Source organism: Acinetobacter bereziniae, from assembly GCF_016576965.1.
Classification (GTDB): Bacteria; Pseudomonadota; Gammaproteobacteria; order Pseudomonadales; family Moraxellaceae; genus Acinetobacter; species Acinetobacter bereziniae.
In genome coordinates, this window is the sequence record NZ_CP066119.1 from 346029 (window position 1) to 403699 (window position 57671).

The window sequence follows — 57671 nt, forward strand, 5'->3', positions numbered from 1 at the left end:
TTAAATTAAAACAATGAAAATATAGTGCATGCTAAGTACTAAAAACTGAGAAACAAATGAAAAAACGACTGCTTTTAAGTGCAATCAGTCTGATTGCGATAGGGAATACATATGCTGCAAAAGAATTTTTAAATGTATCGTATGATCCCACACGAGAATTTTATCAAGAATATAACAAAAGTTTTGGACAGTTTTGGAAATCGAAAACAGGACAAGATGTTGAGTTTAAACAATCTCATGGTGGTTCAGGAAAACAAGCAAGATCCGTGGTCGATGGTTTACAAGCGGATGTGGTAACGTTGGCATTGGCGAATGATATTGATGAAATTGTCAATGCGGGACTGATTGAAAAAGGTTGGCAAAAGGAGTTTCCTAATAACTCGGCACCATATACCTCAACAGTGGTGTTTCTGGTCCGAAAGGGCAACCCAAAAGGAATCAAAGATTGGAATGATCTGGTAAAACCAGGTGTTGAAATTATTACACCGAACCCTAAAACGGGTGGTGCACCGCGTTGGATTTATTTATCCGCTTGGGGTTATGCCTTAAAACAGCCAGGTGGTAATGATGCTAAAGCACGTGAGTTGGTGAAAAAGATTTATAAAAATGTCAAAGTTTTAGACTCTGGTGCTCGAGGCTCTCTCACTACTTTTGCTGATCGTGGTATTGGTGATGTATTGCTGTCTTGGGAAAATGAAGCAATTTTAGCAACCTCTGGTCCAGATAAAGACAAATATCAGATTGTTTATCCGTCGATTTCTATCCTTGCTGAACCTTCAGTTGCCATTGTCGACAAAGTTGTCGATAAAGATGGCAATCGAAACCTAGCCAAAGGTTATCTAAATTATCTGTATTCTCCTGTAGGGCAAGATCTTGCAGCAAAATACAATTTCCGTCCTCGTGATACAAAAGCGGCTGCTAAATATGCTGCTAAATTCCCTAAAATCAAATTGTTCACAATTGATCAAGTTTTTGGTGGTTGGGCGAAAGCACAAAAGGTGCATTTTGCCAATGGTGGGGTATACGATCAATTTACAGCTGAAAAGTAATGCTTTGAAAGCAAAGCCTTTTGATCTGATCAGGCTTTGCTTTTTTGTACTTTTTTCAGTTTTTACTTTAAATCACTTATCCTTATATTATTGCGATAGCCTTGATGTGTACCTTATTGATTAATATTTTTATGAAAGGTGGTCCTGTTTGAGCATGACTGTTTTTTGGTTTTCTATCTTTTATCTAATATGATCAAAATAAAATTAAACTGGCAATTTCAAACCTCAATGAATTGAAAAAATTCATCAATATCAATCATCATTTATTTTTGCTCCTCATTCGATCTTGTATCTTTATGCTTTTGATTGATGTTTATTGGCTTATTTCATATATTTAGAATAATTTTAAATTTGCTGCGGCGCTCATATGAAAAAGAATTTTAAAGCACTTTTAAGTGCTGTGATTATTGCAACTGGATTTACAGGAACAACTCAAGTCACTCATGCGGCTGATCGTGAGTTTTTAAATGTGTCTTATGATGCAACTCGTGAGTTTTATGATGAGTTTAATAAATCATTTGGTGCATATTGGAAAGCGCGTACAGGAAAAACTGTGGATTTTAAACAATCACATGGCGGTTCTGGAAAGCAAGCACGTGCCGTGGTGGATGGTTTAAAAGGTGATGTGGTGACTCTGGCTCTAGCTAACGACATCAATGAAATTGTAAAGTCGGGTCAAATTAACCCGGGTTGGGAAAAAGAGTTTCCAAACAACTCAGCACCTTATACTTCAACGGTTGTATTTTTAGTGCGTAAGGGTAATCCTAAAGGTATCAAAGACTGGACAGATTTAACCAAGCCGGGTGTGCAAATCATTACACCGAATCCGAAAACGGGTGGATTGCCAAGATGGATTTATCTTTCAGCTTGGGGTTATGCATTGAAACAACCAGGTGGTGATGATGCGAAAGCGCGTGAGTTTGTTTCCAAGATGTATCATAACGTGAAAGTAATGGATCCTGCTGCACGTGCATCCATGACCACCTTTGCTGAACGTGGCATTGGTGATGTTTTATTGACTTGGGAAAATGAAGCCATGGTCAGTAAAAAAGCCACAGGCAATAAGTTTGATATCGTCTATCCGTCTATGTCGATTCTGACTGAGCCTTCTGTTGCGATTGTAGATAAGACGGTTGAGAAGAATGGCAATAAGTGGTTGGCAACAGGCTATATCAATTATTTATATTCCCCGATTGGTCAGGATATGGCAGCACGTCATTTTTATCGTCCACGTAATGCAAAAGTTTTAGCAAAATATGCGAAACAATTTCCTGAATTAAAAACTTTCACCATTGATGAAGTATTTGGTGGTTGGGCGAAAGCGCAGCAAACACATTTCGCAAATGGCGGTGTTTTCGATCAGATTTATAATACCAAACGTTAAGCGGTAATTGATTTGATGAAGAACCTCCTTAAGGAGGTTTTTTTATTCATCAATGAATAGGTTAGACTCAGTTCAAATTGAACAATAACTTGAAATTATGTGCATCCAAATCAGACTGGCGGCAGCCAATGACATTGAAACAATTTTTGATATTCGAACCTCAGTCAAAGAGAATCATTTATCACGAACACAATTGACTGAGTTAGGTATTACGACAGCAACCATATCTGAGTTAATTCACAGTTGTTCTTGTGTTTGGGTTGCTGAATTGAATGATCAGGTATGTGGATTTGCAATAGCAGATCAAGATGAGGGAAGTATTTTTGCAATGTTTGTTTATCCCGATTTTGAAGCAAAGGGCATTGGCACTGCATTACTTAAAAAAGCGGAAGATTTTTTATTTCAATATTTTCAAGAAATTTGCTTGGAAACTGATGCAAGAAGCCGTGCTTGTACGTTTTATGCTCAACATGGTTGGCGAGTCGTTGAACATTTTGAAAATCATGACGTGAAAATGATGAAGCAAGCACGGTAACTTTATAGCACTGCTTTTGTTGTTTTTTCGCCCTATTTTTTGTTTCAAACACAGGAAAAACGGTTTTCTCTATAAAAAGTAATATTTCCCTACAAAAAGTCGTTTGGAGCTTTAACAAAACAAGGTAATAATGTGCAGTTACTTTTTTTGCTTAAACTGAAACTCTAATTATGTCTCATATTTCTGTATTACTACATGAAACTGTCGATGCTTTACTTGCAGGGCGCAATACAGGAATTTACGTGGATGGGACGTTTGGGCGTGGCGGTCACACCCGTTTATTGCTCTCTAAGTTGGATGAAAACTCCAAAGTATATGCTTTTGATAAAGATCCTCAAGCACTCGAAGTGGCATATCAGCTTGAAAAAGAAGATCCTCGATTTAAAATTATTCATGCAAGTTTTGCAGATTTACAACAAGAATTGAATCAATTGGATATTTATCAAGTTGATGGAATTATGGCAGATTTAGGGGTGTCATCACCTCAGTTAGATCAAGCTGAACGTGGTTTTAGTTTTATGCATGATGGACCACTTGATATGCGTATGGATAATTCTCAAGGGCAAACCGCTGCTGAGTGGTTGCTGGATGTTGAAGAAGAACATTTGGCGAATATCATCTTTCAATATGGTGAAGAACGTTATAGCCGTCGTATTGCCAAAGCGATTAAACAAGCCGGTTATATTGAAACCACAGGAAAATTAGCAGAAATTGTTAAAGTTGCGCATCCAAAGTGGGAAAAGAATAAGCATGCGGCAACACGAACTTTCCAAGCCATTCGTATAGAAATTAACAAAGAGCTGGATGATGTACATACCTTTTTACCTCAAGCCGTAGATTTGTTAAAATCAAACGCACGTTTAGCCGTGATAAGTTTTCATTCACTTGAAGACCGAATTATTAAGCAATTTATTCAAAAAGAATCAACTTTAGCAGAAGATAATGGTTGGGGATTACCGCAAAAAGTACAAGATACTCGTCGACTGAAAAAAATAGACCGAATTCGTGCCAGTGAGGAAGAAGTCAAGGTGAATCCTCGCTCACGTAGTGCTTGGCTCCGGGTTGCAGAGCGATTAGAACAAAAAGGCGCATAATGAAACAAGAAATTATAGAAGAATCAAGTCGTAAACTGGCTGTCAAAAAAGCAATTGTTTATGGTCTTATGGTTGCCGCAGTACTGATCAGCGCTTTTATGGTGGTGTTACAAGTTTTTGCTTATCGTCATGATTTTCGTGATTTAAATAGTTATATGCGTGAGCGCGAAGATATCAATGCAGAGTGGGGGCGTTTGCTCATTGAACAACAGACATTTGGTGCGACAGCACAAATTGGTACGCGTGCAGTAACGCAACTCCGAATGTATTCACCGCCAGCTGCACAAACAGTTGTCATTTCATTACCAAGTGAATCAGAGCAGAAGAAGTAAGGCATCTGTATGGTAGATAAGCAAACTAAACAGACTCGGCAACCGCGTAAAAAGCAGCCGTCCATTACCCAAAAAAGTACCGCATCTATCGATATGTGGCGTTTTTATCTTATGTGGGGCGTGGTTCTTTTATGCTTTGTAGGTCTGGTTGGTCGTGCATTTTATGTGCAAGTGATTAATAAAGACTTTTTGCAAAATAAAGCCAATGCCAATATTTTGCGTACAGAAACGTTGAAAGCCATGCGTGGTGTGATTAGTGATCGCCATGGTGTGCCTTTGGCGATTAGCTCTCCGATCATGAAAGTGGTGATTGATCCACGAGAGTATTTTGAGACCAAAAAGCAATTTGACACCATCACAGCTGAATTACAAAAAACGCCAAATAGTCGAAAATTGAAACGTCAGTTACCGGATGAAAATTTAAATTTAGATGAATTGGCAGATGCGGTAGGCATTGATCGTGCAGATTTAAAGAAACGTTTGAATGAACGTCCTCGCTCACGCTATTTGGTGTTAAAAAAAGAAGTTCCACCGCCTCAGGCAGATTTCATTACCCAGCATAAATTTGCAGGGGTGTATGCTGAGAAAACCTATAAACGTTATTATCCACAACCTCAACCCAATGCTCAGATTATTGGTTTAACCAATAGTGAGGGAACCGGGATTGAAGGCTTGGAGATGCAATTAAACTCACGTCTTGCAGGTGAGGATGGTGAGCAAAAAATCTCACGGGATAAGCACGGTAACCGTATTAGCACGCCAGAAGTGGTCAAAGAGGTTAAAGCAGGCGAAAATATCACTTTAAGTATAGATTCACGTTTGCAATATATTATGTATCGTGAGTTGACTGCTGTAGGTGTGGCAAACAATGCGCGCTCTGCATCTTCAATCGCTGTAGATGTTAAAACGGGCGAAATTTTGGCAATGGCAAGTTGGCCATCTTATAACCCCAACGATAAGAATGGTTTAAATAATAAAGATGCTATGCGTAACCGAGGGGCAATCGACATGTTTGAACCTGGTTCGACCATGAAGCCTTTTACGATTGCTGCTGGGTTGGAAAGTGGTCAATATACGCCAAATACTGTAGTTAATACCAGCCCGGGTTCAATGCGTTTAGGTTCTCATACCATTCGTGATACGCATAACTATGGTTCACTGACTGTTACTGGTGTGATTATCAAGTCATCTAACGTGGGCTCTGCAAAAATTGCCTTGTCTTTGCCGAAAGAAACATTACCTAGCTTCTTTAGAAAGGTCGGTTTTGGTCAGCGTTCAGCGGTGAAATTCCCAGGTGAAAGTAGTGGTTTGGTGCTTCCTCCTGAGAAATTGAATTCATCGCAAATCGGCACAATGGCTTATGGTTATGGTCTAAATGCGACGATTTTGCAGTTGGCACAAGGCTATGCCATGTTAGCCAATCATGGTGTGGAATATCCATTAAGTCTCTATAAACTCAATGACCAGCCCAAAGGGAAGCAGGTCTTAGATCCTAAAATTGCTGATTCAGTTTTATTGATGTTAGAGCAAGTGACTATGCCAGGCGGAACCGCAAAACAAGCCAATATTCCAGGTTATCGTGTTGGTGGTAAAACAGGAACGGCACATAAGCTGCGTCCTGATCATCGTGGTTATTCAAATACAGAATATCGTGCATTATTTGCAGGTGTCGCGCCGATTAGTGATCCTCGATTAGCGATTATTGTGGTGGTGGAAAATCCTCGTGGTCAATATTATGGTGGTCTGGTTGCAGCACCAGTTTTTGCTCGAATTATGCAAGAGTCTTTACGTTTAATGAATGTGCCTTTGGACAAGCCGCTTGAAACGGCAAAGGCGACGCGATAGGTAAATCATGATGATTAATTTTCTAGACATTTATCACAATGGTCGTGATCAAGACCATACACAGAGTTGGATGTCTGAGCCATTTAAGGGTTTCTCTCTAGATAGTCGCTATGTTCAGCATGGACAGATTTTTATTGCATTAACCAGTTATTCTCAACCTGAAAAAACACGGCAGTTTGCTCAGGCGGCTTTGGATAAAGGTGCATTGGCAGTGATTAGTGAAACGGATTTAGGCATTGCATCAGCTTTGGTTTGTCCTCAAGTTCGCAGATTGATGGGACAATGGCAAAAACAATATTTACAAGCAACAACACCTGTACAAGCGGTACGCGTTTTGGCTGTCACTGGAACCAATGGTAAAACAACGATTTCACGTTTGGTTGCTGAGTTGTTGACATTGCTAAATAAAAAATGTGCGGTTATGGGGACAACAGGTAATGGTATTTTACCGCACTTGGAAGCGTCCTCTCATACCACTTTAGATGCTTTACATTTACAAAATCTAATGCATGATTTTGCCTTACAAGGCGCTGAATTTGCTTCAATCGAAGCGAGTTCTCATGGCTTGGAGCAAGGGCGCTTGAATGGTTGTGATATCGAAATTGCTGCCTATAGCAATTTAAGCCGTGATCATTTGGATTATCATGGAACACTTGAAGCCTATGCTGAAGCAAAATCTTTATTGTTTAAATGGTCTTCGTTAAAAGTCGCAGTTATTAATATTGATGATGCGCATGCTGATTTGATGATGAATGCTGCGAGCAGTAATTTGTCGCACCCTAAAGTATTGACTTATTCGACCTCTAAAGCTGCTGATTATCAGGTCTTTGGAATTAAATATAGCTTGGATGGTGCAGTTTTTCACTTAAAAACAGCCAAAGGCGAATTTACTGTACATAGCCCATTGCTCGGGCATTTTAATATTGAAAACCTTGTGGCAAGTTTAATTGTCGCTGAGCAAGCAGGCTTTGATTTACAACAGTTGATTGCACAAGTACCAAAGTTAAAAGGCGCACCAGGACGAATGCAAGTCATTCGTGATCAGGATCGATTATTTGTTGTCGACTATGCCCACACGCCAGATGCATTAACCCAAGTATTAAAAACTTTAAAGCGCCATGTTGAAAATCAACTTTGGGCGGTATTTGGTTGTGGGGGTGATCGTGATCGTGGTAAACGTCCTTTGATGACCAAAGCAGCATTGGAACAAGCCACCCCTGTGGTGATGACATCAGATAATCCGCGCACTGAAAATCCAGAACAAATTTTTGCCGACATGAAACAAGATATCGATTTTAGCCAGCACGAGGTGCATGAGATTCGTGATCGTCGTGAAGCGATTAAATATGCAGTCAAACATGCACAAGCAGGCGATATTGTGGTGATTGCTGGCAAAGGACATGAAAACTATCAAGAAATAGATGGGGTGCGTCATTGGTTTGATGATGTTGTTGAAGTGCAATCTGCTATAGATGCGCAACACCATAAAACCAATTCAGCCTATCCAGCTCAGTAGGAATAAACGATGCATACCTCGACGACGAGTACTGTACCTTTAGAGCCATGGTCAGCAACAGAACTTGCTGAAGCAACTCAAGGATATTGGTATTTAGATCAAGCACCACAAGGTGAAATTAAACGTATTTTAACTGATTCACGCCATGCTGAATTGGGTGATGTGTTTTTAGCACTTAAAGGTGAACGTTTTGATGCACACGATTTTGTTGTGCAAGTGGCTGAAAATGGCTGCCAAATTGCGATTGTCAGTCATCCTGTTGAAGCCAATATTTGTCAGTTGGTTGTTGAAGATACCCGTTTGGCATTGGGACATTTAGGTGCGTATCGTCGCGCTCAGCATCCTCAATTAAAAGTGATTGCACTGACTGGCAGTAGTGGTAAAACCACCACCAAAGAAATGTTGGGTAGTATCCTTACACGTTTAGCTCCGACTTTGATTACTCGTGGTAATTTAAATAATGATCTTGGTGTGCCAATGATGCTCTTGGAACTACGTTCAGAACATCAATATGCAGTCATGGAGCTGGGTGCAAGCCATCAAGGTGAAATTGACTATACCTCAAACTTGGTACAACCTCAGGTGGCGGGCATTCTCAATATCGGCACTGCACATTTAGGTGAGTTTGGTGGTCGTGATGGAATTTGTCGTGCTAAATCTGAAATTTATCGCCATATTGATCAAACAGGAACATCTATTATTCCTGCGGCTGATGATTTCACTGATACGATTCGCCAAGCTATACAGACAGAACATTGTTTGAGTTTTGGGAATGGTGGTGAGGTTTTTGCAACAGATATCCAGTTGTTGGCACAATCAGCAATATTTACCATCAATACACCGCAAGGCTCCAAATTGGTTAATTTGCCTTTTGCAGGTGCACACAATGTACATAATGCAGAGGCTGCAACAGCATTCGCCTTAGCAATCGGTATCGCTTTAGAGGATATTGTTGCTGGTTTAGAGTCAGCACAAGGGGCTAAAGGGCGTCTAAACTTTATTCAAAAAAATAATCATTTATTGATTGATGATACCTACAACGCCAATCCAACGTCCATGCGTGCCGCAGCTGAGGTGCTTGCACAACAGCAAGGAATTAAAGTCATGGTCATCGGAGATATTGGAGAGCTGGGAGATACTGCGGCTCAACAGCATTACATGCTAGGTCGTGATCTCGTTTCAGTGAGTGGTATTGATTTTGTTGTCGCTGTAGGCGAGTTTGCTCCTGCAACACAAGAAGGTGCTCGAAGCACTCAATATGGTAAAAAATTACAAGCTTTTCTGAATCAAGAACAAGCTTTGCCTTTATTATTAAGTTTAATAAAAACACATCAACCCCAGTCCATGAGTTTCTTATTTAAAGGTTCTCGTTATACCCATATGGAAACGTTGATGGCTGATTTGATGGAGAAAGTTTAATGCTGTTTTGGTTATTTCAACACTTGGCGGGTTATGAAAATGCGTTCCAAGTTGTTCGATACTTATCGTTACGCGCATTGCTCAGTGTATTGACTGCACTTGCGATTGGTTGGGCTTTGGGTCCAGTGATGATTCGTAAACTACAAGCACTCAAATATGGTCAAGCAGTCAGTTCGTTTGCACCTGAAAATCATGCCAAGAAAATGGGTACACCAACCATGGGCGGGATTTTAATCCTACTCTCCATTGGGATTAGTACTTTGCTTTGGGCAGACTTATCCAATCCCTATGTGTGGATTGTTTTAATGGTTATGGTGATCTTTGGTGCGGTAGGCTGGGCAGATGACTGGATTAAAGTTCGTTATAAAGACAATGCTGGTTTGCCTGCCAAGAAAAAATTCTTTTGGACATCTATCGGTTCACTGGGAGCGGGTATTGCATTGTATGTAATTGCAACTCAGCAGGATAACCCTATACATACAGCCAATATGTTGGATTTGTTGATTCCATTCTTTAAGAATTTGAGTATTCCATTGTCTGCAATTCCATTGGGGATTGGGTTTATTATTTTCACCTATTTGGTCATTAATGGCGGTTCAAATGCGGTGAACTTAACTGATGGCTTGGATGGTTTGGCGATCATGCCAATTGTCTTGGTTGCGGCTGGTTTAGGTGTTTTTGCATATTTGGCAGGTGATGTTCGCTTTGCCAATTATTTACATATTCCTTATGTGAAATATACATCTGAATTGGTGATTATCTGTGCTGCGATGATTGGTGCCGGTTTAGCATTCTTATGGTATAACGCACATCCTGCACAAGTCTTTATGGGCGATGTGGGAGCATTATCCTTAGGCGCGATGTTGGGTACAATCGCAGTGATGGTTCGTCAAGAAATAGTATTCGCGATCATGGGTGGGGTATTTGTTGTTGAAGCGATTTCCGTGTTTTTGCAAATTGGATCGCTACGTATGCGTAATAAACGTGTTTTTCTGATGGCACCCTTACATCATCATTATGAAAAGAAAGGCTGGCGTGAGACTCAAGTGGTGATCCGTTTCTGGATTATTACAATTATGCTGGTAGTTTTAGGTCTAATGACATTAAAATTACGATAAGCCAAAGTCAGTTGAAGAAGTCGGCATTTGCCGGCTTTTTTATTGGCTTTTACTATATTTTGTGGAGAATACGATGAATTTATTGATGTGCCCTGTATGCCGTGAGGGGTTAAGCCTATCAGGTCGAACTTGGCGCTGTGTAAATCATCATAGTTATGATGTCGCAAAGCAAGGTTATGTCAATTTACATGTGGTACAACACAAACACAGTAAAAATCCAGGGGATACTGTTGAATCTGTACAAGCGCGACGGGCTTTTCTCAGTGATGGATTTTATGCACCTTTACAACAAGCAATCGTAAAAAAAATTCGAGATTTACGTATTGAAAATCTGTTGGATATCGGTTGCGGTGAAGGCTACTATACTGATGCAATGCAACATGAGGTGATGCAATGTGTTGGGGTGGATATTGCGAAAAATGCAGTTCAGGTGGCTGCAAAGCTCAATAAAAAAGTGACTTGGATTGTGGGAACAGGGGCGACATTACCAGTTTTAGATCAATCCATAGATCTATGTACCAGTTTGTTTAGTCCAATCCCTATTGAGGAAATCCTGCGAGTCCTTAAGCCTCAGGCTTATCTCATCGTGGTTACGCCTGCACCTGAGCATTTGTATGCAATGCGTGAAGGTTTGTTTGATGAAGTAAAAATGCATGATCCGCATAAGTTTGTTGAGCAATTACAAGCGCATTTTGATTTGATTGAGCAACCGATTGTGGAAACGACTTTTGAGTTAAATCAAGCACAATTAAAAAATCTGATTGCTATGACACCTTATGCATATAAAGCAAAACCTGAAAAGCGTATGGTTTTAGAACAACAAGCGCAAACTGAATTAAAAGCCGCATTTCAGATGTATATTTTCCAGAAAAAATAGCCAATTAATCGACATAAAAAATGCCATCTATTGATGGCATTTTTTATGATGAAATTTGACTATTGAACTTCGTTAATCAAATTTTCAAGCGAGTCTTGTTCCCGTTTTGCAGCACCTTGATTCATCGCAGGCGGTGTTGCTTTATTCGGCTTTAACGGCTGATCATTACCCTCATCAGGTAAATCATCAAAATCATTGGACGCGTTACGTGTTGGAGCAACTGGAGCTGGTCTAAAGATTGGACGGGCTAAAGGTGGAGATGAACCATAGCTTTCGTTTTGAGTTTGGTCATCAATTTGAGTTTGATGACGTTGTTCACGCGAAATTGGTGCTTTAGCATCTTTATCAAAGTGTACCCAAGCCGATGGCGTGCCTTTTAAAGCTTTATCCATAAAGCTGGTCCAAACTGGAAGTGCAGCAATACCACCAAATTCGCGTCGACCTAATGTAGATGGTTGGTCAAAGCCTACCCAAGCAATGGCAACCAATTTACCATTGAAGCCTGCAAACCAAGCGTCTTTAGCATCATTCGTTGTTCCTGTTTTACCACCAATATCATCACGACCAATTTTAAGTGCAGCACGACCTGTACCATGTACAATTACATCACGAAGAATATTTGCCATGTCGAAGGCTGACTGTGATTTTAAAATACGTTGGGCTTGACGATATTTACTTTGCTCTTCTTTACTTAAAGGTGTTGCTGCATCATCAACACTGATATTGGCACCTTCAATCACTTCATCATCTGGGGTGACTTCGGCATCAACTGTCTGATTTTTTTGGTTAATACATGGAATACACGCATATTCAGGACTTGCTTCATAGATGGTTTTACCAAAAGCGTCTTCAATACGACTGATAAAATGCGGTTGAATGCGATATCCCCCATTGGCAATAGCTGCATAGCCTGTTGCCATTTGTACAGGAAGTACTTGTGGTGTACCTAAGGCAATGGTGAAGTTTCGCGGAATTTGATCTTCTTGTAAACCAAAGTCCATCAGTAATTGTCGTGCACGTTCAACACCAACACTTTGTAGTAAGCGTACAGATACTGTATTACGAGACAAATATAAGGCACGACGTAATGGGATCATGCCCAAATAACGACCATCGGAGTTTCTTGGTGACCAACGACCAATCGTAATTGGGCTGTCATTGACCATAGTATAAGGTGTCATACCACGTTCAAGGGCAAGTGCGTAAACAAAGGGTTTAATGGTGGAGCCTGGTTGGCGCCAACCTTGTAATGCACGGTTAAATTTCGATTGATAGAAGTTGTACCCCCCGACCACTGCTTCAATCGAACCATCATTTGGATTGATGGCAATAAGTTGACCTTGGACTTTCGGGGTTTGCACCAATGACCAAGCCGTTTTATTGTCATTGGGACGTAAACGGATGATATCTTTCACTGAAACAATTTGTGAGGCACGACTGGGTGCACCACCCACAGCGTTGGCATTGATGTATTTTCTTGCCCAAGACATTCCTGACCAAGGGACGGTTACCGTTGAACCATCTTGCATTTTGGCTTCAAAGGTATTGCTGCCCACTTTAATCACTTCGGCAGGGTATGTATTGGCATAAGGAATAAAATCTTTGAGTGGCTTGTCATGTGCCTCAGCACCACGCCAACCATGACGGCGGTCGTAATCTTCTAAACCTTTTTGTACAGCATCTTCAGCATATTGCTGACGCTGGCTATTGACAGTTGTATAAACTTTATAACCTGAGTCAATCGCTTGTTCACCAAACTTTTCTACCAATTCAGCGCGAACCATTTCACCGACATAAGGAAATTTATTGCTTAAACCGCGATCTGGCATGCTTAAGTTTATCGGTTCAGCAACCGCTTTTTCATATTCAGCCTGTTTCAAATAGCCTAGCTGAAGCATACGTCCCAAAATCCAGTTACGACGCTCAAGTGCACGTTCAGGGTTTACAACAGGATTATATTTAGAAGGCGCTTTAGGCAAACCAGCAATCATCGCCATTTGTGCAATACTGAGCTGATCTAAGCTTCTGTCATAGTAAATTTTTGCTGCAGCAGCAATACCATAGGCATTTTTACCTAAGAAAATTTTATTGACATATAAAGATAAGATTTCTTCTTTGGATAAGTTTTGTTCTATTTTTCGGGCTAAAAATACTTCAGTCAATTTACGCTTCAAAGTACGTTCAGGTGATAGATAATAGTTCTTGGCAACCTGCATGGTGATGGTCGAACCACCTGTCTGTACATTTGATCCAGTCACACTTTCACTCAATGCACGACCTAAGCCCTTAAAGCTGATTCCGCTATGTTCAAAGAAAGATGAATCTTCAGCAGCAAGGAAAGCATGAATGAAATGCGGCGGAATCTGATCGTATTCCACAGGCACAGAAAGCTTGCCACCATATTCAGCAATTAATTGATTATCTGCCGAGTAAACTTGTAAAGGTTTTAATAATGGCGCTTTTTTTAAAGAGCTCATTTCTGGCAGAGATGGGGCAATATATAGGTACATTCCATAAAAGCCCATCGGAATTGCGACTAAGATAATAATAATCAGCAAAAAAAAGGGATGAATATGACCTGAACAAGATAGCTTTTTCATAACAAGTAAGTTTTAATAATAGCTAATGGCAAACTAATTGTGGTCAGTATAGCTTCTCATGTGATGGATTGTTAGATGGGATATTGTATCTGTAAAAAATTAAGACCAAATACAGCTAGTTTGTGTTATTTGTTGGGGATAAAAAAATAATAGGAAATGTATCGTGCTTAGACTATATCGTAAGCAAAATAAGGGGTTGGTAGGAGTAGATATTAGTTCTACTACTGTAAAAATTTTAGAGCTCTCTGTTAAGAACGGTCGTTACTGGGTTGAAAGTTATGGATTAAGTCCGCTGATTGATGGGAGTGTGGTTGAAAAAAACATTCTCAATCCAGAAGCAGTTGCAGATGCATTAGAGCGAGCAGTCAATCTTGCTAACCCTCAATCGCAAAATGTGGCTGTTGCTGTACCTACTTCTATGGTGATTCATAAAATCATAGAAATGGATGCAGATATGTCCGATGAGGAAAGAGAAGTTCAGATTCGAATGGATGCTGAACAATATATTCCTTTTCCTTTGGATGAAGTGAGCTTAGATTTTGAAGTATTGAATGATAAGTTAGCCAATCCGAATCGAGTGAATGTACTTTTGGTGGCGACACGTGCTGAAAATATTGAGTCTCGTGTTGAAGTTCTGGAAATTGCAGGCTTATCTCCTAAAATTGCAGATGTAGAAAGCTATGCCATAGAACGTGCATTCGATGTCTTTTCAGATACTTTACCCATCGGGGTGAATCTTGTTGGGATCTTAGATATTGGTCACACCATGACCACATTGTCTGTGATGCAAAAAGGTAAGATTATTTACACGCGTGAGCAGGTGTTTGGGGGCAAACAACTGACACAAGATGTGCAAAATCGTTATGGTTTATCTTATGAGGAAGCAGGTCGTGCCAAGAAAGACCGCACCTTACCCGATGATTTTGAAACTGAAGTGTTAATGCCGTTTTTAGAAGCGGTGGTTCAGCAAGCAGCGCGTTCATTGCAATTCTTCTTCTCCTCCTCACAATTTAATGAGATTGATCATATTTTGCTGGCAGGTGGAAATGCAAATATCCCAGGTTTGGCAAAATTATTACAACAAAAATTAGGCTATCGAGTCACTGTTGCAAATCCATTTTTACAAATGGGTTTTTCACCGCAAATTGACTTAAGAAAAATAGAAAATGATGCACCATCACTTATGGTTGCATGTGGCTTAGCGTTGAGGAGTTTTGATTAATGGCAAAGATTAACTTACTCCCTTGGCGTGACGAGCTAAGAGAACAGAAAAAGAAACAATTTGTGGCAATCTGTGTGGGTGTTGCATTGATTGGATTGGCAACTGTGTTATTGGCATGGTTTTATTTTGATCATAAGCTTGAAGATCAAGAGCAGGCCAATCAGTTGGTAACCAGTACCAATCAAAACTTAGATATGCAATTAAAAACTTTAGATGGATTGCAAGAGCGTCGTAATGCCATTATTGAGCGAATGAAGTTGATTCAAGGTTTACAAGGACAACGTCCTGTGATTGTTCGCTTGGTTGATGAATTGGTTCGTGTCGTTCCAGCACAAATGTACATCACGAAATTCAGTCGTGTTGGGGATAAATTTACCATCGAAGGTAAAGCTGAAAGTCCGAATACCGTTGCTGAATTATTGCGTGGTTTGGAAGCTTCTGAGTGGTATAGAAATGCCTTTATGAATTCATTCCTAGCCGCAGAAGAAAATAAAAATCAAGCACAAACATCCGTGATTCCTCGAGTAGAAGAGTCTTATGGAAGCTTTGTGGTCACTGTAGATTTAGGGGAAATCGCTTCTGTAGCAGATGATAGTGCAACAAAGGCTGAACAAGTTCCAGCTGCTGGGGGTGCGAAATGAGTCGTGAAGATTTTGAGCAATTAGATTCATCAGTAAACGATGCTCCAAAAAAGAATAAAATGACAGTTGAGAAATTTTTTCAACAGTTCAATACTTTGGATATGAACAACTATGGTAGTTGGCCGCTATCGGTAAAAATTACTTGTTGGATATTTTTGTTCTTTGTGGTTTGTGCAATTGGCTATTTTCTTGCGGTGAGACCGAAGCTGGATGCAATTGATCAGGCACGCACAGTTGAACAGAATCTACTGAATGAATTTAAAGAAAAAGACTCTAAGTTACGAAATTTGCAACAATATCAAGCCCAGTTACAACAAATGGAAGCCAATTTCAATCAACAATTGGAACAGTTGCCAAAAGAAACTGAAATTCCGAGTTTGGTTGAAGATATTAACGTGACTGGGGTGAGTTCAGGGCTAAAATTTAAAAATATCAGACTTGAACCTGAAGTGAAGCAAGAGTTCTTTATTGAACAACCTATTTCCATTGATGCGACAGGGGATTATCACTCATTTGGTACTTTCGTCAGTAGCGTCGCTGCTTTACCACGTATTGTTACTTTGCATGATTTCACCATTACAGGAACTGCCAGTCAGGATAAAAAATCTGATGTTCCTGTGATTGACTATACCATTAAGGCAAAAACCTATCGCTATATTGGTGCTGATGAACAGAAAGCTCAAAAAACTGTGAATCAGACAAATCCAGCTGCACCATCGACACCACAGCAAGGAGGGACACCACAATGAAAAAACACAATAAAATAATCTGTGGAATCTCATTCACTTTGTTGTTGGTTGGTTGTGACTCTAGGATTGATGCCGTCAATCAGGAAATGGCAAATATTCGTAGTCAAACACCTTTGCCGATTGAACCAGCACCTGTATTTAATCCTGTGCCAAGTTTTAATTATTCTGCACAACAATTGCGTAGTCCATTCTTACCAAGTTCGTTGGCAAATGAATTAAAGGTGATGTCAGGAAAACGAGTGTATCCGAATTTCTCTAGACAACCGCAGCCACTTGAAAGTTATCCTTTAGAGTCGTTGACACTGAAAGGAAGTATGAAGGGCAATGCAGGACAAACGGTAGGATTAATCCAAACACCAGATGGTGAAATTGAACGTGTTCAACTGGGCAATTACATGGGGATGAATCAGGGTCGAATTATTGAAATTACACCGACCCGTATTGATTTATTGGAAATTGTTCCAGATGGTCGAGACGGTTATATCGAAAGACCACGCAGTCTAGTTCTAATTGGTCCAGTGGATTAAAACGGAATAAAGGAATAAAAATGAAAAAGAGTTTGAAAAATATCTTGATTGGGGATGGTAAGTTTATGAATAGTCAACTTCGTCAATTTACTATGGCGACGGTCGCAATTGCAATTACACAAGTTGCAGCAGCACAAACCACGATGACCAACATTGTTCCGATGAAAATACCGGGGCAGGGTACAGAAATTCGTGTCATGTTTAATGGTCTTCCTCCGCAGCCACAAGCCTATCAATTGGATAATCCATCTCGTTTAGTATTGGACTTTGACAATGCTAAACAAAATATTAGCCAAGCATCTATTCCCGTAGCGAGTGAGGAAGCTTCCACAGTCGATGTCGCTGCAGATGATCAACGTTCTCGGTTAACAGTAAATTTAAAAAATAGTGGCGCTTTTACAACACGTGTAGAAGGTAATACTTTTATTTTAAAAATTAATAATGCCAATCAAGCACCGAGCTTACCGAGTTATGTATCTCCGACGGTCAATAAGCAAAATCAAGGGATTGCTGATATTGGCTTCCAACGTGGAAATGCTGGCGAAGGGCAAGTAATTGTGAGCCTTTCGGGTGCAAATACCCCAGTGGATGTTCAGCAGCAAGGCAGTAAGGTCGTTATTCGAACATTGGGAAATAAAATTCCTACACATTTATTGCGTCGTTTAAATGTCAATGATTTTGCAACACCAGTTTCTAGCGTAGACGCTTATAACGAGGGTTCCAATGGTGTCATCACCATTCAATCATCGGGTAGCTATGAATATATGGCTTTCCAAGCTGAAAATAAATTAACTGTCAGCTTGAAACGACCTGCAGAAAATAAGGTGGCTCGCCCAAGTGCAAGCCAATCTTATACAGGTAAGAAAATTTCTTTAGATTTCCAAGATATTGAAGTCCGTCGAGTATTACAGTTGTTGGCTGACTTTACCGGAATCAATATGGTGGCTGCTGATTCGGTACAAGGCAATATTACCTTGCGTCTGAAAGATGTGCCTTGGGATCAAGCTTTAGACATTATCCTAAAAACAAAGAATTTGGATAAACGCCGTAATGGGAGTGTGATTTGGATTGCGCCTGTAACTGAGTTAATTAAAGCGGAAGAGGATGAAGCAAAAGCATTAGCGCAAAGTGTAAAATTAGCACCTATTCAAACAGAATATATAAATCTAAATTATGCAAAAGTTGCTGATGTCTTGAAATTATTAGAGGACTCTCGAAATCCTAAAGGTGCTCAAGCGAATGGGACAAGCAATACAGATTCTTTGGCCTTGGAAAGTTTATTGAGTTCAAGAGGCAGTGCAGTAGCTGATATACGAACAAATACACTTATTATTAATGATACTGCGAATAATATTGATAAAGTTCGTAAAATGGTTGATCTCCTTGATGTTTCAGTAAAACAAGTAATGGTTGAAGCACGAATTGTACGTGCTACAACGGATTTCACCAAAGAGATGGGGGTGAAATGGGGTATTTTATCTCAAGGCATCACCAAAAATAATGACCTTTTGGTGGGGGGGAGCGACCAAACGCTTTGGGATTTAAAAACACCTGATGATGAAGGAAAATATACCATTACACGACCTGATAACCTGAATGTAGACCTTGGGGTTACAACAGCTGGAGCAAGTAAAATTGCTTTTGGTTTAATCAGTTTGTCTGATTTTATGTTGGACTTGGAGTTATCTGCTTTGCAATCTGATGGGTATGGTGAGGTGATTTCAACACCAAAAGTCATGACGGCGGATAAACAGAAGGCTAAAGTCGCATCTGGTCAACAAATTCCTTATCAAACAGTATCAACAGCTGGTGGTACAGCAACAGCAACCACATCATTTAAAGATGCGTTATTAAGTCTGGACGTGACGCCAAGTATTACCCCTGATGGTAAAGTACAAATGCAGCTTAATATTACCAGTGATTCTCGAGGTGGTATTGCCCCGAATGGTGAGGTCATTCTGAATAAGAATGAAATCAATACCAATGTCTTGGTGGATAATGGTGAAACTGTAGTTTTGGGTGGGATTTTTGAGCAAGAAAATACCACGAGCCAAACTAAAGTGCCATTCTTAGGAGATATTCCTTATTTAGGGCGTTTATTCCGAAAAGATGCCAAAACAGAGAACAAACGTGAACTGCTAATCTTTGTGACACCAAGAATTGTTAATGACAGTCGTACGAGAAATCATTAATATAGTTTCAATGAAAGCAATTCGATAGGTGACTCCTTGCCAAGCAAAGAGTTTGAAACCCTGCCAAATATTTATTTGGTAGGGCCCATGGGAGCGGGAAAAACAACAGTCGGTCGGCATCTTGCGGAACTGTTAGGTCGTGATTTTTTAGATAGCGATCATGAAATAGAAAGAAAAACAGGTGCATCCATTCCTTGGATTTTTGAAAAAGAGGGTGAACAAGGTTTCCGTACTAGAGAAACCATCGTCATTGATGATTTAACCTCCAAAAAGAATTTAGTTGTTGCGACAGGAGGCGGGGCTGTAACGCAAGCCATGAATCGTGAATATCTCAAGCATCGGGGTATTGTGATTTATTTATATACACCTGTAGAAATTCAATTATTGCGTACACATCGAGATAAAAATCGTCCCTTGTTGCAAGTGGAAAATCCTGAAAAAAAATTAAGAGATCTGCTTAAAATTCGTGATCCATTGTATCGAGATGTTGCACATTATATTATTGAAACCAATCAGGGGGCTGCACGAGACTTGGCGCTGAAAATATTGCAGTTGATTGTTTCAAAAGAAATTGTTTAATCGGTAAATTCTTATTCATTGTTATTTGGCAGGATCATGCAAACTTTACATGTTGAACTGGGTGAACGTCGCTATCCAATTTTTATTGGAAGTCATTTAAATCCTCAAGAGTTACTTGAACCTTATATTAAAGGTCGTCAAGTGATGGTAGTGACCAATAGTACTGTTCAGCCTTTATATTTATCGCATTATGTTGAAGCGATTCAACAATTGGGTAAGCAAGTTGCAACATGTGTCCTACCAGATGGTGAAAAATACAAGAATATTGAACATCTCAACTTGATTTTTGATGCTTTACTTGAGGCTGGTTTTAACCGTGATTGTACGGTTTTGGCTTTGGGTGGCGGTGTGATTGGGGATATGGCTGGTTTTGCCTCAGCCTGTTTTCAACGCGGTGTTTATTTTATTCAAGTGCCAACCACACTGTTGTCCCAAGTGGATTCAAGTGTCGGTGGAAAAACAGGAATTAACCACCCACTCGGTAAAAATATGATTGGTGCATTTCAGCAGCCTCAAGTGGTTCTGGCTGATATGGCACAATTGAAAACCCTACCTGCACGGGAACTTTCAGCAGGTTTGGCTGAAGTCATTAAGTATGCGCTGTTGGGAGATGTGGAATTTCTCACTTGGCTAGAAGCACATATGGATGGTTTAGTTGCTCAAGATCCCGAGTTATTGGCAGAAGCCGTCTATCGTTCTTGTGCACATAAAGCTCGCATTGTGGCCAATGATGAAAAAGAACAAGGTGAGCGTGCGCTGTTAAATTTAGGGCATACTTTTGGTCATGCCATTGAGTCTTATCTCGGTTATGGGGTGTGGTTGCATGGAGAAGCGGTTGCAACGGGCATGGTGATGGCTGCTGATTTATCTCATCGTATGGGCTGGATTTCATTTAATGATTTAGTGCGTACAAAAAAAATCATACAACGTGCGCAATTACCTGTAGCATGTCCACAAATTCCATTAGATGAATTTTTGGCTTATATGTCGCATGATAAGAAAGTATTAAATGGTCAACTTCGTTTAATATTGATGAAACAACTCGGGCAAGCTGTCATTACCAATGATTTTGACGTTGAGTTGATGAAACAAGCGATTTTAGCAAATCAAATATAGAAAAAGGTTCGTGTTCAAATGGCAGCAATTCGTACAAATTGGCAAAATATTCGACAATATATTTGGTTGGTTGGTGGATTGCTGTGTCTGGTGATTGCCGTGATTTTTTGGGCAGTCACAGATACTAAAGAATTGGTCACTGTAGAAAATCCGATTGAAGAGACCCAAGTCCAGATTCAACCAGAAAAAGTGGCGGCTACTGCACATTTGGGCGCTTTAATGGATGAGGTGCGTCCACTTGAAATGACCACTCGTGTGGTGACTGCAGGTAATCACGATGCTGAATTTCGTGGAACAAAGTTTTTTCAAGAGAATAAAAAGGCATGGACAATCGAATTGTTCAAAGCTTCAAATGAAGATGTCATTCAAAGTTTTTTACAAAAACAAGCCGATCGTAAAAATTTTATCTATTTCCGTTTAAGTGGCGAAAATCAAACAGAACAGTATGTTTTAGCTTATGGATTATTTAAAACGGATGATCAGGCGAAAGCGCAATTACAACAGTTAAACCTCAAATTGCCTGCATCGATACATCCTCAATCAATTCAATTTGAGAAGTATAGCGCTTTGGTGAATGATTTAGGCGCAGATGAAATGGCAAGCGCCAATAAACTTTATGAAGTTAAATTGAAGTCAGCCCCGTTGCCAGTGGTCGATGAAACTGTATTGGCTCAAGCCAAATCAGCTTTATCATCATTGACCAATTCTTCTGGTGCAAACAATGAAACCACCAAGACGACAATTACTCGTCGTGATGCCTCGGGCAAGGTTGTTGATGTGCAAAAATCAAATTCAACCACTCAAACATCCTCTGGGACAAAAGAATCGAGTGGCGTTGCAACTGAAAAGAAACCTGTAGAGCATGAAGTGAGTGATCCATTTAATTAAATGAGCGCTAAAATGAAGCAAAATAGATCGTGAGATTTATGATTTGCACAAAAATGGTGCTAAAAATGTATTTAAAAGAAACAGCTAATTTTAATCAATATCTTTATTTCACTGTATTTTAGCGATTTGGTGAACAAAAATAAAAACTGGCATATTTTTTGCTTTATTGTTGCGCTAATTGAGTTGATTGTCCCTATTTTGGAGCGAAATGATTTAGTTGGTGTGCGATTTTAAGTCATGATTGGTGCTTTATTTCAGTGCGAAAGCTGTAAAACAATTTTGCAATTAAAGTAAAAAACGGACTGGTATTCGATTTAGACTAAGTGTTTACTTGGTATACGAAAATACTTAAAAATCGTAATTGAGTGTTTGAATGTTTTTCGCCCTCATGGGCCTATGTAGAAAGAAGGGTACGCTATGCACATGCCATCGCCTAATACTGTAGCTCCCGCTCAAGGTTTATACCAACCGGATGAGTTTAAAGATAACTGTGGTTTCGGCTTGATTGCCCATATGCAGGGTGATGCGAGTCATGATTTAGTCAAGACCGCGATTCATAGTCTAAGTTGTATGACACACCGAGGTGGTATTGCCGCAGATGGTAAGACCGGTGATGGTTGTGGTTTACTCTTGGCTATGCCGAAAGCATTTTTTCGTGAAGAAGCAAAGAAAATTAGTGACATTACACTGAGTGAAGTATTTGCAGTCGGTACAGTATTCTTAAACTTAGATCCTGCTCTTGCAGCGCATGCGAAAAAGATTCTCACTAAAGAAATTGAGGATGAAGGTTGTCGTGTGATTGGCTGGCGTGTTATTCCCACCAATAATGATGCATTGGGTTCAATTGCAATGCAGTCTTTGCCTGCGTTCGAACAAATTTTTGTCAACTGCCCAATGGGCGTAACTGAGGTTGAGTTTAACCGTAAGTTACTTATGGCACGTCGTCGTGCTGAACAACAGCTGACTGCTGACCCGTATTTCTATGTCACTACATTGTGCTCTACTGTAATCAGCTATAAAGGTTTGATGATGCCTGCATATATTGCAGAATTCTACAAAGATCTTGCTGATGAACGTTTGGATTCACATATCGTTGTTTTCCATCAACGTTTCTCTACCAATACTTTGCCTCGTTGGCCATTGGCACAGCCTTTCCGTTATTTGGCACATAATGGTGAAATCAATACCATTACAGCAAACCGTAACTGGGCTGTAGCACGTACACCAAAGTTCGAAAACCCTTTATTGCCAGGGATCACAGAGCTTAATCCGATTGTAAATCGGACAGGCTCAGATTCGTCAAGTATGGACAACATGCTTGAGCTTCTTGTTGGCGGTGGTATGGACTTATTCCGTGCATTGCGCATGTTGGTACCACCTGCTTGGCAAAACGTTGAAACTTTAGATGCAGATCTACGTGCATTTTATGAGTTCAACTCAAAGCATATGGAAGCATGGGATGGTCCTGCAGGTCTAGTGATTCAAGATGGTCGCCATGCGATTTGTATGCTTGACCGTAATGGCTTACGTCCTGCGCGTTGGGTGATCACTAAAAATGGCTATATTACATTGGCATCAGAAATTGGTGTATGGGGCTATGAACCTGAAGATGTGGTATCGAAAGGTCGTGTAGGTCCGGGGCAAATTCTTGTGATTGATACATTCACAGGCAAAATGCTGGATACTAAAGACGTCAGTAATCATCTGAAAAAAATGCGTCCATATCGTGAATGGTTGCGTGAAAACTCAGTTCGTGTGCAAGGTAGCCCAGAACTTGAAGAATATTTATGCGATCAAGGCTTAAAAGGCGATGACCTAAAAGCAGCGCAAAAAATGTTTATGGTGACCTTTGAAGAGCGTGACCAACTATTACGTCCAATTGCGGAAAGCGGTCAGGAAGCTGTGGGTTCTATGGGAGATGACACTCCTATGGCTGTGTTGTCACGTCAGATTCGCCATGTCACGGATTACTTCCGTCAGCAATTTGCCCAAGTCACCAATCCACCTATTGACCCACTGCGTGAATCTATCGTGATGTCGTTAGAAACATGTATGGGGCGTGAGCAAAATGTATTTGAACAAGGTCCTGAACATGCAGATCGCTTGATTATTTCAAGCCCTGTCTTGTCAAACTCTAAAATGCATCAGATTCGTACCTTGGGTCGTAAAGGTTATGAAATTGCAGATATTGATTTGAACTATCCTGAAACGGAAGGTCTTGAAGCTGCGATCAGCAGAATCTGTGAAGAATCTGCACAGGCGATTCGTGATGGCAAAACTTTATTGGTAATTTCAGACAAGAAAATCCGTCAGGGTTATCTGCCTGCCAATTCTGCTATGGTAACAGGTGCAATCCATCATTTCCTGATTAATGCAGGTTTGCGTACCGATGCCAACATTATTGTTGAAACTGCTTTAGCACGCGATCCACATCAATTTGCAGTTATTCTTGGTTTTGGTGCTACGGCGATCTACCCATATCTTGCATATGATGTAATCAATGACTTGATTGCAAAAGGTGAGTTATTGGGCGATCCAATCCATGCACAGGCAAATTTCCGTAAAGGCATTGAGAAAGGCTTACTCAAAGTTTTGTCTAAGATGGGAATTTCTACAGTTGCATCTTACCGTGGTGGTCAGCTGTTTGAAGCCGTTGGTTTGTCTGATGAAGTCGTGAATAAGTGTTTCACGGGTGTACCAAGCCGTATTAAAGGTGCAACATTCACTGATCTTGAAAATGATCAGAAAAAATTAGCGGAAACAGCTTGGAAATCTCGTAAACCGATTGACCAAGGTGGCTTACTCAAATTTGTATTTGATAAGGAATATCACGCATTCAATCCAGACGTAATCAATGCTTTGCATAAAGCAGTACGTTCTGGAAACTATGCTGACTTTAAAGAATATGCTGAGTTAGTGAATACACGTCCAATTGCTACAATTCGCGACTTATTAAAACTGAAAACTGAGCATTCTATTCCATTAGAAGCTGTTGAATCGGTTGAAGAAATTTTACCGCGATTTGACTCAGCAGGTATGTCTTTAGGTGCTTTATCGCCTGAAGCGCATGAAGCGATTGCAATTGCAATGAACACTATTGGCGGTCGTTCAAACTCTGGTGAGGGCGGTGAAGATCCTGCACGTTATGGCACGATCCGTAACTCTAAAATTAAGCAGATTGCTTCTGGTCGTTTTGGTGTAACACCTGCATATTTAACATCGGCTGAAGTTTTACAGATTAAAGTAGCCCAAGGTGCGAAACCGGGCGAAGGTGGTCAGTTACCTGGCGGTAAAGTGAATGGTCTAATTGCCCGTTTACGTTACTCAGTGCCTGGTGTGACCTTGATTTCTCCACCACCACATCATGATATTTATTCAATCGAAGATTTATCACAATTGATTTTTGACTTAAAACAAGTCAACCCTCAAGCGATGGTTTCGGTGAAACTGGTTTCAGAGCCTGGCGTAGGTACGATTGCTGCTGGTGTGGCTAAGGCATACGCTGACTTCATTACTATTTCGGGCTATGACGGTGGTACAGCTGCTTCGCCATTATCTTCAATTCATCATGCAGGTTCACCATGGGAATTGGGTCTTTCTGAAGCGCATCAAGCACTTCGTGTCAATGATTTACGTGGCAAAGTTCGTGTACAAACAGATGGCGGTTTGAAAACGGGTCTAGATGTTGTAAAAGCAGCAATTTTAGGTGCGGAAAGCTTCGGTTTCGGTTCAACACCAATGATCGCTTTAGGTTGTAAATACCTGCGTATTTGTCATTTGAACAACTGTGCAACAGGTGTTGCAACGCAACAAGATCATTTACGTCAAGAGCATTATATTGGCGAGCCAGAAATGCTGATTAATTTCTTCCACTTTATTGCGGAAGAAACTCGTGAATGGTTGGCAGCACTCGGTGTAGCATCATTAAAAGACTTGATTGGTCGTACTGATCTGTTGGAAATGTTGCCAGGTGAAACAGAAAAACATGCGCACTTAGACCTGAGTGCATTGTTAGAATCGCATCCATCTGCGGAAGGGAAAGCACAATATTGCCAAGTGCAAGGCAACGAGCCGTTTGATAAAGGTATCCTTGCTGAGAAAATGGTGGCTGAAATGTTACCTGCAATTGAAGCAAGTACTGGTGGTGCGTTCCATTTCACTGTGGGTAACTGTGACCGTTCGATTGGTGCGCGTTTGTCTGGTGAAATCGCAAAACGTTATGGCAACTTGGGTATGGAAGCACACCCAGTTAAAGTGAATTTAACCGGTACAGCAGGACAATCATTGGGTGTTTGGAATGCGGGTGGTTTGCATATTAGCCTTGAAGGTGATGCAAACGATTATGTTGGTAAAGGTATGGCAGGTGGTCGAGTTTCGATCTTCCCACCAAAAGGTTCACCATTCCAAACCCAAGAAACAGCGATTATTGGTAATACATGTTTGTATGGTGCGACAGGCGGTAAATTATTTGCAGCAGGTACAGCAGGTGAGCGTTTCGCTGTACGTAACTCTGGCGCATTTGCTGTTATTGAAGGCGCTGGCGACCATTGCTGTGAATATATGACTGGCGGTATCGTGACTGTGCTCGGCAAAGTTGGTCACAACTTTGGCGCAGGTATGACTGGTGGTTTTGCTTATGTACTTGACTTGGACAATGACTTCGTCGATTACTACAACCACGAATTAATTGAGTTAAACCGTATTTCTACAGAAGCGATGGAAGAACATCAAGAATTCTTACTTCGCATCTTAGATGAACATATTGCTGAAACAGGTAGTGCTTGGGCGTACAAGATCCGCAACGAGTTTGATTTCTATAGCCGTAAATTCTGGTTAGTGAAACCAAAAGCTGCTAATTTGCAAACGCTTTTGAAGACAACTCAAGCAGATCCACAATAATTCCACTACTCATATTTTAGGTAGGTGTGGATAACTTCACAGATATACACAAGTGAAAAAGTTATCCACGCTCACCCACGGAGAGAGACATGGCAGAGCGCCTAAATAATGACTTTCAATTTCTGGATGTAGCACGCCAAGATCCAGAGAAAAAAGATATTAATGTCCGCAAAGCAGAGTTTGTGGAAATTTATAAACCTTTTACAGCGGAAGTGGCAGCAAACCAAACCCACCGTTGTTTAGGCTGTGGTAACCCGTATTGTGAATGGAAATGTCCTGTACATAACTATATTCCAAACTGGTTAAAGCTGATTGCAGAAGGGCGTATTTTCCAAGCTGCAGAGCTTTGCCATCAAACCAATACATTGCCTGAAGTCTGTGGTCGTGTTTGCCCACAAGATCGTTTATGTGAGGGTGCTTGTACCTTAAACGATGGTTTTGGTGCTGTAACCATTGGTAATGCGGAAAAATATATCAACGATACTGCCTTTGCTTTAGGCTGGCGTCCAGATATGTCCTCAGTAAAATGGACCGACAAAAAAGTTGCAATTATTGGTGCAGGTCCAGCCGGTTTAGGTTGTGCAGATATTTTGGTACGTAATGGGGTAAAACCTGTTGTTTTTGATAAACGTCCTGAAATCGGTGGTTTACTTACATTTGGTATTCCAGAATTCAAAATGGAAAAGGATGTAATGAAACGCCGCCGTGAGATCTTCACCGGTATGGGCGTTGAATTCCGCTTGAATACTGAAATTGGTACAGACATCACCATTGACCAATTACTCGTAGACTATGACGCTGTATTCATGGGTATGGGAACATATACCTACATGAAAGGCGGCTTTGCAGGTGAAGATTTTGATGGCGTTTATGATGCGCTGGATTTCTTGATCGCCAATGTAAATCGTACACAAGGCTGGGAAAAAGATCCATCTGAATACATCAGCGTTCAGGGCAAAAAAGTCATCGTTCTTGGCGGTGGTGATACTGCGATGGACTGTAACCGTACTTCAATCCGTCAAGGTGCTGAAACGGTCACTTGTGCTTACCGTCGTGATGAAGAAAACATGCCAGGTTCTCGCCGTGAAGTGAAGAATGCGCGTGAGGAAGGTGTGGAATTCCAATTCAATCGTCAACCGATTGAAATCGTAGGCGAAAATGGTAAAGTGACAGGTGTTAAATTTGTAACGACTCAACTCAGCCAGCCAGATAGCCGTGGTCGTCGTAGCCCTGAACCGATTCCGGGTTCTGAAGAAGTTTTACCAGCAGATGCTGTATTGCTTGCTTTTGGTTTCCGTACTTCTCCAGCGGATTGGTTTGCAGGCGCAAACATAGATTTAGATGGTTCTGGTCGAGTACTTGCTGCTGAAAAGCAAGAATTTAAATTCCAAACCTCTAACCCAAAAATCTTTGCAGGTGGTGATATGGTTCGTGGTTCTGACTTGGTTGTGACCGCAATCTGGGAAGGTCGTGAAGCAGCGGAAGGTATTTTGGATTACCTTGATGTTTGATTTTTAAACGCTCAACATTCAAAGACCCATTTCCAAAGCCTGCGTCATCGCAGGCTTTGTTTTTGTCGGAACTTTGTAGGTTTTAGTGACAAAATATAAATCATTATAAAAGCTTTATTTTTATCCTAATTTATTGATTTTTAAATTTTTATCCCATATTTCAAAAAGGTTTTTATCAATGTTTATCTGGCTTTTTTGACATAGTGAGCATTTTTGCTACTTGATGAATGATTCTGCAATATACAAATATTGAGATTGTGCCAATATAGGTTAAATTCAGACAAATGTAGGATTAGATCGATGTCAACAGTTCAAGTGACGGCAGAAAAATCATATCTAAATCGTCCTAAAGCTATTGGTATTAAAGTCCGTAAACCAAGCTTTAACCCTAAAGCCATTCGTAGACATTTTTTTGCGAATTCACCCGTGATGTCACACTTACTCACGGCATTATCTTCGACTTTTCCAATTGGTGAGCAATTCTTTGTGCATAGTGTCCGCAATGTGCGTGACAAAATTACAGATGAAAAATTACAGGCACAAATCGCTGCATTCATTGGGCAAGAAGCGATGCATTCCAAAGCACATACAGAATTCAATGATGCATGGCGTCGTGATGATTATAACCTCGATAGTTTTCAAGCATGGTTAGCGCGCCGCGATGCATTTATAAAAAGTGTACATCCAAAATTACAGCTTGCAGTCACCGCTGCTTTTGAACACTTTACTGCCTTGTTGGGAGGCTATATTTTGCGACATCCTGAAGTTTTAAGTACATTGGATGATGATGCTGTCAAACTTTGGGTATGGCATGCCATTGAGGAAATCGAGCATCGTTCAGTGGCTTTTGATGTATATCAGGCGATTTATAAGGATGATCGTACTCGTCGTACAGTCATGCGCAATGTAACCACAGGTTTTGCAAGTTTAACGTTCTATTCTGCAACACGTTTGTTTATGCAAGACTGGAAAAAAAGTTTGCCGAAAGTACCACAAAATATTTTTGGAATTTATATGATTTCTAAGATGCTGATTTCATTGATTCCAGAATATTTGTCTTATTACAAAGCTGATTTTCATCCAGATGAAATTGATTATTCAAAGATTGTTGCTTATTGGAAGGAAAAGTTGGCGGATGATTATGGAATGGAAAGTTTCCAAGAAGAAGTTCATCCACCGCTGTATAGTTAAGGATTGATTCGCACTTGAAAAGCCAATGATTTATATTGGCTTTTTTTATTTTTCATTGAGACGTTGATGGATACTTTCTAAAGTATCCACCATAGTACGGGTCATTTGGTCGATTTCATAATTGAGTTTTCCACCGATTTGGACATGTTTAAAGGTGGTCAATCTTAAGGTTTCTGGAATTAAATCCACGGATATTTCATTGCTTTGTCGATCAACTCGATTGACTGTTAGGCTACAACCTTGCAGCCCAATAAAACCTTTTTTAAAGAAGTATTTGATATTTTCATCAGGGATGACAAGATCAATATGTACAGTCTCACCTGTATGGATAACATCTTTAATGGTTGCCATACCTTCAATATGTCCATAAAGATTGTGTCCACCATTTTCCATTCCAGCTTTAATCGACCTTTCGATATTGACTTGATCGCCAATGTTTAAAAATTGTAGTGTGGTCAGCGATGTGGTGAGTGCTGAGACATCAAATGACACCGTATGTAACACGGTATCATAACCTGTTGCGGTTAAGCATGTTCCATCAATTGCAACACTTGCTCCAATAAATATATCGTCGAAAAAGTGATTTTCATTGGAAATATAAAGGGTTGTAAAGTGATCGCTATGTCGGATATTGACCACTTTTTCTAAGCCTTGAACAATGCCAGTATACATACTCAATCTCATTTATTAAGCTGATTTTATTGTACATGTTTCAGTGCATTGGCATAGCGTTGAATTTTAAATTTATGTGGAGTAGTGTTCTAATTTCTTATTTTAGAAGGCTTAGTATTGCCTTATTAATATTAAGTCAATTATCTTGAAATGTGACTTCATTTACTGGGAGTTCTTGTGTTAAGGCGCGGTATGAGGCAGTGTTAAAACTGAATCTTTAACACTGCTTTTAAGCTCAAGGTGGATTAAATATCCTCCTTAAATTGTTTGATGATTTTCTGACGTTGCCAAGGTAAAGGGCGATTGATTGCTTCAGGAACATCGCCAGAGGTAGAACGGAGTCGTAAATGGATTGCGGCTTGCGCAATTAAGTTTGCAGATACAGGTGCTGTAATAAAAGCCAATAAGGTGATGAGCAGTTCTGCAAAACCTAAGCGACTATTGAATGCGGCATAAATCATACCTGCAAGCAGAAAGCTGCCTAAACCTAAAGTACTGGATTTTGTGGGCGCATGAAGTCGCATAAATAAGTCAGGCAGTTTGACCATCCCGATACCACCCACCAAAGTAAAAAATGCACCAATGATGAGGAAGAATGAAACGATAATTTCCATGATGAGTTGCATATTATTTTCCATGATCGTCCTCCTTAATCAATAACATGACCCGTTGTAAAATAACGAGCCAGCGCTGCAGTTGAAACAAAGCCAAGCATGGCGACCAAAAGTGCACCTTCAAACATCGAGGTGCTGGCCCAGTAAATCCCCAAAATAACGATTAAGCAGGTCGCATTTAAAAACAAGGTATCTAGTGCCAATAAGCGATCTACAATCGAAGGTCCCATCACCAAACGGATTAAACACAGCAACATAGAGAGCGTGACAGCAACGAGGCAGATGCCTAACGCATAAGGCAGGATACTCATGAGCGTTCTCCTTGTTGAAGGTCAAATATCTCGATTAACGGGACTTCATAGCGTGCTTTAATCGCTTGGATTTCAGCATCCACATCATCACAACTTAAGGCATGAACCAAAATGTCACCACGCTCTTGATCTATCCCCGCACTGACAGTTCCGGGGGTGGTGGTAATAATCATTGCCAACAGGGTATTGACGTGTTCATGATCAGTGTCTAAAGGAATCCGAAACCACTTCGGTTGGAGATTTTTTGTGGGTCCCAAAACCTGTTTTGCGACTTTAATATTACTGATGATAATGTCCCATAGCACTACAAAGAATAATTGAATTGCACTTTTCCAATGAATATTCGGGGTGCAAACAATAAAGGGTTGGATCAATTTGGGAATAATCAAGCCTAGAGCGATTGCAACCACAATGTCAAAACTTTCAGCGCTATGATTCAGCATCAGCCAACTCATTGCCACAATCACCGATACAAAGGGATGTGGCACTATACGGGTCAATAATGATTGATTTTGCATTTATTGCTCCATTGGCTTCAGTTGATTATTTTCCGTATGCTGCTGTTCCTGTCCTTTGATTTGACGTTGCTTATACTCGGAGATATGTTCACCTTGTAGCGTATCTGGGCTAATAATATAAGGAATATAATGCGCGTTTGGATCGACCATTTCACCATTGTATTTGGTTTCAGGAACATAGTTTGGATCGAACGGTTGGACACTAATGGTTTGTCCTTGTTCATCAGTTTTTAAAATACCATGTTGATACAAAGAGGCATCAGTAATTTGTGCTGCTGTTTTTTCAACATAATTTAAAATCGGTGCGGCACAGACGACATAGGCAATTAAACCTGCCAATAGCAGATAAATCGTTTTATCGTTGCGTGGCGGTGCTTGATTTGGCAAAGCTTGATAAGCAGCATAAGCCTCTTCTTTAGGATTATTTTCAGGTGCAGTTGCACGCCAAAACAGAATGAATCCGACGCGGGTAAAAGCAATAATACTCAATAGGCTGACGATTAAAATCACCGCAATAATCCAGCCTTGCGCTGCCATATTTGCAGTGGCTTGCAAAATCAAAACCTTGCCTAAAAAGCCACTAAATGGCGGTAAGCCAGCCATCATCAATGCAATCACAAAGAATGTCATTGCCAATACTTTGTCTTGCTTCATTTTAGGTGCAACTTTGAGGTGATCTTTCATTGCACCACGTTGTGAAGTAATCCAGCCACACACTAAGTAGAACGATGCTGCAATCACAGTACTATGCACAAGATAATATAAACCTGCCGACCATGCTTGTGTATTCAGCATTGCAATAGCAACTAAGATTGTGCCAATCGAAGACAGTATCATAAAGCCGACGAAACGACGCAAACGCTCTGCAGCCAGCGCTCCAATGACCCCATAAAGTGAAGTCAGCAAACCAATCGGCAGTAACCATGTTTGAAGAAAATGCGCAGCTAAAGCATCATTAAACACTGTGCCATTAACGCGTAAAATCGCATACACACCGACTTTGGTCATAATCGTAAAAATGGCAGCAACAGGTGTTGTTGCGACAGCATAAGTTTTTGGTAGCCAAAAACCGACAGGTAACATGGCTGCCTTAATTCCAAAGACCACGAACAGTAGTAAACCACCCGCTACGGCAAGTCGATGTTGATCGTTGTCTAAAGTCGGTAACAATCGTCCTACATCTGCCATATTTAAACTACCCACACTGCCATAAATCATTCCTAATCCAATCAAGAACAGGGCAGAAGCAAGTAGGTTAATCGTGACGTAATGTATACCAAGTTGAAAACGTGCTTTGCCTTGACCATGTAATAGCAATACATAAGATGCCATTAACAATATTTCAAAGAACACGAAGAGGTTGAATAAATCGCCTGTTAAAAATGCACCACTTAATCCCATCAGCAATAGATGGAACATGGCATGGAAGTAGCGACCACGCTCATCCCATTCCTTACTGGCAAACCATAAAATTGGGGTTGCAAGCGCGTAGGTAAGCACCAACATTAATGCGGATAAACGATCAAGCACCAAGACAATACCAAATGGTGCGGACCATTCAGCCAATTGATAAACAAATATTTTTCCAGTATTGGCTTGAAGCAGATAAGCAATAGCAGTCGCAAGTCCGAGAACAATAGAAACTAAACTCAGACCACGACGCCAAGGCTGCCGCCAATCATGTTTTAAAGCCCCAGAACCAGGATTGCCCAGTAAAATGAGTAAGAAACCAGTAAATGCTGGAATCAACACACTCATAATCGGAGAGTGAGCATACCAAAAATCTAAAAAGCTGCTCATTACGGCTCATCCTCACGTGGGTCAAAACTACTTGGTTCCTCTTTTGCATCGACATGGTCAGTACCCGATTCATATCGGCTACGCAATGCCAATTGCACGATAAAAGCTGTGGTTGCAAAGCCAATCACAATTGCTGTGAGTACCAATGCTTGTGGTAAAGGATCAGTGACTTTTGTTGCCTGAATGAGAATGGCAGGTGAGCTGATTTGTATTCTTCCCATTGCGAATAGAAAAATATTCACGGCATAACCAATCATTGCCAATCCAAGTACAACAGGAAAGGTACGAGCTCGAAGAATAAGGTAAATACCAGAGGCAACCAATAATCCAATCGCAGATGCAATTAAAAATTCTAAACTGATCATGCATTACTCCTTGGGTACTGGACCAGACATACTGGAATGTCTAGAGTCGCCTAAAACAGAAATGAGTAACATTGTTGCACCAACCACAGTGCCATATACACCAAGATCGAATGCGGCGGCAGAAGCAAGGTGGAATGTACCAAATAGGCTTGATTCCACATAGACATGTGCGCTGGTGAGGAAAGGACGAGCCCATAACCATGAAGCAATGCCTGACAGCCCTGCAATCAATAATCCTAATCCAATCCAGACTTCATAAAGTCGACCAGATTTTGCTCGCAGCATTTTCTCCGCTTGGTCTTGTCCGAGTGCAATGTATTGAATCACCAGTGCCATTGAGGTAATTAAACCCGCAATAAAGCCACCCCCTGGATAATTATGTCCACGTAGAAAAATATACAAACTGACCACCAATGCAACAGGAAGTACCCATGAAGCGGTCATACGGAACATTAAAGGCGACGGGTTAAAACGATAGCTTAATCCTTTTGTCATGGTTGTACCGTGTGTACGCATCCCATCCATCATGCAGAGTGCACCAATCGCTGCGATACCTAATACGGCAATTTCTCCAAAGGTATCGAAACCACGGAAATCGACCAAAATGACATTGACGATATTTGAACCACCACCCAATGGAAGCGACTGTTGTACAAAGAACCATGAAATTGAATTGTGATCACGTGTCATGATCAACCATGCGATCCAACCGATTCCAATACCTCCACCAATGGCAAGCACAGCATCACGCCAACGTCGTGTACGGCTTGATTCATAAGGTGTCAATTGAGGAAGAAGGGACAAACTCATCAACAACAGTACGGTGGTGACCACATCTACAGTAATTTGTGTCAGTGCAAGATCAGGTGCTGAGAGCGTCACAAAAATCATGGTGACGACCAGACCAATTGCACCACTAATTAAAACTGCCTTGATCCGTTCATGATGGAACCACAACATCATCCAACATGCAGAGAACAGCAACAACCAAAGGACGATTGCTGTGAATGGTGCATGTGTCAGTTCCCGTGTTCCTGTAGTGAGGTTTTGGTTGAGTAGCGGGGCAGCAACTAAAGCAATACTTAAGGCTAGAATCAACAACAGATAATTTTGTAATGAACCTGTTTCAGTATTTTTCTTTACTTTGCGGGATAGCGATAACAGATTTTTCAGGAAGTCTTCAAATAATAATTTCCCTTGTAAACGCCCTAAACTTGGGTCAAGGTCAATTTCACGAATTCGCCCACCTTTGGCTAAAGCAAAGTAGAAAATCACACCACCGATGAGGGCAATCGCACTCATCAGTAAAGGCAGATTAAAACCATGCCAAATGGCTAAATGAACACCTTCAAAGTTTGACAGCTGTGTAGAGGCACGTGTTCCTGCATTGACGATATTTTCCACCAAAAGTGCAGGAAGAATACCCACTAGAATACATAACGTTGCCAAGATAATTGCCGGTAAGCGCATGCCAAGCGGAGGTTCATGCGCATTTTTGTTGGGCACATCACGTCCTACATCACCATCAAAAAATACACCATGTACAAGACGTACCGAATAAGCTACTGCAAAGAGACCTGCCAATGTTGCAAGGATTGCAGCTAAAACAACATAGCCACCAGATAAGTTCGCCAATAATTCTGTAAAGAACATTTCTTTAGAAATAAAACCATTGGTGAGTGGTACACCTGCCATACTGGCAGCAGTAATCATGGTCAATGTTGCAGTAAAAGGAAGCAGTTGCCACAATCCACTGAGCTTTCTTAAGTCACGTGTACCTGATTCATGATCAATGATGCCTGCAATCATGAACAAAGCAGCTTTAAACGTTGCATGGTTAATAATATGGAAAATTGCAGCTGCAACAGCTAATGGTGAGCCAATGCCCAATAGGCACATGATCAGACCTAAATGACTAATCGTTGAGTAGGCCAGTAACCCTTTTAAATCTTCTTTAAAAATGGCAAAGAATGCTGCCATACATAAGGTAAATAATCCAATAGTGGTCACGAGGTTATGAAACAACGCTGAACCCACAAAAATCGGAAGCAAGCGAGCAACAAGGAAAATCCCTGCTTTGACCATAGTTGCTGAATGTAAATACGCCGATACAGGCGTTGGGGCTGCCATTGCATTTGGAAGCCAAAAGTGAAACGGAAATTGTGCACTTTTGGTAAATGCACCCAATAAAATCAATAATAAGGCAGGAACAAATAAACCACTATTTTGAATTGTTGTTGTCATTGTGGTGAGTTGGTCAATTTGATAGGTTCCTGCAATATGACCAATTAAAATAAAACCCCCCAGCATGGCTAAGCCACCCATCCCGGTGATGGTCATTGCCATACGTGCGCCACGTTGCGCTGCTTCGTAATTACTCCAATAACCCACAAGCAAGAATGATGAAATACTGGTCAGCTCCCAGAACACCAATAATATGATGAGGTTGTTTGATAGAGAAATACCCAGCATCGCTGCCATGAATAGCATCAATAATGAATAAAGTTTGCTGAGAGAGTTTTTAGGATTTAAATAATAGTAAGCATAGATATAAATCAGGGTGCCAATACCCGTGATCAGCAATGAAAAAATTAAACTTAATGCATCTAAACGAAAGCTAAAATCAATCCCAATTTGGGGTAACCATTGCCATTGTTCTAAAATGGCATTGCCGCTCAATACTGTTTTTGCCTGAGTCAGTAGCAGTACGAAACTGCTTAAACTGACCCCGATTGCCCCTAAAGCTGTTACCCCTCGAGAGAATTGCTTCAGCCACAGGACAAGGGTAGTGCCAAGTATTAACGGTAATAGAATAATAATCGGAAGCACACGCGTATCCATTATCGTGAATAGGTCGTGAAACCTATGTGAATCTTATCTTTCAAGGATTTGAGGAATGCAAGGAACAGTCCAATAACTTAAATCTTGAAAGCCGAGTTAAATTAATGAGTAAAAATCAGTTGTGTTGCGCAACATGAGAAAACGATTAGAAAATCAATTAAGATTGAAAAATCTAATTTGAATTGATTTTTTCATAGTATTACATGCGCAGAATAACATCAATTTATTTTGTCAGTTTTTGCGCAAACATTTGTAATTATACGCTTATGATCGCATTTGGCTGTCTAATCTTTAAGCCATGCGTCACAATCTATAGGTTTTATCGTCCTTGCTAAAAAATCAGGTAAAAGCAAAGAACATCATGATTTGAGAATGATGAAAAAAATAGAGATTGAAAATTTCTCAACATTCATTCATGTCTGTAAGTTAACGCTCAGATCAAACCCAGTTTAGAGCAATGATTTATGTGAAGATTGATCATCACCTGATTGGATTAAACGTTTCAATTCAGCTTGTTGTTGTTCATTGAGTTGTTGAAATTGTTGAAACAATTGTTGAGCATTTAGGCTCTGCATACTGGGTTCAAGTAAAGGTTGTTCGGTATCTTTGGGAATTTCTTTTAATAAATTTTCATAGATGTGTTGATATTCATCCCATACATCATTGCTTTTAATTTCATGAAGTTGTTTGTTTTCAAGCTTAAAGCACTGATATTCATCCGCTTGCTCTAACAAGGCTTCATGACTTGCGGTTGCAATAATTTGGAGGCGTGGAAATGCCATATTTAAGCGATCCAGAATGAACTGTAATCCGAGTTGATCTAAGTCAACATCAATTTGATCGATCAGCAAGATTCCTTCGCCTTCTTCACATGGATAAAGGCTCAGTGGGTTAAGTAAACACAGTCGACGTACAATATCACCCACCAACGCCAGCCAATTTTTAACGGTATTGGATAATTGCTGATAACTAAAATTCTGGTCTTTATAGGTGACCATAAGTTGTAGTTTTGGTTGGTACTCAAGATAGATATCGGTGATCTCAGGAATAATCGTATTTAGGCTCTTTTTTAATGCCTGTAAGCTAGGCGCGTGTAACTGTGAATGCGCTTGAAATAAAAGATGTTGAAAGTCTTGATCAGAGTGATCAGCAGGCTGTTTTTTTTCTAAAATATTTTGAAATAATTGTGCGAGTTGAGCATTTTCAATATCGCTCATTTCCCTGAACCATTCGAAAAAACGTGCAAATGTGGTGTAAGGAATTGGCACCAGTTCATAGGCGTTATGTGGCTGTAAAACGATTGGATTGTTTTTATTGAGAATATTAACTTCATTGACAAAACGTTCAGCAGGGTAATACGCAAGCATGGGTAATCCTTGTACAGGATCATTTTTAATGACTTGGTTATAACGTTCTACCAACTGTTCGAGTTGCTGTAAATCAACTTTGCTAATGCCTATCCCTGCGCTATTTATAGTTTTATAAACTTGCCAACGACAGCTTTGAGGATCATTTTCAGTCGTTGCACTACTTTCTGCCAATTGTCCCATTTCGGCTGGAAAGTGGATATTCACATCGATTTTAGATTGAACACGATCTTGCATAATATCCTGATCAAGCATCACGATACCAGGTGTTCTTAAATCTTTCAGGCGAGCGGGAAACCAGCTCAGCGCTTGATAAATATTCTTAATAATGGCGGTTTTACCGCTGGCTTGATCGCCTACAATGAGCGTAGTCGATTTATTATTTTTATCATTAAAATTTATTTTTAAATCAGCAAAATGGTATGTATGCCGAAAATGAATTGATTCTAGTTTCATAAGATACCTGACATTTAACGGGCAGCGTGAAAATCTATGACGATTCATCTTTTGACTATATGATTTTACATCTTGATGAAAGGACCAAAACCTTATGCTGTCGCCTTATTTTTAAATGGAGTTTTTACTTTCAGTTGTTGAACCAGATCATAAATGTGATGAATATTTAAACTGACTTTTGCTCGGGTACAAGCGACATATAAAAGTCTCAGTTCTTCATCACTGATTTTATGTTCCAAACCGTTTATTTTAAATTGGTAATCATCTTCGATATGAACGCGATTCCACTCAAGTCCCTTGGCTTTATGTGCGGTAGAAATCACATAATCAGCTTGCTCTATTGGGGTAATTTTAGCAAGTGCTTTTTTGAGTGGATCTGTACCATGATCATCAACCAATTTAACTAAAGGCTTGATATCGCTGCCATCATTGGTTTCACAATATTCATGTACATCATGCCAAGAATTAAACCATGCCAATTCAGGAACATCGATCACACGTTTGCCTTGTTTTAATAAACTTGCTGCATCGACAAAACGGTTTAGTTTGGCATGATCGGCTTGTAAGCTGACTTTATCTCCCTGAACCAAGCCTGAAAGTAGTAATTCCATTGCACGCGCGTTAGTACGACATAAAATTGCATCACGCATTTTGGTATGTGGTTTATTGACCACAGCGGATTTCATTTCTGAATTCCCCAAGAGAGGAACCGTTTCGTCCAAGGCACCAAGCAGATGATTTGCGACATCTGCGATTGCATCACCAAAACGAAATGAAGTGGTTAAACGTGATTCAGGAAGTGGCATTTGTTGCATGGCATTAACGGCACCACGCCAAGCGTAAATTTGTTGATGTGCATCACCCACATATATAACTTGGGTGTTGCGTTGGCGCAACAGGATACCCAGCATCAAGGGGTCAGCATCTTGTGCCTCATCAAATAGCACATAATCTGCGGGAATAAATGGATCTGACAGTGCCCAGAGTTTGAGATAAATATCATGACCAATCCCTGCTTGATGGTTTGAATCAATAGACTCTAACCAACGACGCTCTACGGCTTTATAGAGGTGGGTTTGTAAAGATTCAACATCATCAGGATGTAACCAGCTGGGTGCTTGTATATGACGTGGTGCAGGATATTGAGAACTTGTTGAGCAGAAATAACTGACTGCGTTGGCAACCAGGCTGGCTAAACGGCTCGGCATCAACACATATTTTTCATAACGACCGCCCATCAAGCGTCTCAATGTAATCGGCTCAAGTCGATATTCTTTTGCAATAAAACTTGGACTTAGGCGAGGTAGACGTAATTTATCGGTTATTCCACGAGGCACACTACGAAATGCAAGTGAATGGAAGGTTCTGCAGTCTACATTTTGATGAAATTTATTTTGTGCTTCAGTTGCGATGGCTTTATTAAACGCCAAATACATCCCACGTCGATCAGTCATCGCATCGCTGATTAACTGTAAAGTCGTGGTTTTACCTGTGCCAGCATAGGCAATCACTTTAAAGGATTGTCCTTTTTTTGCTTCTGCAATTGCAAAACTTTGCTCGGAGGTTGGGCTAAAAGAATAAGGCACAGTCGTTATGAAATCTTATTGGGTTGAAATTCAGTATGCATTGAGTATAGCAAAGAATAATCCGGGCTAGGGTGAAATCTATTGTCTTGTTGTTCAATGAGGATGAACAGAAGAATGAAGATAGATATAAAAAAACTCAAAACAACAAACCTGATCATTTTTATCATCATACGAATTTTTATATATGTTTGTCTTTAAAATGACTTAAAAGTGAAACTAGATTGTCATAACTGATTCTTAAACTGGGCTCGGGAAAATTCTATAACATATTCGGATAAAGTTATGACAAATTCAGCCAACCAACACACACGTCGTGAAGTGCTTACATGGTTAGCCAGCATTCCGTTTCTTCCACTTGGGGCAATGGCAACTTCTGCTACTCTTGCAGGTTGTAATGATGATGACAAAGATACAGTTCAACCCATCAACCCAGCTAAATTAAAAACTGCAACATTTACACCAATGGATGCACCAACGTTGGCAAACCCAGCAGCGATGGCGACAACAACAGTTGCTTCTAGCCTAGCCGTAACATGGGATGACAATACTAAAACTGACTACAAACTTGCTTATAAAACCTTCTTCCAAACAGGTGATTTGGTCAGTGATGGAAAGGGTAGCAAAATCTTGGCAGGTGGCTATTATGATATTAATAATAAGCCAATCATGGATAACTCTACAGGTTCACCACGTCAATTCTTCTCAGATTGTCCAGATGGAACATCTTTGCTCACTGTTAAAGATGCCAAAATTGATGGTGTAAAAGGCAATCCGGTATTTGCTGTGGTGCAATTTGAATATACCACACGTGATTTGGCGGGTAATGACATGTATGGCAAGTTGCCATCGCCAATTGGGGTGATTTCACTTGACCAAGATCCGAAAACGGGTCATTTATCTTTTGTGAAATATCACAATGTAGATATGTCAAAAGCACATGGTTTATGGATTACTTGTGGTGCAAGCCTGTCACCGTGGGGCACACATCTTTCAAGTGAAGAGTATGAGCCAGATGCATTTGGTCAAGGCTTAGGTACAGATATGACCACCATGAAAGCTTATAGTAAAAATGTCTATGGTGATGAAACCTCTGCAAAACCTTATAACTACGGTCACTTACCTGAAGTCACTGTAAATAAAGATGGTACAGGCACAGTGAAAAAACACTATTGCTTGGGTCGTATCTCACATGAGTTGATTCAAGTGATGCCTGATAATCGCACTGCATTGATGGGTGATGATTATACCAATGGCGGTTTGTTTATGTTCGTTGCGGATAAAGAGAAAGATTTATCTGCTGGAACATTATATGTGGCGAAGTATTTAAATGAGTTGAATGAAACCTCAACTGCACAAATCCAGTGGATTAACTTGGGTCATGCAACCAGTCAAGAAATTGAAGATTTGGTGAATGTTCAAAATATTCAACCAAGTCAAATCATGGAAAGTTTAGATAAAGATCCACAAGATGCAAGCTATACCAAGATCATTCTGCAAAAGAAAACAGTTTGGGTAAAAGTTAAACCAGGTATGGAAAAAGCAGCTGCATTCTTGGAAACGCATCGCTACGCAGCGTTGATGGGCGGTAGTATGGCGTTTACCAAAATGGAAGGAACAACAGTCAATGCTAAAGACAAAGTTGCTTATTCAGCCCTTGCCAATATTCAAGATTCAATGATTAAAGGCAATGCTGCTTGGTTAGAGTCACATAATGTAGCATTTGCGAAAAAGATTTCTGCTGGTGGTATTGTTGCACATGATATGGCAGGCTCTAAGAGCGATAAATCTGGAAAAGCTATTCAAAGTGACTGGGTACCTTACCAATCACACATGCTTTTAATTGGAAAAGATATTGATGCTTCTGCTGATCCGTTAAATATCGGCAATACTTCTGATCCAAATACGATTGCAAGTGCAGATAACTTAAAATTCTCTGAAGCGTTACGTACATTATTCATCGGTGAAGACAGTGGTAACCATGTGAATAACTACTTATGGGCATATAATGTGGATACAAAGAAATTAGACCGCATTCTTTCATGCCCAGCAGGCGCAGAGTCGACAGGTTTGCATGCCGTAGACTCAATTAATGGCTGGACCTACATCATGAGCAACTTCCAGCATGCTGGAGACTGGGGCTCTTTGCACAGTAAAGTTCAAGCAACTTTAGATCCATTGATTCGTAGTAACTATAAAGATCGTTACGCGGCTGCAGTGGGTTATTTGACTGCTGATCCAATCGCGCCTTCTGTTGAGAAGAAATCTTCTTAATTTAAGATTTGAATAAAAAAGCAGCGAATACTCGCTGCTTTTTTATGGCTGATATTTATTGAATAATGTCATTAATTTTTTAGCAAAGTCGGAATTTTCAAAATGTTTAAATTCATCAAAGCAGATGATCGCAAAATCTGACTTTAAAAAACGTTGTATACATTGAAGTGCCCAACTTTGCGTTTCAGGCTCGTCCCAATTCAACTGAATATCTTGATAAACTTGTTGAGTAATATTTTTTGCATTCTTTAAAAGTAAAAGATGATAGGGATCATTCGCGACTTGGACTCCCTTTAGTGTAGAGGACTTAATTTGTATGAATTTTAAACGAGCCTCTGAAAAATCAAGCCCATCAATGACAATATCTGGGTGATAAAAAGCATTTGCCGTCTTTTCTTGAATTTTCTTTTTGATCAGCGCTGCTTGTTCTGGTGTCTGATATTGAGTTAGTTCTGCAATATCGAGTTTTTGGATACTGATGTCTTCGAGTGGACCCATAAATTTAACATTGTTCAGATAAAGGCTTTGGATCTCAACAGTTTTAAATTTACAATGATCAAAAATGCAATCAATTAAATAATAGGTATCAAAAAGAGGGTTGATTTTGCATTTAATAAACTGACAATTAGATAAGCCACCACCCCAAGCACCAAGATAAGTGTGCCTCAAATCTGTATTTTTAAAAGTACACTCATCAAAGAAGCATCCCCCAAAAACGAGCACTAGAACACGAAGTTTTCTGAAAAATACATTGGTAAAAATTCACATTTTTAAAAATTACATCATCCATAATGCTATGACTAAAATCACAACCCACAAAATTAATATCTGCAAATTGGGTATGGGCTGGAATCGTTAGATTTTTATATTGATGATCCATTTAAGATTTCTCAAAAATAAGATATTTCCTTGACTTGATTTTATTGTATCTAAGTTGATCTATATAGGCATAAAAAACGCGCTTAAAATTGCGCGTTTTTCTGAATTAAAATGCCGATATTACATCTGCCAATTAATGCTCACGGTTGGCTTTTTCAACTAAACCTGAAAGCCCTTGACGACGTGCAAGCTCGTTTAAGACCAGTTGTACATCCAAATCAAAATAACCCAGCATCACAATGGTATGGAACCATAGGTCTGCAACTTCATAGATTAAATCATTTTTATGATTTTCATTGGCTTCGGCTTTAAAGTCTTTTGCCGCAATGATGGTTTCAATGCTTTCTTCACCGATTTTTTCTAAGATTTTATTCAAACCTTTATGATAAAGCTTGGCAACATAAGACGATTCAGGATCAGTCGCTTTACGCTCAGCCATCATTTTGCCTAGATAACCTAAGACTTCAACTTGTTCAGCTTGAGCATTCGATGCATTCATCGCAATTGTATGTGCATTCGCTGAAGTATTATCACCATAAATTGCTTGTGGATCTTTGAGTTGAGCGTCAACAATTTCCCAGCCATGTGCTGTCAATTTACGATAGAAACAAGACTCACGACCTGTATGGCAGGCAATACCACCATGCTGTTCGATTTGTAAAACAATGACGTCAGCATCACAGTCTAAACGAATTTCATAAACAGTTTGGAAATGCCCTGATTCCTCGCCTTTGAACCACAATTTATTACGTGAGCGTGAGAAGTAAACACCACGCATTTTTTCAGCGGTCAGTTGCAGTGCTTCACGGTTCATCCATGCCACCATCAAAATACGCCCAGTTTGATGATGTTGTGCAATAGCAGGAATAAGTCCTTGTTCGTTAAATTTTACTTCATCGAGCCATTGCAGATTGTTCATAGGATTTCACCAGGTTAATCAATATAAGATAATTACTTTAAACGCATGTGATAGATAGCGTAGCGCTTGTATAGTGTACGTTATTTCCAACATTTTAGGAAAATATTGATCATGGATTTCGTTGAGATCAAAAATCTTGCTCGCACATTTAAAGCCGAAGATGAAGGCATTGATTCAGCAAGTATTTAAATTAAAACAGCAGGGTGTGGGTTTATTGGGGCTCATTTATTTTGTGCAGATGAATCAACGATTGCCATTAAGCGAAGCAAAAACAAAGACTCTCAATTTTAGCTTTTGGCGAGCAGAAGAACGATTGGGCGTCGAAGAAAGTTATCAGACCATAATGCACGATTTTAAAGGGCATAGTTTTAACGAGCGTGGTTTTAATGAGCATAATTTCATCGAGCACAATTTTATCAAACAAGATGAGTTACAGCACTATCGCACTGTTTTGTATTACAGTGAGCATCATTTTTTTCGGTTCAGTGACGAGTGTGCAATGTCCTGATACTTCATTTGGCTGAACATACCTGATTTTAAACCTGTCACGGTGATTGCCATCTCCTTTCTAAAATAGGGTATTCGATACATCCAAGAAAAGCTAAAATCTCGCAAAGTACCTGCCCACCATAGATCAGATTGATAAAGAGGGGTAAGCAAGCGACTTAAAAATTGATAAAAATCAGTCGAGCTTTTTCGGTGCTGATGGTAATGTTGCCAAAGCTTTACACGATCAATAGTTTGATTGTCTCTTGCATGCCGAACAGCTTGACCTAAAGCCCATGCATCTAACAACGCCATATTTGCGCCTTGACCAAGTTGCGGGCTCATTGCATGTGCAGCATCACCTATAATTCCAATACGCCCTTCACCAAATTTGGAGAGCACCACATCACGATAATTGGCTGAAAGCCATTGTTGTTTTTCCTCTGGATTGGTGATGACCTGCTCTAACCAATCTGCTGCTGGCTTCCAGCGTTGGGAAATTTCTTTGAGCCATTCGGAACGTGCGTGCTGATCGGGCAAAAAACTTTCTAGTTGGTTGGTGGGAAGGCTCCAAAAAATACTAGAAAGTCGTTGTTGTGGTTGGTTTGGAATAGCACCTGTAGGTAGAATGCCCATCATTATTTTAGCGCGGTCATAAAATTGATGCAGGATCTGCGTATCCAGTGTTAAACATTCAGGCACTATGGTCCATTTGGCTCCCCATGGGTAAGCTTGATCAACTTTAACCCATTGACGAGGTCTCAGCCGGCTTCGTGCACCATTGGCAATAATCACATGATCAAATACGTCTTCAAAATATTCTTGATGTTGTGTACCGATGACTCGGATTTCATGTGAGGATTCATTAAGTCTTTCAATATCAGTATTCATGTGCCATGTGATCAATTCAGCATATTCATGACATTTTTTTTCTAATACATGGCATAAGGTCGCTCGATGGATTCCTAAACCATAAAAATCTGGGTGGGCTTGTACGTAATGACTGTCGACCAACTTAAATCCATTGGCGAGTTGACCTTCTAAACCTGTCACCAATGCACCCAGTTTCAAGGCATCTTCTAAAACTCCTAGATGCTCAAAAACAGCCAAACCAGAGGGTTGTAGTAATAAACCCGCACCAACAGGTTCAAGTGCATGCGCTTTTTCAAAAATGGTGACATGAATATGTTGTTGTGCAAGTAAAATTGCAGCGGCAAGCCCAGCTGTTCCTGCCCCAACGATGGCAAATTTTGGGGTGTTATTTTGATTCATTATTGGCATAAGTATTTTGAATGGTTTAAATTTAGCAAAAAAAATCAGTGATCAACACACTTTATTTTGTGCAACATCCTTGTTGTTTTGACTTTATATCAATCAATATTATTAACTGAATAAAAATGAAATAGTCTTTGCTTTTTTCATCAGCGAATTTTACCTAATGTCGCTATCAAAGTTGACGGCATGGATGCCGCCGTCGGTCAAGGGCGATATGAGCAAAAACAAAGCACTGCTTTTTTTTGCAGCGCAAGATCCCTGTTAAACGCAAGATTTTTGTTATTTTTTCATCTCTGAAAAGTAAGGTGTCGCTTACGCAAATCTATTTAAACTTTAGAGGAAAAGTGTGGCATTGCAAGCTTTATATCATCAAACAATATATCTATCGCCTTGATTTTATTTACTGTATGCGTTTTTAACAAATTGGCTATACTATGCGAGTTCCCTTGAATAGCATTAAATAAAAATCAGAGGCTATAAGTCTTGTATATGTTCAGCCCAGTTCTGCTTTTCGATCAATTCTAGAAACTCATCTCCCAGTCGTTGGCTTTCTGCGACGGATTGTTTCCATAGTGTGATCCGTTTTTGATCATCTAAACCTTTCATCACAAAGTCTTTACGGTCAGGTAAACGCCCTAGAGCTAATGATTCTAAATAGGCTTGAGAGGGCGAGATTAGTAATGTTCTCGCTTGGTTTTGAGGATTTGCAGTTCGAGATTTAAACATTTTATCGAACCAACCTGGAATAATTCGGTCGGTAAAATGTGGGTATAAAACAATGCCGTTACTTTCAAAAGGCAAGTCGATGTGATAGTCAATCAAACCACCATCACGATATGCACCATGAGGTGCATTGGTGATATTTTTGACTGCTGGCGTAACTGCCGGAATTGAACCTGAAGCCATGAGCCAATCGGCAACATTGTCTTGGTCAAAATTTAAATAATGTGTTTTAAAAGCGTCATCTTGAATTTTAAATTGTGGAAATTGTGCTGGCTGACAAATTACGCGTTGCATAAACTTACTGAGATGTTGTCTAGAAACAGGGCAGAGTAAAACTTGAAGTGCGACATAAACCACCTAATTAATTTAAAGGGTTTATGGAGTATATAAAATTGTCATACCATCATCTTAACTTTGAAGATCGTACTGCATTAATGCTTGAGTCAAGAAAAGAAGGCTTTTCAGCCAGAAAATTTGCTGAACTCATTAAAAGACATCCTAGTACGATCTATCGTGAGCTTAAAAGAAATAGCATCAATGACGTTTATCAAGCTCAATATGCTTCTGATAACACTTTTGCTAGACGTAGACGTGGTCACAGAAAACTCAAAATCGATTCAATCCTCTGGAAATTTATTGTTGAAGCGATCCGTTGTTTATGGTCTCCTCAGCAAATAGCAAAGCGTTTAAAGACATTTCCTGATTTGGATCAAACAATGAATGTAAGCCATACAACGATTTATTCAACGATACGAGCATTACCCAAGGGTGAGTTGAAAAAAGACTTATTATCCTGTCTACGTCATGAAAATAAAAAGCGAAAAGCTAACGGTGAACCTAAAAAAGATTCTATATTACAGGATATTAAAACTATTCATGAGCGCCCAGCCGAAGTTCAAGAAAGAAAAATACCGGGTCATTGGGAAGCTGATTTAATTAAAGGTAAAGACAATAAAAGTTCGATAGCAACACTTATTGAACGAAATACACGGCTCTGTATCTTGGCAACATTACCTGATGCAAAGGCAGAATCAGTGCGCAAGGCTTTAACTGAAGCTCTGAAATATTTACCTGCAGAACTGCGTAAAACGTTGACCTATGACCGTGGACGTGAGATGTCAGAACATAAAATACTCGAAGAAGATTTAGGCATAGATGTATATTTCTGTGACCCACATTCACCCTGGCAAAAAGGCACATGCGAAAATATGAATGGTTTAATTAGGCAATATTTACCTAAAGGGATTGATTTAAATCAGGCAGATCAGCATTATTTAAATCAAGTTGCCATGTCACTGAATACTCGTCCTAGAAAGGCGTTAGATTGGCTTACACCATTAGAGAAATTTGCTCAGCTTGTTGATTATCATATGGCTTTTGAAACTGTCGCACCTCATGTTTGAATTCGCCCAGCATTACTGCCGATAATGCCCAATAAAGAACCATAAAGTGCAAGCTTCTGATCACTTTGAAATAAATGTTCTGCTTTGGCTGAAATAATGGTGAGGTGATAATCAGGATGTTCGACCAGTTTTTGGGTTTGGTGGTCTAAAATACTGTACAACATCTCCCGAGATATTTTTTCAATCTCTGCGATCTTCATCTTTTTATGAAAAGGTAAATGGATATATAACTCAGCCAATCGCTCAGGTCCGAGTAGTTCTCCCTGTGCTAAAATCCCAGCAAAACGCCATGCGCCAACGGATGAGCCGATAAGAAAGCGGCGTTGCTTGACACGTTGTAGAAAATCACCAAAAATCGCTTGATCAAGCCCCATCAGCCCAATGCCTTTTGGACCTCCTGCTGCACCGGGGATCATATCCACGTGTTGTGACTGCAATCCTTCTTTTGCGATGAGTTGTTTGGCGAGTGAGCCTGCACGAAGGGTTAAAGCAGAAGGGCGTTTCTGTAAAATCTGAATCATTGCGACACTCACTCAAACGGATTTTTCATTTTAAGTTGAGTGGCATTTTCAGCAATGGCGAGAGGTGTCAGTAGATGACTTTACAGTCATGGAAATTGAATTGCTTAAATCAATGATCAACAAAGGTTTGCTAAGTTTTTAATGAGTTAAAGCAATCATGTTTGTTGGAACCCTGTTTTTGAGGATCGCTAACACAAAATGTAGTGTTATCAATATTATTTAAGTTCTGATTCATGTAATTCACAAACTAAACCTTGCATTTTTATCCATTGTTGAATATCAACATGGTTTCCGTCTTTAACAGTCTTTTTACATCTTTTCCCCTGCTTTGTAGTCCCACAACATATGACACTCATGTTTTGTTGTAACCACAACACATATTCTGATTTTGAAACACCATAATATTTTGCTAATGCTAAATATTTATCCAATACATATTCCGATACAAGATTTTTGTCTAAATTGATCTGTGTAGTTCCGTAAGGGATAGGTACAGTTAGGGTAAAGATAATTCCACTTTTAGAAAGTAAATCAATAATTTCTTGGCTTACATTTTGACTCATGTCTAAGTTTTCCAGACCATACTTGTGTTTAAACTATAACGTAACTGTAGGTTATTGTGAGTATAAGCAACCAAGAAAATAAACCTGTAACTATTGAGCGATAAATTTATTACTCCCTCATATCACGTTAAGGAAATCAAAATGGCTCTAATTAATTGCAAAGAATGTGGTAAAAGATTCAGTGACCTCGCTATTTCATGTCCAAAATGTGCTGCACCCACAGCATATTCGACTGATAAATTTTCTGATGTTCACAATCAAGATATTGAAACTCCCCCGATATCATTCGATCTCTTGCAATCAGAAACTTGTAATAAAATTATGGATTACTACTGGGGGTTGCATAGTGAAATTGATCGACTGGGTGGTAAGATTCCAGAATATCCTGAGTTTAAAGAAGAAGAAATTGTAAGAGCAATAATTACAAGAATGGTGCAATTCAAAAGAATGTTTTTAACAATTAGTCATTTTGATGGAAAACCACAGATCCAATTCATTCCAAGTAATTGCTGGATCATGGATAGCGAAAGTATCGCAAAAATGATTGGAGACTCATCAGGGCCTCGAAAAGAACTATTACCAGATATTATTCAAGCTGCAGTAAACAGGCTAGCAAATAAAAGATAATTTCAGTTTGATATAAAGCTTATTAAAATCAAATGAAAACCAAACAATAGATGTTTTTTTATCTCTTTATATAATGATTTATTTAGTTAATAGGTCTCTTGCTTTGGTTGAAATTTGAGCAGATGTAACCTTTGATTTATAAGGCATTATATAAAACCCAAATGACAAAAAAATCTACTTTCGCAAGAGGTCTAATGTTAGAGTGTGGATGTGTATCCTGCAAATCGTCCACCTTATGATTTAAATATTATCTTAATCTATATATTGTTCATTCTATTCCAATAGTTTAAGTCATCGGAGATGACTGAAGGTAAAATTAAACTTGGAACATGAATTGCTATATTTCTTCCTGTCACACAAGATTGTAAATAGAGATCAAATGATGTGGTAATACTTGGGTCTACTTGAGCATGTGTCGCAAAAATTTTTTTTAAATGTCTGATGTAATAGAAAACGAATTCTTTTTCGTCTGTAAAATCGGACAGCGCTTTTAAATTTCGTTGGAATTCCTGTAGGTTGCTCATATCTGGTGGAAGATTAAAGCAGGTGACATCTACATCATAAGCTTTAATTGTAAGTACTTTAGGCTGAATGATTTTACGATCATTTTTTTCAATGACGTGAAAAAAAGGCTCAATGGGGATAGAGTGTAATAAAGTCTCAACGCCATTAAACATGGAAAACATAATGCAGTTATTGTATAAAACTTTTGGTGGAATACCTTCAAGCATTCGTTTTTCTATCTCGTCATAAATTCTATCTAATTGTTTTAAATGGTACTCATCTTTTTTAAATTGAATAAAATAATCTGCAACTCGATCTAAAAATATGGTTTCGCCTGTGCCAGCAATTGCGCCTCGATTCCATAATTTTATTTTTTGCTCATTATCGTTTGCCAATTTGATTTGTCCAGTTTCTAAATTACATGACATTGCTCTTTTATCTGCGGCGATCAGGATACAATCTCCTAAATGGGCAGTGATAATCATTGTCATCAGAAATTTTTCTCCATTGTTTAGGCGTATGCTTCCTTTTTGTAGCTATGGTTCTTGATGATTTTAAGATTTAAGAAATTCTTATAAATCATGATTTGTTTTGCTTAAATTTTGACTATTTTGACTATATATTATACTATTTTGTTAAACAATGCATATTTGAGTAATAAAAATGGCAGGTGGTTCTCGTATTCAAATTGATGGTCAAGGGATTACTATCTCGACAGGCGGTAAAGTTGTGTTTCAGGCAGGACAACATAAGTTTGAGGGAGGGCAAAAAGTCGTTACAACATTGCCTTTTTTGCCAAGCTCAAATTTAGAAGGCTTTAATCACGGTTTTAATTTAATCAGTGATGAAGATATTAAAAATTTACCTTTTAAACTCTTTAATTCAAAACGTAGTTATCAGTTCAATGCAAATTTAGATGATCAACAACAAACTCAATTTGTTCAAACTGGAACGGAGGCTGAAAAATTGGAACTTAAATATTTAGGCGATGATGATATCAATCACCAATGGAAAGAAGAGTGATTAAAAAACTGAATTTGACGAAAACAAAATTCATTATATTCATCATCAGCCTCTTGGTTGCGACGATTGTTGTCATCAAGTTGGTAAGTTGGGGGAAGGATGCCATGAAACCAGCTGTTGTCTTTTTAATTCCTGAAAACTTCATAGGTCCTGTGTTTGTGGTATTTGACCAAGCAGATGGACAAGACTTAAAAATGGACCCGCTAGGCATGTCTTTAACTGTTCCTGAAAATGGTTTAATCAAAGTTAAAGCTTCACGAAGAGAAGTTCTGACTAAAAGTATGAACTACACTTATCGAAATGTTTATTGGATTACACTGACCAAAGATGGACAACGAATCAATATGCCTTATCAAGGTGGAGGGGGGTATGATTACGATCAAAGAGTTAATTGGTCCTGGTATATTGATAGCAATAATCAAGCTAAACAGATGATATTTGATCCTAAACTTTACCCTAAAACAAATGACTTAGATGTTTATCATTTAACACGAGAGCAAGTAAAATTAAAAACAGCCTATGCTTGGAATATTTGTGATGCTTATATTTGGAAAAATATAGATGAATATGAATCGTATATGGGGGATTTTGAAAGTTTAGGTAAAGAAAAAGGAGAATATTGGGATTGTATGCAATTTAATATTTCTTACCCCAAACTTAATGATGACAAATTAAGTTATGAAAATTTTTTGGGGGATTATTCACTTCCTGAATTAGAAAAAAAACTAAATGGAGTACAAACTTTCAGACTTCAATATTTAGCAGAATATTTAGAACACAATAAAAAGGATTAAAAATGGGAAAAACTTTAGCATCCGTAATGACAACACCTGCTGATCCAAATAAAAAACGCCATGATGTAATAATCAAATTAGTTAAATTGGCAAATTATCAGATCAATCTACGTTCTTTTCACCCCAATGCGCAGTTTGAAGCCAAAGGTTTCTTTTTCCATGGCGATAATCGAGGATTTTCTTTAGAGAGAAGTTTTTTTGAACCGAAGGCTAAAGCTCCTCCTCCTCGAAGTGTAAGCTCTCGTGTTTGGTCAAAATCAAATATTGATTTATCTAAAACAAATCAATCGCAAAAATTAAATTCTATAGAAGTTCAATCTAATACATCTGGACCATTAAGAATTTTGGGAGTCCCTATACTCGGTCATGATGAGGACTATGCCGATATTAAATATAGACCATCAGGTGAATTAAATATGATAGTCCCTGAAATAAAATTTGAAAGCCCTCGTAGTTTTAACTTTATTTCTCATTATCATGGTAAAAACCATGCTTTTGCCCTTTCTCGTGATGTTTATGATGCAACAGGTAAAAGTTTTGTTCCTGATTTAGATGTTCGTCATGAGTTGATGATTCGAGTGGAGCGAATTAATAAATATATGGATATTACTTCACTGGTATATGGTGATGGATTCCCTAATAGTGAAGGATTTATTGAGGATGCCCTAGGCAATAAAGTTTTTCTTGGCGCTCATATTCGTATTGGTACACCTGCAACACATTTATTTGGAGATAATAAACGTCTCATGTGGGCAAATGCGATTCGTATTGGGTTAAAAGAAGATGGAACTTTTGGAAATACATTATGGGTCTTTGCACAGGGTTTAGGAGGCCCTAAAATGTTAAGAGATCTTTATGGATTACAGTTGGTTGAAAGACGAGCAAAAACAACAAGATCACTCTATGATCCTTTTAGCACAACAGGTGTATTTTTTTGGGATTTTCAAGAAATAGACACGATTACGAAAAAAAATTATAAGGCACCATTTCGACTGAAAATCAGCAGTAAACTTTCAGCTATTGAAAAGCAATTATTTGAATCATTTAAAACACCGCCCATATTAAAAACAACAGTTCAAACTTGGAATGAAATTTTTTTAAATCAAAATCCAAATGAAGGTCGGGACAAGGCAGTATTCCAATTAGATGATTCACAATGGAAAAAGCAGAATATTTAAGGTTTCAATTATGCGAAGTCTTTAGGCGTTTATATATAGTTCTCCAAGTTAAACACCTAACTTGCGGTAAAAAGCCTATTCATTGAATAGGCTTACTCATATTATTTGGCAATCCGCCAAATGGCTAAGATACTGGTCAAAATAATTAAAATAATCGAAATATACCAAGGCGCAATGATGGCTATTGATAGCAAAATCGCCATGAGACTGCCAAAAATCCAACTTCGTTTTTGTTGATGCTCGACTTCTAAGCGCATCATTTGCAATTCATGTAGTTGTTTGGCGTGCCAAGCAGATTGATTTTTTAAACCATTTAAACTATCAACCATTAATGTTGGAAAATCCTGAGCACCTAAAAGTAAATCAGGAATTTTTTGTCCCAACTCCTTTAAGTTTTTCTGCGGATTCATTTGTGCTTTGACCCATTCAGTCAGAATAGGCTTTGCCAACTTCCAAATATCTAGCTCAGGGTATAAGTCCGTTCCTAAGCCTTCTACATGTACCAATGTCTTTAGCAATAACATTAATTGTGGTGGGATTTCTAAATGGAAACGGCGAGCAATATCCATGACTTGAATTAAAATCCCAGCAAAGTCTAATTCATGCATCGGTTTAGACACCATCGGTCCAACAGTACGACGCATTTCACGAGCCAGCGCATCTTGGTCCGTGCCTGGTGGAATCCAACCCGCTTGATGCACAATTTGAATTAATTGCATAAAGTCGCTGTTCATGACCGCCAATAGCATGCGGGCAACAGTCATTTGGTCTTGCTTGGACAACTCGCCCATAATTGCACAATCCAGCGCGATATAGCGAGGATGACTTGGGTTTAAAGTCTCAACAAAGACATTTCCAGGGTGCATATCTGCATGGAAAAAATTATCTCGGAACACCTGAGTAAAGAAGATGGTTAAACCTTTTTCGGCAAGATCCTTACGATCCATACCCAAGCGTTCAAATGTTTCTATATCTGAAATCGGAACACCAGTGATGCGTTCAGCCACCATAACATCTTTGCTGTCCATATAGACTTCAGGCACGTACATCATGCTTGAGCCTGTGAAGTAATGGCGCATACGGCGAGTGTTGTCTGCTTCGAGTGTCAGATCGAGCTCGTTTAAGATGACTTGACGATAATTTTGAATAATTTCAGATAAATGTACTGCCCGTGCCGCTTCAAGGCGTTTTTCCAAGCTTGCACCGAGCCATTGTAAAATCTCAAAGTCTTGTAAAATCTGACTGCGAATATCTGGACGAGTCACTTTCACCACGACTTCACGACCATCATGTAAAGCAGCCGTATGGACTTGTGCAATTGAAGCCGCAGCTAAAGGCTGTTCATCAAAACGTGCAAAAATGCTTGAAATATTGGCTTTCAGCGATTGCTCAATTCGTGTCTTAGCCACATCCGAGCCAAAAGGTTTTACCCGATCTTGTAGTAAAACCAATTGCTGCAATATTTCAGGTGGAATTAAATCCCGTCGAGTTGACAACAACTGCCCCAATTTAATTGCAAGTGGTCCCATTTCCTCTAAAGCTTCTTTGAGTTTAAGCGGATTTTTACGTTCTTTACTTGACCATGCAGCAGGGTGTAAGCGAATTAAAGACAATGCATGACGGGCTTTTTCAGGTAACTCTTCCGCAGGAACCAGTGTGTCGAGTCTATAGTGCGCTGCGATACGCCAAAGTTCGAATAAACGGGCAATGTGCGGAATCATAAATTAAATTACCTGATCTTGGTGGGAATTAAGTAAAGCTTGGAGTTGTTGGATTTTTGCTTCAATGCGATCAATATTTTGATTAAGCAGACGCGTATCGTGTTGCAGATCATCCATTTGCCAACGTGGAGCAAAAATGCCACTGTCTTCTTTTAAAAAATCTTCAGCAAAAAATAAATGGCTTTGTAAAGAGCGCTTTAGATGTTGAGGCGCAAATTGAATCTTTGCAATTTCATGGGCAAGTGCAGGACCAATCCATGGGCTTAATTGTGATGCTAAATCAGGTTCAGCCTGTTGGATAATCTTTTGAATATCCTGCAAAAGATGATAATCGCCCTGTAGAGGAATATTGCCAATCTCATCGGCAATAAATAACTTGACCAGTTCAACCACATTTTTAACATGTAATGTCGCCGTCGCTTCTGAAATAGTACGGCTTTGATCAAAAGGACGCTGTTCAAAAACAGAAGGCGTTTCACTTTTGCCCGTTACGGTCGGTTCAAGACGAACTTTATGTTCATCAAAAAAAACATCGACAGAAAGCTGAGGCGCATCCATCACGACACGTAACAGTTTGCCTTGTAACTGATTGAATTGAATGCGAGTAATCGCATCCAAATTAATCCCATGATTGATGAACCGTTCAACTGCACCGAGTGCCAGAATTGACCACATAACCCAACCTTGCTTGTGCTATCTTGGAAAATTACAGTTTGAAACCACGGTGTACCGCAACGATACCACCCGTTAAATTGTGATAATCACAGTTTTGGAAGCCTGCATTTTCCATCATACCTTTTAATGTACGTTGATCTGGATGCATACGGATAGATTCTGCTAAATATTTATAGCTTTCAGAATCATTCGCCACAATTTTACCCATGATCGGCAATGCGGTAAATGAATAGAGGTCGTATAGTTTTGAAAATGGTTCAAACACAGGTTTAGAAAACTCAAGGATCAGTAAGCGACCACCTGGTTTTAAAACACGATACATAGCTTGTAATGCAGCATCTTTATCGGTGACATTACGTAAGCCAAAGCTGATGGTAAGCAAGTCAAAACTGTTGTCAGCAAAAGGTTCCAATGTTTCAGCATTTGCCAAAACAAAGTCAACATTGGTACAGCCAGCATCGATCAAACGATCACGACCAACATTCAACATTGACTCATTAATATCTGATAAGACTACATGACCAGTAGGACCGACCTCACGACTGAAAACTTTGGCTAAGTCACCCGTTCCACCTGCAATATCAAGTACATGTTGCCCACGGCGCACGCCAGACATGTTAATCGCAAAGCGTTTCCATAAACGATGAATACCAAATGACATCAGGTCGTTCATGATGTCATATTTGCTTGCCACAGAATGAAATACTTCGGCAACTTTTTGTGCCTTTTCTTCACTGTTTACAGTGGAATAACCGAAGTGGGTTGTTGCACCGACATTGCCCGTATTTGCACCACGTGGCAGATTATATTTAGGCACTTGACCTGACACAGGTGTATCCGTCATCTGCTGTTGTAATGATTGCTGTTGCCCCTGAGGCGCACCTTGCGGTAATGGTTCACTTAGAAATGGACTCACTTTGTCTGTATTTGTTGCCGTTTCAGCTGATGCTGTTGGCTTTTGGTTTTCATTCGACATTTGAGTCACTCCTGAACACAAAAATAGGAAATTTTATATTGCACTGCATAATGACAGATTCTGCAAAATTTTGCAGTCCTCATGATGCAATTGTTATGAATAATATACAAAAACCGATCTAATAGATCGGTTTGATAATGGCGCAAATCCGATTAGATTTGGAAAGGATTGGGATCGCCACGATGGACTTTTTCAACAATCTCTCGTTCTTTGAGCGTAAATTCATGGATAAATTGAGCAGCAGATTTCATGGGCTTCATGGCAACAAAGCCTTCACCAATAAAGTCATACATCAATTCAAATTTATATTTTGTTGCCGCACCTTTACACATTTTAAAAGCGGTATGCATAATAAATGAACGCATATACTTATCGAGTGCACTCCCTAAATCATCCAGTAAGCTCAACTGTTGTTGGCGAGCCTCAGCTTGATCGAGTTTTAACAAAGTCAGTCGCATCATTTCATCATCAATGATTTGATGTGCAGGATAGTCTTTGAGTAATTGAGCTGCGACTTGCTCATCCAGCTGCATGGCAAGTACAGCCAAACCAACAGATTTTAGTCCGGTTTTGATGGCATTTTCCGGAATGATTTTTTCAGCCTTATGAGCATATTTCAGCAAACGTTCAATCTGTATCGCCAAATCATCAAATTCAGGTCCACCGTATAAACGATTGATGAAATACTTCGCCATCAATTGATTCTCTTTTTGATTAAACAAATCATGATGAGTGTTTTGGATACGGGCTTTTAACCAATCCTGTGCTTCATGCAGACGTTGTTTTAAAACCGGGTCAGTGTGATAGCTGAATTGTTGGTATTGTTCTAAAAGCTGATCAAGCGCAGCAAGTTTTGACATACAAAAACTCTAAATTTCGTTTATTTACAGGATAAAGCTAGTTTAGGGATAGCACTATGACAAAAGTGAAAAAACAATAGAGAAATATGGTCAGTGGATTTTTAAATCGGCAAAAATGCAATGTTTTGTACAGAAAATATATAACTCTGTTTTTTGCGAATGGGTATACTCGATAAAACCTTCAGATAAGTAGAGAAGCAGATGATTGAAGAACAATTACCGTTTGCGTTGCGTGATGAAGAAGAATTATCCGTTGATTTGATTGAGGCGCAATATGCGTTAAAGAATTCCAAAGACAAAAACAATGCCAAAAGTTTAGTCATTTTAGTCAGTGGAATTGAGCTGGCAGGTAAAGGGGAAGCCGTTAAACAGTTACGTGAATGGGTTGATCCACGTTATTTACGTGTCAAAGCAGATCCACCGAGCTTATTTAGCAACAAACAAAGTTTTTGGCAGCCT

Annotated in this window: 49 protein-coding genes and 2 pseudogenes (1 of these 51 only partly in view); 29 read left to right on the forward strand and 22 right to left on the reverse strand. The window is 39.5% G+C overall.

What is annotated here, in order from left to right:
• Nucleotides 1–56 precede the first annotated feature (56 nt).
• The 10 genes from I9192_RS01605 to I9192_RS01650 all read left to right on the forward strand — a co-directional run bounded on the left by I9192_RS01605 (nucleotide 57) and on the right by I9192_RS01650 (nucleotide 11169).
• Nucleotides 57–1049 carry a sulfate ABC transporter substrate-binding protein gene (locus I9192_RS01605; RefSeq protein WP_005034362.1) on the forward strand — a complete coding sequence of 331 codons (993 nt, stop codon included), beginning with the start codon at nucleotides 57–59 and terminating at the stop codon, nucleotides 1047–1049.
• Nucleotides 1050–1416: 367 nt separating this feature from the next.
• Entirely contained in the window at nucleotides 1417–2433 is a 1017-nt protein-coding gene (locus tag I9192_RS01610; RefSeq protein WP_004825411.1) for a sulfate ABC transporter substrate-binding protein, read from the forward strand.
• 97 nt (nucleotides 2434–2530) lie between these two features.
• Entirely contained in the window at nucleotides 2531–2968 is a 438-nt protein-coding gene (locus I9192_RS01615) for a GNAT family N-acetyltransferase (protein ID WP_005034361.1), read from the forward strand.
• A 170-nt stretch (nucleotides 2969–3138) separates the two neighbouring features.
• A complete protein-coding gene (rsmH, locus tag I9192_RS01620) occupies nucleotides 3139–4062 on the forward strand; it encodes a 16S rRNA (cytosine(1402)-N(4))-methyltransferase RsmH (RefSeq protein ID WP_005034360.1) in 924 nt (307 codons plus the stop codon).
• The gene (gene ftsL, locus I9192_RS01625; RefSeq protein ID WP_004825406.1) at nucleotides 4062–4394 is read left to right on the forward strand and encodes a cell division protein FtsL; all 333 of its coding nucleotides are present in this window, start codon (nucleotides 4062–4064) and stop codon (nucleotides 4392–4394) included. Before rsmH ends, ftsL begins: the two co-directional genes overlap by 1 nt.
• A 9-nt stretch (nucleotides 4395–4403) precedes the next feature.
• Complete coding sequence (ftsI, locus tag I9192_RS01630; protein WP_005034358.1) at nucleotides 4404–6239, forward strand: penicillin-binding protein PBP3; 1836 nt, start codon at nucleotides 4404–4406, stop codon at nucleotides 6237–6239.
• Nucleotides 6240–6246: 7 nt separating this feature from the next.
• A complete protein-coding gene (locus I9192_RS01635; protein ID WP_005034356.1) occupies nucleotides 6247–7755 on the forward strand; it encodes a UDP-N-acetylmuramoyl-L-alanyl-D-glutamate--2,6-diaminopimelate ligase in 1509 nt (502 codons plus the stop codon).
• 9 nt (nucleotides 7756–7764) lie between these two features.
• Nucleotides 7765–9174 carry a UDP-N-acetylmuramoyl-tripeptide--D-alanyl-D-alanine ligase gene (locus I9192_RS01640; protein ID WP_005034353.1) on the forward strand — a complete coding sequence of 470 codons (1410 nt, stop codon included), beginning with the start codon at nucleotides 7765–7767 and terminating at the stop codon, nucleotides 9172–9174.
• A complete protein-coding gene (mraY, locus tag I9192_RS01645) occupies nucleotides 9174–10292 on the forward strand; it encodes a phospho-N-acetylmuramoyl-pentapeptide-transferase (RefSeq protein WP_004825397.1) in 1119 nt (372 codons plus the stop codon). Before I9192_RS01640 ends, mraY begins: the two co-directional genes overlap by 1 nt.
• A gap of 73 nt (nucleotides 10293–10365) precedes the next feature.
• Nucleotides 10366–11169 carry a putative RNA methyltransferase gene (locus I9192_RS01650; protein WP_005034349.1) on the forward strand — a complete coding sequence of 268 codons (804 nt, stop codon included), beginning with the start codon at nucleotides 10366–10368 and terminating at the stop codon, nucleotides 11167–11169.
• Between the two features lie 59 nt (nucleotides 11170–11228).
• Here I9192_RS01650 and ponA read toward each other — a convergent pair whose 3' ends face one another.
• Nucleotides 11229–13769: a penicillin-binding protein PBP1a gene (gene ponA, locus I9192_RS01655; RefSeq protein ID WP_005034348.1), complete on the reverse strand. Its 2541-nt coding sequence runs from the start codon at nucleotides 13767–13769 to the stop codon at nucleotides 11229–11231.
• A gap of 163 nt (nucleotides 13770–13932) precedes the next feature.
• Between ponA and I9192_RS01660 the strand changes: the two genes are divergently transcribed.
• The 11 genes from I9192_RS01660 (at nucleotide 13933) to I9192_RS01710 (ending at nucleotide 29284) form a co-directional block, all read left to right on the forward strand.
• Nucleotides 13933–14991 (forward strand): pilus assembly protein PilM, encoded by a 1059-nt coding sequence (locus I9192_RS01660; protein WP_005034346.1) that lies wholly within the window; start codon nucleotides 13933–13935, stop codon nucleotides 14989–14991.
• Nucleotides 14991–15632, forward strand: coding sequence for a PilN domain-containing protein (locus I9192_RS01665; RefSeq protein WP_004825390.1), 642 nt, complete (start codon nucleotides 14991–14993; stop codon nucleotides 15630–15632). Before I9192_RS01660 ends, I9192_RS01665 begins: the two co-directional genes overlap by 1 nt.
• Entirely contained in the window at nucleotides 15629–16381 is a 753-nt protein-coding gene (locus tag I9192_RS01670; protein WP_004825387.1) for a type IV pilus inner membrane component PilO, read from the forward strand. The genes I9192_RS01665 and I9192_RS01670 overlap by 4 nt, the downstream gene beginning before the upstream one ends.
• Nucleotides 16378–16908 carry a pilus assembly protein PilP gene (locus I9192_RS01675; RefSeq protein ID WP_005034344.1) on the forward strand — a complete coding sequence of 177 codons (531 nt, stop codon included), beginning with the start codon at nucleotides 16378–16380 and terminating at the stop codon, nucleotides 16906–16908. The genes I9192_RS01670 and I9192_RS01675 overlap by 4 nt, the downstream gene beginning before the upstream one ends.
• A gap of 20 nt (nucleotides 16909–16928) precedes the next feature.
• The gene (gene pilQ, locus I9192_RS01680) at nucleotides 16929–19100 is read left to right on the forward strand and encodes a type IV pilus secretin PilQ (RefSeq protein WP_005034341.1); all 2172 of its coding nucleotides are present in this window, start codon (nucleotides 16929–16931) and stop codon (nucleotides 19098–19100) included.
• A gap of 36 nt (nucleotides 19101–19136) precedes the next feature.
• Nucleotides 19137–19679, forward strand: a complete 543-nt coding sequence (aroK, locus tag I9192_RS01685; RefSeq protein ID WP_004825383.1) for a shikimate kinase AroK — start codon at nucleotides 19137–19139, stop codon at nucleotides 19677–19679.
• Between the two features lie 36 nt (nucleotides 19680–19715).
• The gene (gene aroB, locus I9192_RS01690; protein WP_005034338.1) at nucleotides 19716–20795 is read left to right on the forward strand and encodes a 3-dehydroquinate synthase; all 1080 of its coding nucleotides are present in this window, start codon (nucleotides 19716–19718) and stop codon (nucleotides 20793–20795) included.
• Between the two features lie 18 nt (nucleotides 20796–20813).
• Nucleotides 20814–21683 carry a hypothetical protein gene (locus tag I9192_RS01695; RefSeq protein WP_005034336.1) on the forward strand — a complete coding sequence of 290 codons (870 nt, stop codon included), beginning with the start codon at nucleotides 20814–20816 and terminating at the stop codon, nucleotides 21681–21683.
• Nucleotides 21684–22106: 423 nt separating this feature from the next.
• A complete protein-coding gene (gltB, locus tag I9192_RS01700) occupies nucleotides 22107–26582 on the forward strand; it encodes a glutamate synthase large subunit (protein ID WP_171067102.1) in 4476 nt (1491 codons plus the stop codon).
• Between the two features lie 89 nt (nucleotides 26583–26671).
• A complete protein-coding gene (locus tag I9192_RS01705; RefSeq protein WP_005034332.1) occupies nucleotides 26672–28093 on the forward strand; it encodes an FAD-dependent oxidoreductase in 1422 nt (473 codons plus the stop codon).
• A gap of 300 nt (nucleotides 28094–28393) precedes the next feature.
• On the forward strand, nucleotides 28394–29284 hold the full coding sequence (locus I9192_RS01710) for a metal-dependent hydrolase (RefSeq protein ID WP_004825372.1): 891 nt from the start codon (nucleotides 28394–28396) through the stop codon (nucleotides 29282–29284).
• Between the two features lie 45 nt (nucleotides 29285–29329).
• On the opposite strand, the gene I9192_RS01715 is transcribed toward I9192_RS01710, so the two are convergent.
• The 9 genes from I9192_RS01715 to I9192_RS01755 form a co-directional block, all read right to left on the reverse strand.
• Complete coding sequence (locus I9192_RS01715; RefSeq protein ID WP_004825370.1) at nucleotides 29330–29956, reverse strand: riboflavin synthase; 627 nt, start codon at nucleotides 29954–29956, stop codon at nucleotides 29330–29332.
• Nucleotides 29957–30201: 245 nt separating this feature from the next.
• Nucleotides 30202–30582, reverse strand: coding sequence for a Na+/H+ antiporter subunit G (locus tag I9192_RS01720; RefSeq protein WP_026040315.1), 381 nt, complete (start codon nucleotides 30580–30582; stop codon nucleotides 30202–30204).
• Nucleotides 30583–30605: 23 nt separating this feature from the next.
• The gene (locus tag I9192_RS01725) at nucleotides 30606–30881 is read right to left on the reverse strand and encodes a monovalent cation/H+ antiporter subunit F (RefSeq protein ID WP_004825367.1); all 276 of its coding nucleotides are present in this window, start codon (nucleotides 30879–30881) and stop codon (nucleotides 30606–30608) included.
• Nucleotides 30878–31399 (reverse strand): Na+/H+ antiporter subunit E, encoded by a 522-nt coding sequence (locus I9192_RS01730; RefSeq protein WP_005034327.1) that lies wholly within the window; start codon nucleotides 31397–31399, stop codon nucleotides 30878–30880. The genes I9192_RS01725 and I9192_RS01730 overlap by 4 nt, the downstream gene beginning before the upstream one ends.
• Nucleotides 31400–33199: a monovalent cation/H+ antiporter subunit D gene (locus I9192_RS01735; protein ID WP_004825363.1), complete on the reverse strand. Its 1800-nt coding sequence runs from the start codon at nucleotides 33197–33199 to the stop codon at nucleotides 31400–31402.
• Nucleotides 33199–33564, reverse strand: coding sequence for a Na+/H+ antiporter subunit C (locus I9192_RS01740; protein ID WP_004825361.1), 366 nt, complete (start codon nucleotides 33562–33564; stop codon nucleotides 33199–33201). Before I9192_RS01740 ends, I9192_RS01735 begins: the two co-directional genes overlap by 1 nt.
• A 3-nt stretch (nucleotides 33565–33567) precedes the next feature.
• A complete protein-coding gene (locus I9192_RS01745; protein WP_005034325.1) occupies nucleotides 33568–36405 on the reverse strand; it encodes a monovalent cation/H+ antiporter subunit A in 2838 nt (945 codons plus the stop codon).
• A gap of 449 nt (nucleotides 36406–36854) precedes the next feature.
• The gene (locus tag I9192_RS01750; RefSeq protein WP_005034322.1) at nucleotides 36855–38228 is read right to left on the reverse strand and encodes an AAA family ATPase; all 1374 of its coding nucleotides are present in this window, start codon (nucleotides 38226–38228) and stop codon (nucleotides 36855–36857) included.
• A gap of 92 nt (nucleotides 38229–38320) precedes the next feature.
• Nucleotides 38321–39814: a UvrD-helicase domain-containing protein gene (locus tag I9192_RS01755; RefSeq protein ID WP_005034319.1), complete on the reverse strand. Its 1494-nt coding sequence runs from the start codon at nucleotides 39812–39814 to the stop codon at nucleotides 38321–38323.
• Nucleotides 39815–40096: 282 nt separating this feature from the next.
• Between I9192_RS01755 and I9192_RS01760 the strand changes: the two genes are divergently transcribed.
• Complete coding sequence (locus I9192_RS01760) at nucleotides 40097–42085, forward strand: PhoX family protein (protein ID WP_005034316.1); 1989 nt, start codon at nucleotides 40097–40099, stop codon at nucleotides 42083–42085.
• Nucleotides 42086–42127: 42 nt separating this feature from the next.
• Here I9192_RS01760 and I9192_RS22215 read toward each other — a convergent pair whose 3' ends face one another.
• The 3 genes from I9192_RS22215 to hisIE form a co-directional block, all read right to left on the reverse strand.
• A complete protein-coding gene (locus I9192_RS22215) occupies nucleotides 42128–42583 on the reverse strand; it encodes a hypothetical protein (protein WP_227567154.1) in 456 nt (151 codons plus the stop codon).
• A 196-nt stretch (nucleotides 42584–42779) separates the two neighbouring features.
• Nucleotides 42780–42965 (reverse strand): pentapeptide repeat-containing protein, encoded by a 186-nt coding sequence (locus tag I9192_RS22520; protein WP_227567157.1) that lies wholly within the window; start codon nucleotides 42963–42965, stop codon nucleotides 42780–42782.
• Nucleotides 42966–43097: 132 nt separating this feature from the next.
• Nucleotides 43098–43883, reverse strand: a complete 786-nt coding sequence (hisIE, locus tag I9192_RS01770) for a bifunctional phosphoribosyl-AMP cyclohydrolase/phosphoribosyl-ATP diphosphatase HisIE (protein WP_005034311.1) — start codon at nucleotides 43881–43883, stop codon at nucleotides 43098–43100.
• 121 nt (nucleotides 43884–44004) lie between these two features.
• On the opposite strand from hisIE, the gene I9192_RS01775 reads away from it, so the two are divergent.
• Nucleotides 44005–44391 carry a hypothetical protein gene (locus tag I9192_RS01775; protein ID WP_227567158.1) on the forward strand — a complete coding sequence of 129 codons (387 nt, stop codon included), beginning with the start codon at nucleotides 44005–44007 and terminating at the stop codon, nucleotides 44389–44391.
• Here I9192_RS01775 and I9192_RS01780 read toward each other — a convergent pair.
• The gene (locus tag I9192_RS01780; RefSeq protein WP_005034306.1) at nucleotides 44352–45641 is read right to left on the reverse strand and encodes an FAD-dependent oxidoreductase; all 1290 of its coding nucleotides are present in this window, start codon (nucleotides 45639–45641) and stop codon (nucleotides 44352–44354) included. The genes I9192_RS01775 and I9192_RS01780 overlap by 40 nt on opposite strands.
• A gap of 477 nt (nucleotides 45642–46118) precedes the next feature.
• Nucleotides 46119–46688, reverse strand: a pseudogene (locus I9192_RS01785) (patatin-like phospholipase family protein); the annotation flags it as partial.
• A gap of 56 nt (nucleotides 46689–46744) precedes the next feature.
• On the opposite strand from I9192_RS01785, the gene I9192_RS01790 reads away from it, so the two are divergent.
• On the forward strand, nucleotides 46745–47770 hold the full coding sequence (locus I9192_RS01790) for an IS30-like element ISAba125 family transposase (protein ID WP_001988464.1): 1026 nt from the start codon (nucleotides 46745–46747) through the stop codon (nucleotides 47768–47770).
• An 8-nt stretch (nucleotides 47771–47778) separates the two neighbouring features.
• Here the strand turns inward: I9192_RS01790 and I9192_RS01795 are convergent.
• Nucleotides 47779–48291, reverse strand: a pseudogene (locus tag I9192_RS01795) (patatin-like phospholipase family protein); the annotation flags it as partial.
• 215 nt (nucleotides 48292–48506) lie between these two features.
• Nucleotides 48507–48854, reverse strand: coding sequence for a hypothetical protein (locus tag I9192_RS01800; RefSeq protein WP_005034302.1), 348 nt, complete (start codon nucleotides 48852–48854; stop codon nucleotides 48507–48509).
• Between the two features lie 141 nt (nucleotides 48855–48995).
• On the opposite strand from I9192_RS01800, the gene I9192_RS01805 reads away from it, so the two are divergent.
• Nucleotides 48996–49481 carry a hypothetical protein gene (locus tag I9192_RS01805; protein WP_005034299.1) on the forward strand — a complete coding sequence of 162 codons (486 nt, stop codon included), beginning with the start codon at nucleotides 48996–48998 and terminating at the stop codon, nucleotides 49479–49481.
• A gap of 257 nt (nucleotides 49482–49738) precedes the next feature.
• Here I9192_RS01805 and I9192_RS01810 read toward each other — a convergent pair whose 3' ends face one another.
• Nucleotides 49739–50476 (reverse strand): hypothetical protein, encoded by a 738-nt coding sequence (locus tag I9192_RS01810; RefSeq protein WP_005034294.1) that lies wholly within the window; start codon nucleotides 50474–50476, stop codon nucleotides 49739–49741.
• A 172-nt stretch (nucleotides 50477–50648) separates the two neighbouring features.
• Here I9192_RS01810 and I9192_RS01815 point away from each other — a divergent pair, with 172 nt between their 5' ends.
• The 3 genes from I9192_RS01815 to I9192_RS01825 all read left to right on the forward strand — a co-directional run bounded on the left by I9192_RS01815 (nucleotide 50649) and on the right by I9192_RS01825 (nucleotide 52980).
• Complete coding sequence (locus I9192_RS01815) at nucleotides 50649–51008, forward strand: hypothetical protein (RefSeq protein WP_005034291.1); 360 nt, start codon at nucleotides 50649–50651, stop codon at nucleotides 51006–51008.
• 104 nt (nucleotides 51009–51112) lie between these two features.
• Complete coding sequence (locus tag I9192_RS01820) at nucleotides 51113–51802, forward strand: hypothetical protein (protein ID WP_005034289.1); 690 nt, start codon at nucleotides 51113–51115, stop codon at nucleotides 51800–51802.
• A 2-nt stretch (nucleotides 51803–51804) separates the two neighbouring features.
• A complete protein-coding gene (locus I9192_RS01825) occupies nucleotides 51805–52980 on the forward strand; it encodes a hypothetical protein (protein WP_005034287.1) in 1176 nt (391 codons plus the stop codon).
• A gap of 101 nt (nucleotides 52981–53081) precedes the next feature.
• On the opposite strand, the gene I9192_RS01830 is transcribed toward I9192_RS01825, so the two are convergent.
• The 4 genes from I9192_RS01830 to I9192_RS01845 form a co-directional block, all read right to left on the reverse strand.
• On the reverse strand, nucleotides 53082–54701 hold the full coding sequence (locus tag I9192_RS01830) for an ABC1 kinase family protein (RefSeq protein WP_005034285.1): 1620 nt from the start codon (nucleotides 54699–54701) through the stop codon (nucleotides 53082–53084).
• A 3-nt stretch (nucleotides 54702–54704) separates the two neighbouring features.
• Nucleotides 54705–55376: a ubiquinone biosynthesis accessory factor UbiJ gene (locus I9192_RS01835; protein ID WP_005034282.1), complete on the reverse strand. Its 672-nt coding sequence runs from the start codon at nucleotides 55374–55376 to the stop codon at nucleotides 54705–54707.
• A 31-nt stretch (nucleotides 55377–55407) separates the two neighbouring features.
• The gene (gene ubiE / locus I9192_RS01840) at nucleotides 55408–56352 is read right to left on the reverse strand and encodes a bifunctional demethylmenaquinone methyltransferase/2-methoxy-6-polyprenyl-1,4-benzoquinol methylase UbiE (protein ID WP_005034279.1); all 945 of its coding nucleotides are present in this window, start codon (nucleotides 56350–56352) and stop codon (nucleotides 55408–55410) included.
• 152 nt (nucleotides 56353–56504) lie between these two features.
• On the reverse strand, nucleotides 56505–57212 hold the full coding sequence (locus I9192_RS01845; RefSeq protein ID WP_004825341.1) for an FFLEELY motif protein: 708 nt from the start codon (nucleotides 57210–57212) through the stop codon (nucleotides 56505–56507).
• A gap of 201 nt (nucleotides 57213–57413) precedes the next feature.
• On the opposite strand from I9192_RS01845, the gene pap reads away from it, so the two are divergent.
• Nucleotides 57414–57671 carry the start of a polyphosphate:AMP phosphotransferase gene (gene pap, locus I9192_RS01850; protein WP_005034278.1) on the forward strand. The gene runs 1161 nt beyond the window's last position, so the window shows 258 of its 1419 coding nt (coding positions 1–258); it begins with the start codon at nucleotides 57414–57416; the stop codon falls past the right edge of the window.

Excerpts from the sequence above, each read along its gene's own strand:
- I9192_RS22520 (WP_227567157.1), bottom strand. The coding sequence starts at position 42,965 with ATGGATCATCAATATAAAAATCTAACGATTCCAGCCCATACCCAATTT.
- I9192_RS01830 (WP_005034285.1), bottom strand. The coding sequence starts at position 54,701 with ATGATTCCGCACATTGCCCGTTTATTCGAACTTTGGCGTATCGCAGCG.
- I9192_RS01740 (WP_004825361.1), bottom strand. The coding sequence starts at position 33,564 with ATGATCAGTTTAGAATTTTTAATTGCATCTGCGATTGGATTATTGGTT.
- I9192_RS01635 (WP_005034356.1), top strand. The coding sequence starts at position 6,247 with ATGATGATTAATTTTCTAGACATTTATCACAATGGTCGTGATCAAGAC.
- I9192_RS01605 (WP_005034362.1), top strand. The coding sequence starts at position 57 with ATGAAAAAACGACTGCTTTTAAGTGCAATCAGTCTGATTGCGATAGGG.
- I9192_RS01810 (WP_005034294.1), bottom strand. The coding sequence starts at position 50,476 with ATGACAATGATTATCACTGCCCATTTAGGAGATTGTATCCTGATCGCC.
- I9192_RS01790 (WP_001988464.1), top strand. The coding sequence starts at position 46,745 with ATGGAGTATATAAAATTGTCATACCATCATCTTAACTTTGAAGATCGT.
- rsmH (WP_005034360.1), top strand. The coding sequence starts at position 3,139 with ATGTCTCATATTTCTGTATTACTACATGAAACTGTCGATGCTTTACTT.
- I9192_RS01640 (WP_005034353.1), top strand. The coding sequence starts at position 7,765 with ATGCATACCTCGACGACGAGTACTGTACCTTTAGAGCCATGGTCAGCA.
- I9192_RS01665 (WP_004825390.1), top strand. The coding sequence starts at position 14,991 with ATGGCAAAGATTAACTTACTCCCTTGGCGTGACGAGCTAAGAGAACAG.
- ftsL (WP_004825406.1), top strand. The coding sequence starts at position 4,062 with ATGAAACAAGAAATTATAGAAGAATCAAGTCGTAAACTGGCTGTCAAA.
- I9192_RS22215 (WP_227567154.1), bottom strand. The coding sequence starts at position 42,583 with ATGGGTCCACTCGAAGACATCAGTATCCAAAAACTCGATATTGCAGAA.
- I9192_RS01670 (WP_004825387.1), top strand. The coding sequence starts at position 15,629 with ATGAGTCGTGAAGATTTTGAGCAATTAGATTCATCAGTAAACGATGCT.
- I9192_RS01650 (WP_005034349.1), top strand. The coding sequence starts at position 10,366 with ATGAATTTATTGATGTGCCCTGTATGCCGTGAGGGGTTAAGCCTATCA.
- mraY (WP_004825397.1), top strand. The coding sequence starts at position 9,174 with ATGCTGTTTTGGTTATTTCAACACTTGGCGGGTTATGAAAATGCGTTC.
- ftsI (WP_005034358.1), top strand. The coding sequence starts at position 4,404 with ATGGTAGATAAGCAAACTAAACAGACTCGGCAACCGCGTAAAAAGCAG.
- I9192_RS01750 (WP_005034322.1), bottom strand. The coding sequence starts at position 38,228 with ATGAAACTAGAATCAATTCATTTTCGGCATACATACCATTTTGCTGAT.
- I9192_RS01695 (WP_005034336.1), top strand. The coding sequence starts at position 20,814 with ATGGCAGCAATTCGTACAAATTGGCAAAATATTCGACAATATATTTGG.
- I9192_RS01705 (WP_005034332.1), top strand. The coding sequence starts at position 26,672 with ATGGCAGAGCGCCTAAATAATGACTTTCAATTTCTGGATGTAGCACGC.
- I9192_RS01815 (WP_005034291.1), top strand. The coding sequence starts at position 50,649 with ATGGCAGGTGGTTCTCGTATTCAAATTGATGGTCAAGGGATTACTATC.
- I9192_RS01760 (WP_005034316.1), top strand. The coding sequence starts at position 40,097 with ATGACAAATTCAGCCAACCAACACACACGTCGTGAAGTGCTTACATGG.
- I9192_RS01725 (WP_004825367.1), bottom strand. The coding sequence starts at position 30,881 with ATGAGTATCCTGCCTTATGCGTTAGGCATCTGCCTCGTTGCTGTCACG.
- aroB (WP_005034338.1), top strand. The coding sequence starts at position 19,716 with ATGCAAACTTTACATGTTGAACTGGGTGAACGTCGCTATCCAATTTTT.
- I9192_RS01805 (WP_005034299.1), top strand. The coding sequence starts at position 48,996 with ATGGCTCTAATTAATTGCAAAGAATGTGGTAAAAGATTCAGTGACCTC.
- gltB (WP_171067102.1), top strand. The coding sequence starts at position 22,107 with ATGCCATCGCCTAATACTGTAGCTCCCGCTCAAGGTTTATACCAACCG.
- I9192_RS01845 (WP_004825341.1), bottom strand. The coding sequence starts at position 57,212 with ATGTCAAAACTTGCTGCGCTTGATCAGCTTTTAGAACAATACCAACAA.
- ponA (WP_005034348.1), bottom strand. The coding sequence starts at position 13,769 with ATGAAAAAGCTATCTTGTTCAGGTCATATTCATCCCTTTTTTTTGCTG.
- I9192_RS01720 (WP_026040315.1), bottom strand. The coding sequence starts at position 30,582 with ATGCAACTCATCATGGAAATTATCGTTTCATTCTTCCTCATCATTGGT.
- I9192_RS01825 (WP_005034287.1), top strand. The coding sequence starts at position 51,805 with ATGGGAAAAACTTTAGCATCCGTAATGACAACACCTGCTGATCCAAAT.
- I9192_RS01615 (WP_005034361.1), top strand. The coding sequence starts at position 2,531 with ATGTGCATCCAAATCAGACTGGCGGCAGCCAATGACATTGAAACAATT.
- I9192_RS01710 (WP_004825372.1), top strand. The coding sequence starts at position 28,394 with ATGTCAACAGTTCAAGTGACGGCAGAAAAATCATATCTAAATCGTCCT.
- I9192_RS01675 (WP_005034344.1), top strand. The coding sequence starts at position 16,378 with ATGAAAAAACACAATAAAATAATCTGTGGAATCTCATTCACTTTGTTG.
- I9192_RS01835 (WP_005034282.1), bottom strand. The coding sequence starts at position 55,376 with ATGTGGTCAATTCTGGCACTCGGTGCAGTTGAACGGTTCATCAATCAT.
- I9192_RS01610 (WP_004825411.1), top strand. The coding sequence starts at position 1,417 with ATGAAAAAGAATTTTAAAGCACTTTTAAGTGCTGTGATTATTGCAACT.
- I9192_RS01820 (WP_005034289.1), top strand. The coding sequence starts at position 51,113 with ATGAAACCAGCTGTTGTCTTTTTAATTCCTGAAAACTTCATAGGTCCT.
- I9192_RS01800 (WP_005034302.1), bottom strand. The coding sequence starts at position 48,854 with ATGAGTCAAAATGTAAGCCAAGAAATTATTGATTTACTTTCTAAAAGT.
- I9192_RS01730 (WP_005034327.1), bottom strand. The coding sequence starts at position 31,399 with ATGCAAAATCAATCATTATTGACCCGTATAGTGCCACATCCCTTTGTA.
- ubiE (WP_005034279.1), bottom strand. The coding sequence starts at position 56,352 with ATGTCGAATGAAAACCAAAAGCCAACAGCATCAGCTGAAACGGCAACA.
- I9192_RS01780 (WP_005034306.1), bottom strand. The coding sequence starts at position 45,641 with ATGAATCAAAATAACACCCCAAAATTTGCCATCGTTGGGGCAGGAACA.
- pilQ (WP_005034341.1), top strand. The coding sequence starts at position 16,929 with ATGAAAAAGAGTTTGAAAAATATCTTGATTGGGGATGGTAAGTTTATG.
- I9192_RS01745 (WP_005034325.1), bottom strand. The coding sequence starts at position 36,405 with ATGGATACGCGTGTGCTTCCGATTATTATTCTATTACCGTTAATACTT.
- I9192_RS01715 (WP_004825370.1), bottom strand. The coding sequence starts at position 29,956 with ATGTATACTGGCATTGTTCAAGGCTTAGAAAAAGTGGTCAATATCCGA.
- I9192_RS01735 (WP_004825363.1), bottom strand. The coding sequence starts at position 33,199 with ATGAGCAGCTTTTTAGATTTTTGGTATGCTCACTCTCCGATTATGAGT.
- hisIE (WP_005034311.1), bottom strand. The coding sequence starts at position 43,883 with ATGAACAATCTGCAATGGCTCGATGAAGTAAAATTTAACGAACAAGGA.